The sequence below is a fragment of the Lysinibacillus sp. NPDC097279 genome, assembly GCF_044761745.1.
In the GTDB taxonomy this organism is placed as follows: Bacteria; Bacillota; Bacilli; order Bacillales_A; family Planococcaceae; genus Lysinibacillus.
Genome location: NZ_JBIWDA010000003.1, coordinates 1 through 57,671, shown reverse-complemented (window position 1 = coordinate 57,671; position 57,671 = coordinate 1). Strand labels below are relative to the sequence as shown.

Annotated in this window: 49 protein-coding genes, 21 tRNA genes, 2 rRNA genes and 3 riboswitches (1 of these 75 running past the window's edge); of the genes, 21 read left to right on the top strand and 51 right to left on the bottom strand. The window is 36.6% G+C overall.

Translation table 11 applies throughout. From position 1 onward, the window contains the following. The 3 genes from ACIQ1H_RS14055 to ACIQ1H_RS14045 all read right to left on the bottom strand — a co-directional run. On the bottom strand, positions 1-1,105 hold the 5' portion of the coding sequence (locus tag ACIQ1H_RS14055; RefSeq protein ID WP_173478808.1) for an NAD(P)/FAD-dependent oxidoreductase. The gene continues 80 nt to the left of window position 1, outside the view; only the first 1,105 of its 1,185 coding nucleotides appear in the window; its start codon is at positions 1,103-1,105; its stop codon lies beyond the left edge, outside the window. Between the two features lie 45 nt (positions 1,106-1,150). After that, positions 1,151-1,579, bottom strand: a complete 429-nt coding sequence (locus ACIQ1H_RS14050) for a helical membrane plugin domain-containing protein (protein ID WP_173478809.1) — start codon at positions 1,577-1,579, stop codon at positions 1,151-1,153. A 409-nt stretch (positions 1,580-1,988) separates the two neighbouring features. Then, positions 1,989-2,606, bottom strand: a complete 618-nt coding sequence (locus ACIQ1H_RS14045) for a TetR/AcrR family transcriptional regulator (protein ID WP_402889573.1) — start codon at positions 2,604-2,606, stop codon at positions 1,989-1,991. A gap of 123 nt (positions 2,607-2,729) precedes the next feature. Here ACIQ1H_RS14045 and ACIQ1H_RS14040 point away from each other — a divergent pair, with 123 nt between their 5' ends. Then, entirely contained in the window at positions 2,730-4,916 is a 2,187-nt protein-coding gene (locus tag ACIQ1H_RS14040) for an MMPL family transporter (RefSeq protein ID WP_402889571.1), read from the top strand. A 297-nt stretch (positions 4,917-5,213) separates the two neighbouring features. On the opposite strand, the gene ACIQ1H_RS14035 is transcribed toward ACIQ1H_RS14040, so the two are convergent. Then, complete coding sequence (locus ACIQ1H_RS14035; protein ID WP_402889569.1) at positions 5,214-6,728, bottom strand: MDR family MFS transporter; 1,515 nt, start codon at positions 6,726-6,728, stop codon at positions 5,214-5,216. A gap of 157 nt (positions 6,729-6,885) precedes the next feature. Here ACIQ1H_RS14035 and ACIQ1H_RS14030 point away from each other — a divergent pair, with 157 nt between their 5' ends. The 3 genes from ACIQ1H_RS14030 (at position 6,886) to ACIQ1H_RS14020 (ending at position 9,102) form a co-directional block, all read left to right on the top strand. Further along, positions 6,886-7,791: a TetR/AcrR family transcriptional regulator gene (locus ACIQ1H_RS14030; protein WP_402889567.1), complete on the top strand. Its 906-nt coding sequence runs from the start codon at positions 6,886-6,888 to the stop codon at positions 7,789-7,791. Positions 7,792-8,098: 307 nt separating this feature from the next. Next, positions 8,099-8,659: an SLOG family protein gene (locus ACIQ1H_RS14025; RefSeq protein WP_402889565.1), complete on the top strand. Its 561-nt coding sequence runs from the start codon at positions 8,099-8,101 to the stop codon at positions 8,657-8,659. A gap of 128 nt (positions 8,660-8,787) precedes the next feature. Continuing rightward, a complete protein-coding gene (locus ACIQ1H_RS14020; RefSeq protein WP_173478815.1) occupies positions 8,788-9,102 on the top strand; it encodes a hypothetical protein in 315 nt (104 codons plus the stop codon). Positions 9,103-9,235: 133 nt separating this feature from the next. On the opposite strand, the gene ACIQ1H_RS14015 is transcribed toward ACIQ1H_RS14020, so the two are convergent. After that, entirely contained in the window at positions 9,236-10,501 is a 1,266-nt protein-coding gene (locus tag ACIQ1H_RS14015; RefSeq protein WP_402889563.1) for an MFS transporter, read from the bottom strand. Positions 10,502-11,227: 726 nt separating this feature from the next. Here ACIQ1H_RS14015 and ACIQ1H_RS14010 point away from each other — a divergent pair. After that, a complete protein-coding gene (locus tag ACIQ1H_RS14010; protein WP_402889561.1) occupies positions 11,228-12,697 on the top strand; it encodes a methyl-accepting chemotaxis protein in 1,470 nt (489 codons plus the stop codon). Positions 12,698-12,990: 293 nt separating this feature from the next. Here the strand turns inward: ACIQ1H_RS14010 and ACIQ1H_RS14005 are convergent, their stop codons facing one another. Next, complete coding sequence (locus tag ACIQ1H_RS14005) at positions 12,991-14,385, bottom strand: L-cystine transporter (RefSeq protein ID WP_173478818.1); 1,395 nt, start codon at positions 14,383-14,385, stop codon at positions 12,991-12,993. Positions 14,386-14,580: 195 nt separating this feature from the next. Between ACIQ1H_RS14005 and ACIQ1H_RS14000 the strand changes: the two genes are divergently transcribed. Together ACIQ1H_RS14000 and ACIQ1H_RS13995 are read left to right on the top strand one after the other, a co-directional pair. After that, the gene (locus tag ACIQ1H_RS14000) at positions 14,581-15,342 is read left to right on the top strand and encodes a glucose 1-dehydrogenase (protein WP_402889560.1); all 762 of its coding nucleotides are present in this window, start codon (positions 14,581-14,583) and stop codon (positions 15,340-15,342) included. Between the two features lie 273 nt (positions 15,343-15,615). Next, the gene (locus ACIQ1H_RS13995) at positions 15,616-15,750 is read left to right on the top strand and encodes a hypothetical protein (RefSeq protein WP_402889559.1); all 135 of its coding nucleotides are present in this window, start codon (positions 15,616-15,618) and stop codon (positions 15,748-15,750) included. 24 nt (positions 15,751-15,774) lie between these two features. Here the strand turns inward: ACIQ1H_RS13995 and ACIQ1H_RS13990 are convergent, their stop codons facing one another. From ACIQ1H_RS13990 to ACIQ1H_RS13960, 7 genes are all read right to left on the bottom strand, one after another. After that, positions 15,775-16,332, bottom strand: a complete 558-nt coding sequence (locus ACIQ1H_RS13990; RefSeq protein ID WP_402889558.1) for a histidine phosphatase family protein — start codon at positions 16,330-16,332, stop codon at positions 15,775-15,777. A 311-nt stretch (positions 16,333-16,643) separates the two neighbouring features. Beyond that, on the bottom strand, positions 16,644-16,982 hold the full coding sequence (locus ACIQ1H_RS13985; RefSeq protein WP_402889557.1) for a hypothetical protein: 339 nt from the start codon (positions 16,980-16,982) through the stop codon (positions 16,644-16,646). A 631-nt stretch (positions 16,983-17,613) separates the two neighbouring features. Next, positions 17,614-18,537 carry a hypothetical protein gene (locus tag ACIQ1H_RS13980; protein ID WP_402889556.1) on the bottom strand — a complete coding sequence of 308 codons (924 nt, stop codon included), beginning with the start codon at positions 18,535-18,537 and terminating at the stop codon, positions 17,614-17,616. 477 nt (positions 18,538-19,014) lie between these two features. Beyond that, positions 19,015-19,587 (bottom strand): hypothetical protein, encoded by a 573-nt coding sequence (locus ACIQ1H_RS13975; RefSeq protein WP_402889555.1) that lies wholly within the window; start codon positions 19,585-19,587, stop codon positions 19,015-19,017. Between the two features lie 92 nt (positions 19,588-19,679). After that, on the bottom strand, positions 19,680-20,036 hold the full coding sequence (locus ACIQ1H_RS13970) for a DUF3221 domain-containing protein (RefSeq protein ID WP_402889554.1): 357 nt from the start codon (positions 20,034-20,036) through the stop codon (positions 19,680-19,682). Positions 20,037-20,368: 332 nt separating this feature from the next. Then, positions 20,369-21,319 carry a GGDEF domain-containing protein gene (locus tag ACIQ1H_RS13965; RefSeq protein ID WP_402889553.1) on the bottom strand — a complete coding sequence of 317 codons (951 nt, stop codon included), beginning with the start codon at positions 21,317-21,319 and terminating at the stop codon, positions 20,369-20,371. Continuing rightward, positions 21,285-22,178: an EAL domain-containing protein gene (locus ACIQ1H_RS13960; protein WP_402889551.1), complete on the bottom strand. Its 894-nt coding sequence runs from the start codon at positions 22,176-22,178 to the stop codon at positions 21,285-21,287. Before ACIQ1H_RS13960 ends, ACIQ1H_RS13965 begins: the two co-directional genes overlap by 35 nt. A 419-nt stretch (positions 22,179-22,597) precedes the next feature. On the opposite strand from ACIQ1H_RS13960, the gene ACIQ1H_RS13955 reads away from it, so the two are divergent. The 4 genes from ACIQ1H_RS13955 to ACIQ1H_RS13940 all read left to right on the top strand — a co-directional run bounded on the left by ACIQ1H_RS13955 (position 22,598) and on the right by ACIQ1H_RS13940 (position 26,465). Continuing rightward, a complete protein-coding gene (locus ACIQ1H_RS13955; RefSeq protein ID WP_139860532.1) occupies positions 22,598-22,783 on the top strand; it encodes a hypothetical protein in 186 nt (61 codons plus the stop codon). Next, positions 22,773-24,191: an amidase gene (locus tag ACIQ1H_RS13950; RefSeq protein WP_402889549.1), complete on the top strand. Its 1,419-nt coding sequence runs from the start codon at positions 22,773-22,775 to the stop codon at positions 24,189-24,191. The genes ACIQ1H_RS13955 and ACIQ1H_RS13950 overlap by 11 nt, the downstream gene beginning before the upstream one ends. 133 nt (positions 24,192-24,324) lie before the next feature. Next, entirely contained in the window at positions 24,325-25,482 is a 1,158-nt protein-coding gene (locus tag ACIQ1H_RS13945) for a PucR family transcriptional regulator ligand-binding domain-containing protein (RefSeq protein ID WP_402889548.1), read from the top strand. 107 nt (positions 25,483-25,589) lie between these two features. After that, positions 25,590-26,465: a DMT family transporter gene (locus tag ACIQ1H_RS13940; protein ID WP_402889547.1), complete on the top strand. Its 876-nt coding sequence runs from the start codon at positions 25,590-25,592 to the stop codon at positions 26,463-26,465. 49 nt (positions 26,466-26,514) lie between these two features. On the opposite strand, the gene ACIQ1H_RS13935 is transcribed toward ACIQ1H_RS13940, so the two are convergent. From ACIQ1H_RS13935 to ACIQ1H_RS13925, 3 genes are all read right to left on the bottom strand, one after another. Continuing rightward, positions 26,515-27,087 (bottom strand): YitT family protein, encoded by a 573-nt coding sequence (locus ACIQ1H_RS13935; protein ID WP_402889545.1) that lies wholly within the window; start codon positions 27,085-27,087, stop codon positions 26,515-26,517. Between the two features lie 342 nt (positions 27,088-27,429). Continuing rightward, positions 27,430-28,278, bottom strand: a complete 849-nt coding sequence (gene dat / locus ACIQ1H_RS13930) for a D-amino-acid transaminase (RefSeq protein ID WP_402889544.1) — start codon at positions 28,276-28,278, stop codon at positions 27,430-27,432. Positions 28,279-28,309: 31 nt separating this feature from the next. Next, positions 28,310-29,209, bottom strand: coding sequence for a DMT family transporter (locus tag ACIQ1H_RS13925; RefSeq protein WP_402889543.1), 900 nt, complete (start codon positions 29,207-29,209; stop codon positions 28,310-28,312). 127 nt (positions 29,210-29,336) lie between these two features. Here ACIQ1H_RS13925 and ACIQ1H_RS13920 point away from each other — a divergent pair, with 127 nt between their 5' ends. From ACIQ1H_RS13920 to ACIQ1H_RS13895, 6 genes are all read left to right on the top strand, one after another. Then, on the top strand, positions 29,337-30,719 hold the full coding sequence (locus ACIQ1H_RS13920) for an aminotransferase-like domain-containing protein (RefSeq protein WP_402889541.1): 1,383 nt from the start codon (positions 29,337-29,339) through the stop codon (positions 30,717-30,719). Positions 30,720-31,103: 384 nt separating this feature from the next. Next, positions 31,104-32,162 (top strand): iron-siderophore ABC transporter substrate-binding protein, encoded by a 1,059-nt coding sequence (locus ACIQ1H_RS13915; protein ID WP_402889539.1) that lies wholly within the window; start codon positions 31,104-31,106, stop codon positions 32,160-32,162. Positions 32,163-32,199: 37 nt separating this feature from the next. Next, the gene (locus ACIQ1H_RS13910; RefSeq protein ID WP_370635733.1) at positions 32,200-33,195 is read left to right on the top strand and encodes a FecCD family ABC transporter permease; all 996 of its coding nucleotides are present in this window, start codon (positions 32,200-32,202) and stop codon (positions 33,193-33,195) included. After that, complete coding sequence (locus ACIQ1H_RS13905) at positions 33,192-34,223, top strand: FecCD family ABC transporter permease (protein ID WP_173478824.1); 1,032 nt, start codon at positions 33,192-33,194, stop codon at positions 34,221-34,223. The genes ACIQ1H_RS13910 and ACIQ1H_RS13905 overlap by 4 nt, the downstream gene beginning before the upstream one ends. 1 nt (position 34,224) lies before the next feature. Further along, positions 34,225-35,043 carry an ABC transporter ATP-binding protein gene (locus ACIQ1H_RS13900; RefSeq protein ID WP_402889536.1) on the top strand — a complete coding sequence of 273 codons (819 nt, stop codon included), beginning with the start codon at positions 34,225-34,227 and terminating at the stop codon, positions 35,041-35,043. Positions 35,044-35,305: 262 nt separating this feature from the next. Further along, positions 35,306-36,283, top strand: coding sequence for a DUF2268 domain-containing putative Zn-dependent protease (locus ACIQ1H_RS13895; protein ID WP_402889534.1), 978 nt, complete (start codon positions 35,306-35,308; stop codon positions 36,281-36,283). 352 nt (positions 36,284-36,635) lie between these two features. Here ACIQ1H_RS13895 and ACIQ1H_RS13890 read toward each other — a convergent pair whose 3' ends face one another. From ACIQ1H_RS13890 to ACIQ1H_RS13880, 3 genes are all read right to left on the bottom strand, one after another. Next, positions 36,636-37,928, bottom strand: a complete 1,293-nt coding sequence (locus ACIQ1H_RS13890) for a nucleobase:cation symporter-2 family protein (protein WP_402889532.1) — start codon at positions 37,926-37,928, stop codon at positions 36,636-36,638. After that, a complete protein-coding gene (locus ACIQ1H_RS13885) occupies positions 37,928-38,512 on the bottom strand; it encodes a xanthine phosphoribosyltransferase (RefSeq protein ID WP_173478827.1) in 585 nt (194 codons plus the stop codon). The genes ACIQ1H_RS13890 and ACIQ1H_RS13885 overlap by 1 nt, the downstream gene beginning before the upstream one ends. A gap of 133 nt (positions 38,513-38,645) precedes the next feature. Then, positions 38,646-38,747, bottom strand: a riboswitch (purine riboswitch). A gap of 216 nt (positions 38,748-38,963) precedes the next feature. After that, positions 38,964-40,787, bottom strand: coding sequence for an APC family permease (locus tag ACIQ1H_RS13880; RefSeq protein WP_402889530.1), 1,824 nt, complete (start codon positions 40,785-40,787; stop codon positions 38,964-38,966). Between the two features lie 179 nt (positions 40,788-40,966). Further along, positions 40,967-41,113: riboswitch (cyclic di-AMP (ydaO/yuaA leader) on the bottom strand. Between the two features lie 343 nt (positions 41,114-41,456). Here ACIQ1H_RS13880 and ACIQ1H_RS13875 point away from each other — a divergent pair. Further along, on the top strand, positions 41,457-42,722 hold the full coding sequence (locus ACIQ1H_RS13875; RefSeq protein ID WP_139859692.1) for an Nramp family divalent metal transporter: 1,266 nt from the start codon (positions 41,457-41,459) through the stop codon (positions 42,720-42,722). A gap of 346 nt (positions 42,723-43,068) precedes the next feature. Here the strand turns inward: ACIQ1H_RS13875 and ACIQ1H_RS13870 are convergent, their stop codons facing one another. The 3 genes from ACIQ1H_RS13870 to ACIQ1H_RS13860 form a co-directional block, all read right to left on the bottom strand. Beyond that, positions 43,069-43,383, bottom strand: a complete 315-nt coding sequence (locus tag ACIQ1H_RS13870; RefSeq protein ID WP_139859690.1) for a DMT family transporter — start codon at positions 43,381-43,383, stop codon at positions 43,069-43,071. 1 nt (position 43,384) lies between these two features. Beyond that, entirely contained in the window at positions 43,385-43,732 is a 348-nt protein-coding gene (locus tag ACIQ1H_RS13865; protein WP_139859689.1) for a DMT family transporter, read from the bottom strand. Between the two features lie 211 nt (positions 43,733-43,943). Then, complete coding sequence (locus ACIQ1H_RS13860) at positions 43,944-44,531, bottom strand: TetR/AcrR family transcriptional regulator (protein WP_402889528.1); 588 nt, start codon at positions 44,529-44,531, stop codon at positions 43,944-43,946. A gap of 325 nt (positions 44,532-44,856) precedes the next feature. Here ACIQ1H_RS13860 and ACIQ1H_RS13855 point away from each other — a divergent pair, with 325 nt between their 5' ends. Together ACIQ1H_RS13855 and ACIQ1H_RS13850 are read left to right on the top strand one after the other, a co-directional pair. Beyond that, a complete protein-coding gene (locus tag ACIQ1H_RS13855) occupies positions 44,857-45,975 on the top strand; it encodes a class II histone deacetylase (protein ID WP_337980079.1) in 1,119 nt (372 codons plus the stop codon). 52 nt (positions 45,976-46,027) lie between these two features. Further along, positions 46,028-47,407, top strand: coding sequence for a purine-cytosine permease family protein (locus ACIQ1H_RS13850; protein ID WP_173478829.1), 1,380 nt, complete (start codon positions 46,028-46,030; stop codon positions 47,405-47,407). 80 nt (positions 47,408-47,487) lie between these two features. Here ACIQ1H_RS13850 and ACIQ1H_RS13845 read toward each other — a convergent pair whose 3' ends face one another. The 5 genes from ACIQ1H_RS13845 to ACIQ1H_RS13825 all read right to left on the bottom strand — a co-directional run bounded on the left by ACIQ1H_RS13845 (position 47,488) and on the right by ACIQ1H_RS13825 (position 52,513). After that, positions 47,488-48,177, bottom strand: coding sequence for an ABC transporter permease (locus ACIQ1H_RS13845; protein ID WP_402889526.1), 690 nt, complete (start codon positions 48,175-48,177; stop codon positions 47,488-47,490). Beyond that, complete coding sequence (locus ACIQ1H_RS13840; protein WP_402889524.1) at positions 48,170-49,093, bottom strand: ABC transporter ATP-binding protein; 924 nt, start codon at positions 49,091-49,093, stop codon at positions 48,170-48,172. The genes ACIQ1H_RS13845 and ACIQ1H_RS13840 overlap by 8 nt, the downstream gene beginning before the upstream one ends. A 136-nt stretch (positions 49,094-49,229) precedes the next feature. Continuing rightward, positions 49,230-50,165, bottom strand: a complete 936-nt coding sequence (locus ACIQ1H_RS13835) for a sensor histidine kinase (RefSeq protein ID WP_402889522.1) — start codon at positions 50,163-50,165, stop codon at positions 49,230-49,232. 4 nt (positions 50,166-50,169) lie between these two features. Further along, positions 50,170-50,862, bottom strand: coding sequence for a response regulator transcription factor (locus ACIQ1H_RS13830; protein WP_402889520.1), 693 nt, complete (start codon positions 50,860-50,862; stop codon positions 50,170-50,172). Between the two features lie 187 nt (positions 50,863-51,049). Next, complete coding sequence (locus ACIQ1H_RS13825; protein WP_173478830.1) at positions 51,050-52,513, bottom strand: amino acid permease; 1,464 nt, start codon at positions 52,511-52,513, stop codon at positions 51,050-51,052. An 83-nt stretch (positions 52,514-52,596) separates the two neighbouring features. Beyond that, a riboswitch (Lysine riboswitch) is annotated at positions 52,597-52,772 on the bottom strand. A 178-nt stretch (positions 52,773-52,950) separates the two neighbouring features. Here ACIQ1H_RS13825 and ACIQ1H_RS13820 point away from each other — a divergent pair. After that, complete coding sequence (locus ACIQ1H_RS13820) at positions 52,951-54,156, top strand: CynX/NimT family MFS transporter (protein ID WP_402889518.1); 1,206 nt, start codon at positions 52,951-52,953, stop codon at positions 54,154-54,156. Positions 54,157-54,197: 41 nt separating this feature from the next. On the opposite strand, the gene ACIQ1H_RS13815 is transcribed toward ACIQ1H_RS13820, so the two are convergent. From ACIQ1H_RS13815 to ACIQ1H_RS13700, 24 genes are all read right to left on the bottom strand, one after another. Then, on the bottom strand, positions 54,198-55,244 hold the full coding sequence (locus ACIQ1H_RS13815; protein WP_402889516.1) for a nitric oxide synthase oxygenase: 1,047 nt from the start codon (positions 55,242-55,244) through the stop codon (positions 54,198-54,200). Between the two features lie 220 nt (positions 55,245-55,464). Then, positions 55,465-55,536: transfer RNA gene (locus ACIQ1H_RS13810), tRNA-Glu, on the bottom strand. A gap of 1 nt (position 55,537) precedes the next feature. Next, positions 55,538-55,614 (bottom strand) — tRNA-Asn (locus ACIQ1H_RS13805). Positions 55,615-55,626: 12 nt separating this feature from the next. Continuing rightward, positions 55,627-55,700, bottom strand: a tRNA-Ile gene (locus ACIQ1H_RS13800). A 4-nt stretch (positions 55,701-55,704) separates the two neighbouring features. Continuing rightward, positions 55,705-55,778: transfer RNA gene (locus ACIQ1H_RS13795), tRNA-Gly, on the bottom strand. Between the two features lie 3 nt (positions 55,779-55,781). Then, a tRNA-Phe gene (locus ACIQ1H_RS13790) sits at positions 55,782-55,857 on the bottom strand. Positions 55,858-55,869: 12 nt separating this feature from the next. Further along, a tRNA-Ser gene (locus ACIQ1H_RS13785) sits at positions 55,870-55,962 on the bottom strand. 11 nt (positions 55,963-55,973) lie between these two features. Continuing rightward, positions 55,974-56,049: transfer RNA gene (locus ACIQ1H_RS13780), tRNA-Ala, on the bottom strand. 13 nt (positions 56,050-56,062) lie between these two features. Next, a tRNA-Pro gene (locus ACIQ1H_RS13775) sits at positions 56,063-56,139 on the bottom strand. Positions 56,140-56,162: 23 nt separating this feature from the next. Next, positions 56,163-56,239: transfer RNA gene (locus ACIQ1H_RS13770), tRNA-Arg, on the bottom strand. 15 nt (positions 56,240-56,254) lie between these two features. Then, positions 56,255-56,343: transfer RNA gene (locus ACIQ1H_RS13765), tRNA-Leu, on the bottom strand. Between the two features lie 5 nt (positions 56,344-56,348). Beyond that, a tRNA-Gly gene (locus tag ACIQ1H_RS13760) sits at positions 56,349-56,423 on the bottom strand. A gap of 53 nt (positions 56,424-56,476) precedes the next feature. Then, positions 56,477-56,561 (bottom strand) — tRNA-Leu (locus ACIQ1H_RS13755). 8 nt (positions 56,562-56,569) lie between these two features. After that, positions 56,570-56,642 (bottom strand) — tRNA-Lys (locus ACIQ1H_RS13750). A gap of 21 nt (positions 56,643-56,663) precedes the next feature. Next, positions 56,664-56,738, bottom strand: a tRNA-Gln gene (locus ACIQ1H_RS13745). Positions 56,739-56,750: 12 nt separating this feature from the next. After that, positions 56,751-56,826 (bottom strand) — tRNA-His (locus tag ACIQ1H_RS13740). Positions 56,827-56,863: 37 nt separating this feature from the next. Then, positions 56,864-56,937 (bottom strand) — tRNA-Trp (locus ACIQ1H_RS13735). 12 nt (positions 56,938-56,949) lie between these two features. After that, positions 56,950-57,033 (bottom strand) — tRNA-Tyr (locus ACIQ1H_RS13730). 9 nt (positions 57,034-57,042) lie between these two features. Then, positions 57,043-57,115, bottom strand: a tRNA-Thr gene (locus ACIQ1H_RS13725). 12 nt (positions 57,116-57,127) lie between these two features. Further along, positions 57,128-57,200, bottom strand: a tRNA-Asp gene (locus ACIQ1H_RS13720). A gap of 6 nt (positions 57,201-57,206) precedes the next feature. Next, positions 57,207-57,281 (bottom strand) — tRNA-Met (locus ACIQ1H_RS13715). Positions 57,282-57,306: 25 nt separating this feature from the next. Continuing rightward, a tRNA-Val gene (locus ACIQ1H_RS13710) sits at positions 57,307-57,382 on the bottom strand. A gap of 13 nt (positions 57,383-57,395) precedes the next feature. After that, positions 57,396-57,511: ribosomal RNA gene (gene rrf, locus ACIQ1H_RS13705) — 5S ribosomal RNA — on the bottom strand. Positions 57,512-57,580: 69 nt separating this feature from the next. Next, positions 57,581-57,671, bottom strand: a 23S ribosomal RNA gene (locus ACIQ1H_RS13700); the annotation flags it as partial.

The following is a 57,671-nucleotide window of genomic DNA, read 5'->3' as shown; positions in this document are numbered from 1 at the left end:
GACCTTTCAGTTGTGTGTTGCTAGCACCGATAGTAGCAACTGCATCTTTACGGCCTAAGCTTGCAAGAGTACCAGAGTTAACTGCAGAGAATGTTTTCATCTCTTGGTTTTTGTATTGTGCGAATAAGTTGTAACCAGCGCATTCGCCCATTTGCCAAGCAACTTGTGCAGTTGGAGCGTAAAGTGGACGTCCACCATCGCCTGGTAATGCAACAGAAGCATCTCCGATTACAAATACATCTTCATGTGATGTAGATTGTAGGAATTCATTGATTGTTGCTTTGCCACGATCAGCAGCCAGACCTGATTCAGCTACCATTGGAAGTGCAGCGACACCGCCAGTCCAGATAAATGTATTTGCAACGATTGGCTCACGGTCTTTCAGTGAAATAACGTTACCTTCAACACCTGTTACTGGAGTACCTGTGATGAATTCAACACCACGTTTTGCTAAACTTTCAGTTGCACGTTCAATAAGTACATCTGGAAGTACTGGTAAAATTTTAGGACCAGCTTCTACAAGTTTAATTTTAAGATCTGCAAAGTTTACACCGTGTTTAGCAGCGATTTTCGGGAAGTTGTCCACGATTTCACCAACGAGCTCAACACCTGTTAAACCGCCACCACCGATAACGATTGTTGCATCTGCTTCGTCTTTAGATTGTGCATATGCTTTAATACGATCTTCAATGTGTCGGTTAATTTTGTTTGCATCGTTAACAGATTTAAGAACCATTGAATTTTCTTCTAATCCTGGGATACCGAAGAATCCAGTTTGGCTTCCTAAAGAAACAACTAAAGTATCATAAGATAAAGTGTAACCATTATCTAGGTCAACCTTTTTAGTATCTACATTGAATTTAGTTATTTTAGCGATTTGTAAATCAATATCTAAACCTTTAAAGATTTTTTTAAGCGGTAAAGCTACTGCACCTTCTGCAATAGTACCACCAGCTAAACGGTGAAGTTCAGTGATGATTTGGTGTGTTGGGAATTGGTTTACTACAGTGATTTTAGCTTCATCAGCTGATAAATACTTACGTGCTGTTAATGCAGTTAATACACCCGCGTAACCAGCACCTAAGATGACGATTTCTTTTGACATGATTAATTAATCCTCCGTCCTTACGAATTGAATATATCTCGGGTCTTATTTAGATTTACGTTCAGCGTTTACTTGTAAAAATGCATTTACAAAACGGAAAACATTTTGAACTTGTGGGTCTTTGATCATTTTTACAAGACCAAATAAACCAATTACTTCATTGCTTTCAGAAGCGCGATCTTTTGCTTCAATAGCAGTAGCAGCAAGTTGTTTAGCTGATCCTACTACTGGTGCAGCCATTTCTGTTACAGCACCAACAGTATCGCTTTTTAATACATCATCTGTTGCAACAGCTTGAGCAAACTCATATGATTTAGTTAATAACGTCATCATTTCAGTTAGCTTTGGTAATTGCTCAACTAAAGTTGTTAGAGATTCTTGCACCTCAGGCTTTAATAGTTGATCTAGTACATCTAGTTGCTCTTGACTCACAGTTAATTGTTCAGACTGTGCTTGGTTATTCGTTTCTGACATTTTGAACTCTCCTTTGCCGTCACTAATACTATTTTTTATATTGCCTCCATGTAAAAAAGACCATTAAGCGATCTTCTTAACAGTCCTTACAGCGGATATCCTTCACACCAGTCACAAGGGCTGGAAAGCGAGTCTCATGATTTGTTATTACAATATTTACTGTACTTTGCACAAAGCGCATCACAATTCCATCCTTATCTCTTATCTTGGTGATATTACAACATCCATTATAAGACTGTTTACGCATTATTTCAATCAACTACAGCACAATCTTTAAAAAATAGTTTATTTGTAAACCATTTTTAGTTATCCGCGCTCTTTATTTGTTTGTTTTGGAAAAAATATACTGCAACATAAAATTCTATAAAAACCAGTTCGCTATAAAATATGTTATTACCTACAAATATTTTCACTTTTCGACAGATAACCAAAAGAAGTCAATTATCTCTTTTGCCGCTAAAGGCACTGTTTGAAATAATCTTTTTCCTTCCCCATCTTTAAAATAACCAACTGTCATAAGTGCCATAAAATTATGGGCAAAAAATTCAGCATTGCCATTACGTATCGTTCCTTTTTCCATTTCTTTTTGCATCGACTGCTCTATCGTTTTATACATTTCATTTTCAGAAGCATGAACTTCTTTTAGTTGTGTATTGGATAAATTAATTGTAGCTTCCCGCATAAAGTTCTTCATATCGATATCTACAGTTGCCGATAAATGGACTTCAATTAGTTGTTGGAGACGGTCTTTAAATGGAATCGACTGTTCTAAAATTCGTTCAATATGGAACCTAATTCTATGCATCATTTCAACTAATGCCGATGTATATAAATCCCCTTTAGTTGGGTAATAGTAATAAATCGTAGCTTTCGTAACATTACAGGCTTTCGCAACATCATCCATGGATACGTTTTTGTATCCCTCTTTAATAAATAGCATCGTTGCTGTTTCTAAGACAATATCTTTTGTAGGTTTGGCCTTGTCATCATGGCGGGGTCTTCCTAGAACACGCGGTGATTGTTTCAACAAGATCGCCTCCTTATAATGTGTTCTTTTAAACATATTATAACATATCGAAACTTCTTTATTGATTAATTAACCTTCTAGTATATATAATTAATATTAATTACACGAAACGGAGGTTTTCTCATGAAAAAACACCCTCTTGAGCAATGGGGCTCAATGGTAGCAAGTAAAAAAGGAAGATTTATAGCTCTCGGGTGCTGGGTTTTACTTGTTGTTGTCCTCTCGTTTGCTTGGCCACAAATTAACAGTATTGAAAGTGAATCAGGTAAAAATTTACCAGATACTGAGATGTCTGAGCAAGCGGCAGCAATTATTGCTGAAGAATTCCCTAACGATGCAGGGACACCACTATTACTCGTTTGGCATAGAGAAAGCGGCCTAACAAATGATGATTTTGCGGCTATCCAAAAGGTTTACGCAGAGCTTAAAGCGAATCCTTTAGGGCATCAAACACTAATTCCGCCTTATGATGAAATGCCACCACAGGCCTTTGCTGCATCTACATCTGACAATGGCTCCACTATTGTCACACCTGTGTTTTTTGAAAAAGGCGTTGCAACAGACATGTTACAAGAGAGTCTCGATTCCTTAACGAAAACTATGGACTCAAACAATGTGCAATTAGATAAAGACCTAACAAGTGATGCTCTCCATGTTCGCTATTCTGGTCCAGTTGGAATTGCAACCGACGCTGTTAGCTTATTTTCACAAGCTGATGTGAAATTAATGATAGCGACAGTGCTTCTTGTATTAGTATTATTAATTTTAATTTATCGCTCTCCATTACTTGCCATTATCCCACTAATTGTTGTAGGGCTCGCTTATGGTGTAATTAGCCCAACACTAGGTTTCTTCGCAGAGCAAGGATGGATTGATAAAGATTCACAAGCTGTCTCCATTATGACAGTATTACTATTTGGTGCAGGTACAGATTACTGCTTATTTTTAATTTCAAAATACCGTGAAATTTTATTTGAAGTTGAGGATAAAGCTACAGCGATGAAGCTTGCTGTTAAAGAATCTGGTGGCGCTATTATGATGAGTGCCCTAACGGTTGTTATTGGTTTAGCTACCCTTAGTCTTGCCCATTATGGATCATTCCAACGCTTTGCAGTTCCATTTAGCTTTGGCGTGTTAATCATGGGAATTGCAGCACTAATAGTATTGCCAGCTATTCTCGTTGTTATTGGTCGTGTAGCCTTTTACCCATTCACTCCTCGCACAGAGGAAATGGCAAAGAAAAAAGGCAAAAAACAACATAAATCTTCACATAAAGTTAGTCATAAAATTGGTCGCTTCGTAACCCATAAGCCATGGATTGTTATTGCTATTACACTCCTACTTCTTGGTGGTTTAGCATCATTTGTACCACGCATTCAATATACATTTGATTTATTATCTTCATTCCCAGAAGATATGCCATCACGTGAAGGCTTCACTTTAATAGAAGAAAATTTTTCACCTGGTGAGCTAGCACCTGTTCAGTTAGTTATCGATACGCAAGGCGCCGATGTTAATTTACAAGATCAACTTGCAAATATTTCATATATTGATAGCGTGTCTGATGTGCAAATTGGTTCGAAAAATGATTCTATTCAATTATATGAATTATCATTGAATGCAAATCCTTATGCAAAAGAGTCTTTAGAACATATTCCAGAGTTGAAGGCTGAGGTTGTTCAGTTGCTTGAAGACACTGGTATTAAAGACGCCGATACGCACGTTTGGATTGGTGGAGAAACAGCAAGCCAATATGATACAAAACAAGTAACTGAGCGCGATGAATCTGTCATCATGCCAACAATGATTGCTTTAATAGCTTTATTATTATTTGTTTATTTACGTTCTGTAACAGCAACTATTTATTTGCTCGCTACAGTTATTATTTCTTATTTTGGTGCACTTGGCGCAGGCTGGCTTATTTTGCACTATGTCATGGGGGCAGAGGCGATTGCAGGCTCTATCCCGCTATATGCCTTTGTATTTTTAGTTGCACTTGGTGAGGATTATAATATCTTCATGATTTCAGAGATTTGGAAGAAACGAAAAACGAAAGATCATTTAACAGCAGTAGAAGAAGGCGTTGTGCATACAGGTAGTGTTATTACATCGGCAGGGCTTATTTTAGCTGGTACGTTCGCAGTGCTTGCTACACTGCCTATCCAAGTACTTGTACAGTTTGGTGTAGTGACGGCAATTGGTATATTACTTGATACGTTTATCGTTCGACCGTTGCTTGTACCAGCCATTACAACCGTGCTAGGAAAATATGCATTCTGGCCAGGATCATTATTTAAAAAAGGTAATTAAATTATTTAGTAAGTTACTAGCAAAGAGCAATAAAAAATGCCACCGATACTTCGGTGGCATCAGAATATCGACAAAGGGTATTAAGAAGTTAACTTAATACCCTTTGTCTTTTTTTATCCGTATGCATAACATCCATGTTCAAAAAGCTAAAACGTAAGCCTAAACAACCCACACGTTAGCGTGGGTTGTAGCTTATACTGCGCTAGCAGAAATCAACTGCAGTCGTATGATTTTATAAGTTTAGTTGTCTACAGCTAAAAATCCCACCGATACATATCGGTGGGATTCTCTTTTATATTATTTTGCTGGTTTTTTTAAGTCCATTGTTGCAGCTGCACTTTCAACTTTTACACGTTTTAAGAAGAACGCAAGTATTAATGCGAGAACTGTAACGAATGCCGCGATTAAGAACGAATGTGTAATACCATCTAATAGAGCAGTTTGCATAATTTGATCTTGCATTTGTTGCATTTGCTCTGCTGTAGGTGCAGCACCTGATTGCGCTGCTTGTGCCTTCGCATCTGCAATTAAGTCTGCAGCTGTTGATTTTGTACGGTTATTCATAAATGTAACTAATACAGCACTACCAATAGCTCCTGCTACTTGTTGTAATGTATTATTAATCGCTGTACCATGTGGATTCATCATTTGTGGTAATTGATTTAAACCATTTGTCATAATAGGCATCATAACCATCGACATACCGAACATACGAATTGTATACATCGATACGATGAATGTGTAGCTAGAATCAAGTGCTAATTTTGTTAATCCAAATGTTGCGATTGTTGTAATCGTTAAACCAATGATAGCCAAAATACGTGGTCCGAACTTATCGAAAAGTTTACCTGTAATAGGTGACATAATCCCCATTACAAGTGCCCCAGGAAGCATCATTAATCCAGCTTCAAATGGTTCAATACCGCGAATTGATTGCACATACGCAGGTGTTAAAATCATCCCAGAGAACATCGCCATTGAAATAATTACTGAGATAGCAGAACCTAATGCAAACATCGGATATTTGTAAATACGTAACTCTAGTAAAGGCTGATCCATACGTAATTGTTTAAAGATGAAGATAATTAAGGAAATAAACCCGATTGAAATTGTACCGTAAACCCAAGGACTAGACCATCCTTTGTCACCTGCAGTACTGAAACCGTATAAAATACCACCAAATGCTACTGTTGATAATAATACAGAAGGAATATCTAAGTGCACTTCACGTGTTTCCATAACGTTATCTAATTTCCAAATACCAAATAGCAGACTAATAATCGCAAATGGTATAATCATTTGGAACAGCATACGCCAATCATGATGTTCTACGATATAACCCGATAATGTTGGGCCAATCGCTGGGGCAGCAATCATAACTAAACCGAAAATCCCCATTGCCGCTCCACGTTTTTCTTTCGGGAAGCTAGTCAGCATTACGTTCATTAATAATGGTGACATACTAGCAGCCCCTGCCGCTTGCACCATACGTCCTGCAAGTAACATACCAAAGTTTGGAGCAAAGCCAGCCATAATTGTACCTATTGTAAAAATAGACATGGCAGTAATAAATAAATGTCTATTTTTAAAGCGTGTCACAAAGAATGCTGAAGCAGGTACTAAAATACCACTTACAAGCATATAACCAGTTGCAAGCCATTGTACCTTTGCATACGTAATACCAAAATCTTTCATGATTGTTGGCAACGCAACATTTAACAATGTGTTGTTAAGAAAAGCAACAAAAGCACCCACGAACAAAATAGCAATCATGCCATAAGGGGGCTTTTTCATTGTTAAGTCATTATTCATTTATATCCCTCTATTCTTTCTTGTTGTTTTGCGATAAAACTTATTTTATACTCGCAGTCTACTTTTTTCAAGAATTAAGATTAAAAAATTTTAAAACGTTGATATATAAGCGTTTACATTGTAGAATACGAGTATAATAATTTAAAAAGGTGAGGTCATGAACAAAAAAAAACGACAAATTATCACTTCAGCTCGGGAGCTTTTTATAGAAAAAGGATTTTTAGATACATCCATTAACGATATTATTAGTGCAGCCAAAGTTTCAAAAGGGACATTTTACAATCATTTCATTTCCAAAAATGACTGCTTAATTGCCATATTAGATGAGGGGCGTGAAGAAGCTAGCAATCGCCGACATGAGCTTCTTTATGGAAAAGACCCTACTGATTTAGAAATATTAACACAGCAGGTCGCTGTATTGATGCATGTTAACCGTGAGCACAACCTAGTACAAATTTTCGAATCAATTTTCCATTCACGAGACAGTGAACTTAAGAAAATCCTTTTGAATTATCACTTACAAGAATTGGAATGGCTTGCAAATCGACTTGTACAGGTTTTTGGGGAAGAAATTAGACCGATGAGCTATGAATGTGCTGTACAAACACTTGGGATGGTTAACCTTTCCTTACGTGCAGTTTTAATAGCTGACTATAAATATATAAACCGCGAAGCAATTGTACGGGTAGCATTACGCAATATAAGCCTAATTATACCTGCCATGCTTGAATCGAAAGAAGTCCTTATTACCGCCGAAATGTTTAACGCTATACAAAATGTAATAAATTATCAACAAATAAGTAAAGATGTTGTGATTGAGCAATTGCTAGGCTTTACGAAGGGGTTAACAGAAGAAGAAACGATGGAAGGTTTTGAATTCGCAACATTCCTTCTCGAAGAATTTCAAAAGGAGAAACCAAAACTTTTTATTATTGAATCTCTTCTTACACCTTTCAGAAAAGCCTTTGTCGGAACCGAACATGCCGCTGAAGCGCGCGATATTGCCAATAATCTATGGCGCTATGTGAAAATGGGTCAGCCATCAGAGCATTGTAAAAAATAAATAGCTATATAAGAACCCCGATTAGTATGAGACTAATCGGGGTTTTATATTAAGTATTTTCGTATTGATTCTACAAGCCGAAATAAACGAGTTGCTATAGAGCTACGACAACCTTTTTTGTACTCCAAAACAAATTGATAATTCAAACAGACATTAATTTTTTTGCAATTTAGCAATCTGTTGGCTTTGTCCCCCGATACCATCCGCATTAGCTAAACCTATTCTGTGATTGACCCCATTCCATTCGTTTTCAATCTTTACCTGCTGTATACTGATGTTACATAAAAACTACTTAGGAGGCATTTGAGTGCTACAGCGAATTATTATCACAGGCTATAAACCACACGAACTGGGTATTTTTAATGAAAAACATCCTGGTATCCCCATTATTAAAAAAGCTTTAGAAAGCCGTTTAAGAGCCTTAATAGATGAAGGTCTGGAATGGGTCATTATTAGTGGTCAGCAGGGCGTTGAAACATGGGGTGCGGAAGTTGTAATAGCGTTAAAAGAAGAATTTCCTAACTTAAAATATGCAATAATCACTCCATTTCTAGAACAAGAAAAGAACTGGCAAGAACTAAAACAAGAAAAATATCAGTCGCTCGTTGCACAAGCAGACTTCGTAACAAGTGTGACAAAAAAACCGTACGAAGCTCCTTGGCAATTTACTGAAAAAGATAAATTTATTATTCAAAACACAGACGGCTTGCTACTAGTTTATGATGAAGAAAATGAGGGCTCCCCAAAGTATATGAAGCGTTTAGCCGAAAAATATATGGAAAATCACGACTATACTATTCTCACAATCAACTCCTACGATCTGCAAGTAATCGCAGAGGAAATACAACAGCAACAGCAGGATTGGTAGATAAACGAATATTTCCTCCTATAGTTGGGTATAGTAAAGCCTTTCATACAGATAAATATTGATATAATTTTCTGACAATTTTATAATAGAAGGAATAGTACTTGTAACTTGAAAGGAGCTGTTAACATTTGAATAGAAAAATCGAAATGATTCTTGAGCCTACTCCTATTAATGTCTCACACGATACGTATCGTCGTGAATGTCAGTATACGAGAGGGATCCATATTGAGGAACAAGAATTTAAAGCCATTTTAAATGCAATGTGTCACGATTCACGCTTATATTTTGATTTCCATAATCCACGAAAAGAGATTAAAAAGGGAACTTATTTAAATGGACACTCCGGATTAGCACGCAATATTTATGACTACTATAAAACGCAGTACGATATTGAGTTGACGGACATTATAAATGGTAAAGATTTTTACGTAAAAATTATTTAAGTGCCAGTCACTCAAACAATTCTGAATTTTTTTCGGCAAAACATGTTTCTAAAAACAAAAAACTACACCTCCCCTTGTCCAACAAGCGGGGTGTAGTTATTAGAACCATTAATTCAATTAATGGTGATATGACTTATTTCCACAAGCCGTCTTTCACCATTTTTTCTTTATTACGGAAAGCAACTAATACAGAAATAATGTTAATTACTAACATAATAACAATAATGTATAACACAGGAGTGTAGCTTCCTGTAAAGTCAAAAATATAGCCATACGCTGGTAGTGCGATAATACCCGCTACTGCCAAGCCGATCGAAACTGTTGAATAGATTTGACTGTAATCTTTATTACCAAACAATGCAGCAGTAATTGCAGGAGCTAGCGTTCCGATACAAGCTGATACGAAACCAAATAGGCCAACAGCCACAACAATTGCAATTGTACTTTGGACAAAGAATAACAGTAACAACATCGAAACTAATCCGATTAACATTGCGATAATTGTTGTACTTTTAGCACCAATTTTATCAATTAAATAACCAAATAGAATAGAACCTAAAAGTACGCCCACCATTAAAGCAGACATAATATTACCAGCAAATTTCACACTAAATCCTTGATTCACAAGGTATGTTGGAATGTGAATTGAAAAACTCGCAACAGACGTAATAATAAAGAAGAACAAAAGTAATAATGAAAATGATAATGATTTTTTCGCATCAGCAAATGAAATACCAGAATTGCTTGTATCTTTTTCTACTTTTTTCTCATTATTGTTAGTGTCTTCAGCACCATAAGGTAATAAACCTTTTTCTTGAGGTGATTTTCTTAAGAAGAAAATAATTGTCGGAACAATAATTACGATAGCTGCAACACCTACCATAATATAAGCACTTCTCCACCCTTGGTTTGCAATTAAGTTACCAATTATAGGAGATGAGAAAGCTCCAATTAAACCGCCTGAAGCAGTAATAATACCTAAAGCTAATCCACTGCGTTGTTTAAACCATTGATTGATTAATACTGGACCTGCTAAAACTGTGATTAAGACACCACCAACAGCTAGAGGAATCGCAAGGATATACCAGCCCCAAACAGAGCTCATCATACCGAATAGAGCGAAAGAACCTGCTTGTAAAATAATTGCAACAACAAGTAAAATACGAGTATCATATTTAGCCATTAACTTCCCGCCGATTGGTAGGAATATCATTGTCACAATGGATGAAATACTTAGATATAACGTTAAATTCCCTAAACCTACACCAATGTCTTCCGATACTGATGGTAAGAATAGTCCAGCTGAACTGTTTAATCCAGATTTAGCTAAACCTACTGTAATACATAGACCTATTAAAACTAGCCATGCAAAGTGAAACTTTTTCTTATTAGCACTCATTTCCCTATTTCTCCTTTTATTTAAAAGACTTTATTTTACATAAAACAACAAATTTCGCCTTTTGGATGTAATTTGTCATTTTTGTAGTGATACGATAGATTTTTTGTTGTATATTTACATTACTTAACTTGTACCATTAGACTAAGCTATATGCACAACGTTTAAGTAAGATCTACTTTATAAAAAGAATTTACGGCTTCCTTTAAATTAATCAAATGAAGTGGAATCCTTGCGCACTGAATATCTCAAAATGCTCCTACACTCTTTTTATTTAGATCTGCGGTAGCTTACTTTTGACATTTCTGCAAGCAATTTCGCAGTTGATTATTCCACCTATAAAACCGCGCTACATTAGACTTTGTCTTGCTTTCTTCCCACACAAACACCTCCAATAAATGTGAAACTTTTGTGACCTGTAATTTATTTTAACATTAAACTGTTTAATATTAAATTAATTAATTTCACAGAATATTTATTTATTCTTTGGAAATCACTTGACAAATTCTTTTCTTGAATTTTCCGTATTTATTTTCCACACTTCTTTTACTATTTTTAACTAGGTAGTTCTAACTAACATCAGAAAAATTCGAAAATAAGTCTTTACTACTTCCTACTAAAATTAATATAATCAATCTTAATCATTAGTTTAACGGGAAATCTTTTCCTTTATTAGTGATTAATAACTATTTTGAAATAATAATTTAACTAGGAGGTATTCAGTGTAATATGATTGAGCAATTAAAATTAATAGACTTGAAAAATAAAAACAAACTTATGCTATTCACTTATTTAGCTTCCACTATTTTAGGTCTAATCGGTTCATTATCTTTAAAGCCTGATTTTTGGATCATCTTTTTCTATAGCGCGCAAATTATATTTTATCCATTGATATACATAATCACTAATCGTTATAAGAAAGAAATCGCCTTCCCATATTTAATAGTTATCGTTATGAATGTATTTAATATATGTCTAGTAATGATACATGGCGGTCAATTATCCACAGCACTATCAATATTTTTCTTTGCAGTGTTTGCTGCTGTTCAATTTAATAATAAAATTTTCGGTGTTGGATATATTTTAGGTTTAATAACACTTATTTTAGTTTATCTTTTCCCTTCACCTGAATTTGAGTACTATACTGGACAAATAAGTTCATTTATTATCATTTATCTCTTTACTGGGTTCTTATTAACGATATTAATTCGTATGAATCAAAACCAATTTAAAAAACTACAAGAGTATAGTGAAATCGCAGAAGCAGATGCGAAAACAAAAGAAGAGCATAAAATTCATTTGGAACGTGAAATTGGTGTGATAGCTGACAGTATTAGCAAAATTAACGATAAAGTACAATTAAATTTAAGATCACAAGAAGAAATTCAAATAGCTATGAATGAAGTTTCAACAGGTAGCATGATACAAAGTGAACAAATTTCTAAAATAGCAGACAGTGCACAAAATAACTTAACAGCAATCCATTCTATGAATGAAATCACTGCCCTTTTAATAGATGACTCTGTTCAATCAAGCTCACTAGCAGATGAAGGCCAGAATAAAATTCATCATCTTACATCTGAAATGAATAGTCTTCAAAATGTTATTTCGAACTTAAGTGACAACTTCAAAACATTAACTGAGAAAATTGAAGAAACGAATCAGTTTGCCAATGATATTCAACAAATAACGGAACAAACGAATTTATTAGCCTTAAACGCTTCTATCGAGGCAGCTCGTGCTGGGGATGCTGGAAAAGGTTTCTCAGTTGTAGCTCAAGAAATAAGAAATTTAGCTGATTTAACGAATAATATTACTGTTAAAATCACTGAGAATTTAACTGATGTCAATACAACGAATAAATTAGCACAAGTAAATATGAACAAAAGTAGTGATACATTACATCAAAGTGTAGAGTCTACAAAGTTAGTAAATACAAACTTTATTCAGTTAAGCGAAATTTTACATTCATTAAAAACTAAATTTAATGAATTTGAGCATTTATCAAACGAAGTAGCAGTTAACAGCCAAAATGTCGACACGTCGACAAATGACTTTGCTGCGATTATTGAAGAAGCAACTGCAACATTACAACAAATGAATGCATCGATTGAAAACATCACAGCTGACAATCATAGCATCGCAAAATACATTAGTGATACAGCTATAAGCACTGAAAATATAAAAAATACTTATTAAAGTTTTAAAAAAAGAGAGTACGAGAACGTATAAACGTTCCGTACTCTCTTTTCGTCCTTAGCGGGTTTCAAGTGCCAGTCACTCACACAATTTTATGTATGTCGTAACGCAAGTAACGTAAGGCGCTTATATCGTGACTACAGAAAGCACAAGACGCTATTGAAGGCTTCATACTCTTTTAGAAGAAGGGCCTTTAGAAATCGCTTAAACCCTTTCCTCCCTCCCCTGAAATCCAATTTTACGCAAAAAAAGTATGCTAAGAATCAACTTAGCATACCTCTATTTTAAAAAGCCTATAAATCAGCTACTTGTGCACTAACTGCTTTATTATTATACACTTCTGTATCTAACTCTTTTGTTACTCGCGCAGTAGTAACACCTGCTGTCATTGAACCACTTACATTTAGTGCAGTACGACCCATATCGATTAATGGTTCAACTGAAATTAAAATACCAGCCAGCGCAACTGGTAAGTGAAGCGCTGATAACACAAGAATCGCTGCAAATGTCGCACCCCCACCAACACCTGCTACACCGAACGAGCTAATTGCTACTACTGCAATAACCGTAATAATGAAAACAGGATCTAGTGGATTAATGCCTACAGTCGGTGCAATCATTATAGCTAACATTGCTGGATAAACACCCGCACAACCATTTTGACCAATTGATAAACCAAATGAACCTGCGAAGTTTGCTATACCTTCTGGTACACCAAGTCTACCTGTTTGCGTTTTAATATTCATCGGTAAAGTACCCGCACTTGAACGTGAAGTGAAAGCAAATAATAATGTTTCAAGCGATTTTTTTAAATACGTAAACGGATTTAAACCACTTAATGAAAGAATTAGTAAATGCACAAGGAACATAATAATTAATGCAACATAAGAAGCAATAACAAATTTACCTAAGTTATAAATCGCTCCAAAATCAGATGTTGCGACTGTACGTGCCATAATTGCTAAAATACCATATGGTGTTAAGCGTAAAACAATAGTTACAACACCCATTATTAACGCATGTAAAGCATCAATACCTTTTTTAATCGTAGCTGCCATCTCTCCATCTTTACGTGCAACACGTAAATAGGCAAATCCTAAAAATGCTGCAAATATTACGACTGCAATTGTAGATGTTGAACGCGCACCAGTTAAATCAAGGAATGGATTCGCAGGGAATAATTCAATAATTTGTGTTGGTAAATCTGGTGCAGCCATACCTGTAGTTTTTTCTTCTAGGTATGCTCCACGCTCTGTTTCCGCATCACCTTGCATAATTTGTGTAGCATCTAAATCAAATATTGTTGCTGAAAGAATTCCGACCGCTGCAGATACAGCTGTTGTACCAATTAAAATTGCTAAAATTAATGCAGCCATTTTCCCGAAATTTTTGCCGATTGTCATTTTTGTAAAGGCAATCAAAATCGAAATAAACACTAATGGCATTGCCACCATTTGTAGCAGTTTTACATAACCAGTACCAATGATGTTGTACCATGGCGTTGTTTCGGCTAAAACTTCCGAATCAATACCATAAAATAATTGAAGTCCTAGACCAAGTGCAATCCCTAAACCTAGACCAGCAAAAACACGATTTGAAAATTTCACGTGTTTTTTGTTCATAATAACTAAAATCCCAACGAACACAAGTAACAGCGCCACGTTAAGAATAACCTGTAAAGTTGACAATAGAAGGCCTCCTAAGATGATTTATAATAATGTAAACCGAATTATATACCTATAATCCCTATTATTCAAGTATGTTTTATTAAGATTAATATTTTCATGAATGTAAGCGGTTTATTTTTTTTGATTAAACGGCTAAAAAGGAATACAATCAAACTAGTTTAAAAGTGAACTTGTATTTGGAAAAGGAGAATGTTCATGGGAAAATTACAAGATAAAGTGGCGATTATTACAGGTAGTGGAGCAGGAATCGGAAAAGAAATAGCACGTAAATATGCACAAGAAGGGGCAAAGGTTGTCATTGCAGACTTCAATGAGGACGCATTAAATACAACCGTTACTGAATTTAATGATGCCGGTTATGAGACATTTGGTGTCAAAGTAAATGTCGCTATAGAAGAGGATATCCAAAAAATGATTGCTAATACCGTAGCTCATTTTGGTCGTATAGATATTTTAGTCAATAACGCCGGAGTTGGTGACAATATGCAAGCAGCAGCAAATGTCGAAGATGCAATTTGGCAACGTGTCATGGACATTAATGTGAACGGTGTAATGCGTGCAATTCGTCAAGTGTTACCAATCTTTATTGAAAATGGTGGCGGAACGATTGTGAATATGGCTTCTATCGCTGGATTAACTGGCGGTCGTGGAGGTCTAGCATATACAACTGCTAAACATGCAATTGTAGGGATGACAAAAAATATCGCATCTCACTATGGACCTCAAAACGTCCGTTGTAACGCAATTGCACCCGCACATGTAGAAACAGGATTCGCAGCGACAATGACTAATGTAGACCCATTTGGTATGCAACAATCTGTGCGTGGCGTTCAACTTATGCCTAAAGCAGGTCAGGTTTCGGACATTGCAAATATCGCCCTATTTTTAGCTTCTGAGGAATCTGCTCTTATAAACGGTGTAGCTTTAGCTGCTGATGCTGGTTGGAGCGCTTATTAAAAATTCTTTTAACATAGTAAAGCATAATAAAAACTTACTACATTACTCTGTAAGATTAAAAACAAGTAATTGTATATGGCGTTTGATCAAATCATAACTTGTTTATTTGTTAAACATATTATAAAAATGTACATTGCTAAATAAAATTTTAGTATTGTGCATTTTTATTTTGTTAATTTTCAATCCAGAATTATTGAAAATCCCATCAATGTATAATTAAAACAAAATACACCAAAACAGATGAAAGTTCTATTAGAAGGAAGGAGTTATTAAGTGTATTGGTATGAATATTGTCCGAAAATGTTAAAAGTAAGTATCGGATTAGAGACAGCAAGTAATTTGGCCCTTTATATAGAGGAAGACGCATTCCTTATTAAAGAAATGCGCCCGATTGTTGAAAATCTATAAGTCACTAATAGTTTAAGAATATTATTATATTCTTTCCCATATTCTTTCTACGTTTTTTAGCACTTTACCATCAAAAGTTAATTTATATATATCTGGCATGTCGAGATTTTGCCAAAAGGAGAAATCATACTGTCTATCAAAGAAATTCATGATTAAAACCATTATATTTCCATGTGTTCCTATAACAACGTTTTCACCCTTGTATTTCTCTAACAAATTAAAAGTGGTTTCTATACCCCTTTTTTGGGCGACAATGTTAGACTCTCCACCCTCCCATGAAAAATTGAAATCCTCCCATACTTTTGCTATTGCAACAGTAAAATCGCTGGCCGAGACTGTGGTTAAGGTACGTTCTTTAAAACCATCTATAATTTCAACTTCTGCATGTATGTATTCTGCTATACCTTTGACAGTTTGAATAGCTCGTTTATACGGACTTGAAACAACAATACCGATTTCCTTTGTTTTTAATAACTTTGTAGCAAGTGTTGCTTCTGCAAAACCTCTTTCTGATAAAGGTCTATTTAATTCATCAAGTGTATATGTAGAGTGTGCGTGCCTAACAAAATATAAATTAGTCAATTTATCAACTCCTGACAACTTGTTATATTAACCTGCGCCGTTAGTTTAAGTAGATTTCTTCACAACCTCTCCTGGATTTCAACATAATTAACCAGATATATCTTATTGAGCGTTAAACAATTATATTGCCCTTTAATGAAAATGAGCGCTAATTCTTATTACAGAATCTCGCCCGATTGTTGAAGACCGTTATTGAACTTAAGCCTCTGTTAGTTCAATAAAACAGAAGCTGCCTGCTTATAAAAGCCACGCCTCTTAAGTAGATTTATTTAGTTTAGATATACCTTCAATGATTAAATAAATGAAACTTCTCAATTCATCGGTCCATATATATTAATTAAACTACCTGTATGAGCATCTATAACAACTGTGGGTTCAATACCATTATATTCTATTCTTACTTCCCATTGTTTTCTGTTTGTTAATTCGTTCAACAATCCATTTTTCGGATATAAAAATACGTTGATATTATCCATTTGAATCTCTTTTAAATCTAAATAAGAAATTGTATTTCTCCACTCCTTGGGTGGATTTTGTAAAATTTCTTCTGCCTTGATGATCGCTTCTCCTGAACTCATAATCGGTGACTTGTATATGTATAAAAAAATCATTATGGTTATAACAACTAATCCTAATAATAGCCTCTTCAAATGAGTACCTCCATCTATTATTTTCTTTTGAAAAATAACCAAGTGCTTATTGCCCTTTAATGGCGAAAAGCACATTCCTTATTGTTGAATAAGCCAATTATGAAATTTAGTTAATTCCAATATAACCAAAAAGAATTTCTTGCACTTGATCATTCCAATACCAAAACTCTATAAATTTATTTTTATCAACGAAAACAGTAATTTCTACGCCTTGCTCACTTCGTTTAATATCCCTTTATTTTCCACCAAAGTGTTAAAGCTCCTTCTAAATATTCTGTAAAATAGATATTGAATGATTAATATTAACGATACAGCATGGTTAAATTTTCTAATTACAACAATTTCCTTCTTCAATTAAATGGCCCTTTAAAGATCACGAGTGCTGATCCTTATTACAGAATCGGGCCAGATTGTTGTAGATTGGTCTTCTGTGTCCAATACTTTTATTTGGGAAAGTTAATTTGAATGATTTTGTATACTTTATAACGTTTTAATGAACTTAGACAGAAGTGCTTATTCAATAGTAGCTCACAAATGCGAAGAGCCAAGATAGTTGCACTGCTGTTTTTAAGCAATAAATCGTCTCTTTAACTGAGCGATACTAAATCTATATTCCTTACCACTCAAATCGTCATACACCAGATTTCGCTTCATACATATACAGCTCATCCCCTTCCAAAAATAGCAACTTACTCTCACGGTTATTCACTAATTGCGGTTCGAAAGGCTTACCATCCGTCCTCATCAGCTCGATTTTACGGACAGTCTTATATTCATTACCTTCACGATGTAACTCAAAGAGTGTACGTTCTCCTCTGCCTCGGTATGCAACGATCGTCTCCCCGTTCACCGCAAACGCCTGAAAATAAATATCTTCGGGTGAATAATACGATGTGAGACCTTCTTTCCGTACGCCAATATTCGAATCTAGGCTAAAGAAAAACCAAATTCCTCCATCTGCTACACCATTCAACGCCAAACACTCAAAAATAAAATATTCCTTATCTTCTTCAAGCGAATCCAATTTAGCACCCGAGGCGTCCCAGCCAACTAGCCCGCTGCGGCCAACTGGATCCTTCCAGCCGTAATTGCCGAAAACTCCTTCATCAAAGTACCCTGTCCAAATCTCTTGATTCTTTGTTACGTACACATGCCCAATACCATCCCCTAAACAAAATGATCGGATGAAACGCCCATTTTCATCATAGACACGTGCGTTTTCTTCAATGTTTTGCGCATCATGGTAATACGACCGTGCGCATACAAGCAGAAATTGTCCGTCATCAATCGGCTGTATGTAATGATAATTCCATGTCTCGTTCGGCAAATCTAGTACTTTCTTTTGTCCATCTTTTAGATGAATGACTTGATATCTATAGCTTTGTTCCGTAACGGTTTCAGGGAAACAACCATCGATTAGTGGAATTTGCTCTTCCTTCAGTAGGACAAATACATCGTTTTCATGTCCAAGTGCAATCGAAAGAGGCATCATTTGTTTCAACTCTTCGTTCAGATTAGCTATTGGATTCATAAGTATTTTGAGTATTGATTTCATTTTCTTTCAGCAACCTTTCCTCGATAGTTTGCATACGCAAAAAGAATTGAAGTAATAATGATTTTATTTCTTTTTCATTAAAACATTAATTAACTCTAACAAGAAAATTTTACCACTATTTAAAATACACCGAAATCGTCGTTAAGTAACATTTCTTAATAGATTGTTACTCAACAATCTGGCCCTTTAATGAAAAAAGCACTTTCCTTATTCAAGGAAAGCGCCCGTTTATTGAATACTGTTTTCCATTTAATTAATACTTTGGACACATAGTAATCCAAAGGGTTTAAACGGTGCAACCTTTTTGCGAACAGTATAACTTTATTCAAAACGGTACATCTTTTTTACAAGCGGTACGACTTTATTTTAGGCTGTTTTCTCAAAGATTGTTGCTCCTATAAAGAATAGGATACAACACAACAGAAAACCAGAGTTAATCTACAAAATAGGTACTTGTAAAGTAAACTCTGGCTTTTATTATTTGTAAATCCTAGAAAGAATATTTATTTCGAATGTCGTTGCATCAAGTTCTAGCTCTACTTTACTGTCCACGACTCCCAGTTCCTCGCAACTAATAGATAGCTTATTTTCTGACCAACCATTAAATTTAATCATATCCATTTGTATCGGAATATCTAAGAGTTTTCTATCGTTAATAGACTCCCTTATTATCTCGATATGGTAATAATCAGCAATGATAAAATCTCCAAAGGGTGTTACTGTTAAATCTTTATATGTGTTTGTTGGTTCATAATCAGTCATTTCACCACTTACACAATCAATTTGAAATAGATAATCAAAAGTAGCAACTAGAATCTTATTATGCTTACTAGATAATGCAACCGCTTGATGTGCCCCTTCAAATTGACCACACCATTCATTATAATTCTCATCTTCAAATTTGATCCAAGTGCAATCTTGAGAGTTCCACGAATTTGAAATACCATAAATCCTCTCTTTGAACTGTCCTGAATATGGCTGTTCTATTATTTCTGCTTTGGTTATCAATCCGTTCACCTTCCAAAGTATGTATGTGTTATCCTTATTCATTTTACTGTCCTCTATTGCAAAAGCAACAATCTTTGAGAAAACAGCTTTATTTTAAAACCATATAATGAACTAAGATATATTTAATTTGTTAGTTATTTTGATATTATCTCTACCTTTTCTAATCCGCGTTGAGGGGGATTAGAATCTAATTGGAGTCCACTCCAAAATACAATTACGTGGGCTCCTACTTCTAATTCTTCATACTTACCAATTTCAAAACTATAATATGCTCCTCCCTTTTCCTGTGCAAGCTTTATTAATTCATCCAGCTTCTTATTAGAAATTTCTTCATCAAGAGTATTTGGTACAACCAATATTTGATTTCTCCCATCTGGATGCTCCTTTATATCTACAATAATTCCGTCTTGTTGTTCCAAATTTGTTTCTTCTTGTCCACAACCAACTACTAGGAAACTCAATGCTATAAATAAAGCTAGTAATTTTTTCAATAATAATTCCCTCCCTATTGAATTAGTCTTTATGTAATAGTTTGTTTACGACTTATGTTAAACAAATTTAGTATATAAATAAAGTTTACCAAGCGCCGTTTGGTTACATATCTTAAAAAAACGTTATTCAATAATATGGCCCGATTGTGGAATAAGAAGAAATCCTTGATAATCAAAGTTTAAAAATGAACAATCTTAAAAATCTCATTAAAGTTACCATTTAATAAGTGCTAATAAAATAAAAAGACGAAACCTTTTTGGGTTCCGTCTTGAACAATCATAATGTGTAACATTATATTGTGTTATTGTTAAAATAATTATAGATAATAAAATTAGTGCACGAGGTAAGTTTTTTTATCATTAATTAAAAAACAGCTTCCATAAATTTTTTTACATTCTTTTTTTAAACGTGTTACTGCATCTGACAAATGATCGACAGAAGTAAATTGTTGATATTCATTTGTAATAACAGCTATAGATAATGATGTACATGTAAAACGCTCTAATTTCCCCACTCTATTCAAAACTTGTAATTGCACCAAATCTTCTAGCTCATAAAAATCAATTATTTGGGCATCAAACTCTTCAATAATCGTTTGGCAAATGCTTGCTACTTCATAATGTGGGAGAATTGCCACAAAATCATCGCCACCTATATGTCCTAAAAAATCTTCTATGCCAGTAATGTTTCTATTGAGGATATCTGTTAAATAGAGCAAAATCTTATCTCCTCTATTAAAACCATAGGTGTCGTTATATGTTTTGAAATGATCTAAATCAAAATAAATAAGGCTATATTTTTCAAGTTGTAATGCCTTTTCAAGTTTTTCTTCTATTAATTTATTGCCAGGTAAGCTTGTCAGAGGATTTAAAAAGCTTGCAATCGCTACTTGTGTCTCTACGAGCTTTAACAGCAGTTCTCTAATACTAACCACACCCAAATATAGACCTTTTTTAATGACAATGACATCATCATATAGGTCCTCTGCTCGTCGGTCCATTGCCTCCGTACTGACCTCAATAATAGGTGTATTACTCTCTACAATTAGAGGATTGTCTTTCATGATGAGTTGATTTTGCCGACCCATAAATAAATTATAACCGTAACGTGTACCAATTTTTTGATAGAAATGTGTGCGTGTAATATGTCCAATTGGTTTTCCATCTCTTACAACAACAACACTGCGCAATGATGGGTTGCTCGTAAAAAGTAAATCTACTTCTTTATTTTTTACAAATTCATCAATACTAAGAACGTTTTCTATGACTTCCCCTATCTGCATAGTCATCCACCCTTATTTCCCCAAAATGTATGTCTTTTGATGGCTTCCCTATCGCATATCCTTGTGCATAATGGATGCCAATTTCTTGTAAATAATTGAGCTCCTCTTGCCGTTCAATGCCTTCTGCAATAATTTTCGTTTCTGCTTGCTCAGCGTATGTCATAAGTAAAGTAACAAGCTGCTGCTGTTCACTGTTTTTATCGATAAATTGAATTAATGAGCGATCCAATTTAATAAATTCGGGCTTTAAATAGATAAGTGTTTTCAAGCTATTGTAGCCAGATCCCATATCATCCACCGCAATACGATAGCCCTGTGATCGATAATGTGATAATACTCTTTCAAACTCCACAAAATCTAACACTGCACTACGCTCAGTTAACTCAAATACTACTTGCTGCGGCTTAATGCCTAGCTCTTTTAACAGTTGTAATGTCTCACCACTATTATATTTTTTATCTAGTAATACGTTCGGATGGATATTAAGAAAGAGCATATAATCTTTATTCAATAATTCTCCATGGAGACGCTCTTTGAAACGTTGCAATGAAAGGTTACGACAAAAGCATTCAAATAAAAACACGCAGTCTGTTTGCCCTACAAATTCATAAAATTGATCGACACTACTAAACAAATCGGAAGGTGTCGGTCGATTCAAAGCCTCAAAACCCATTGTTTCTTTTGTTTGTAAGTTCATTATTGGTTGAAAAAAGGTATGTAAATCTTTAGTTTCGATAATTTTTTTCAATGTCTTTAACCGTTTTATATATAAAGTATTGTTTTGATGCTGTTCATATAAATGATTTAAATATAAAAAGAAACTGTTTGTTTTTACGTTTTGTCTCACAGCAGACTCCATTTCGCACCTCTTAAATTGGTTATTAGTACTATTGTAAGCTTTCTTTGTAAATGTGCTGTGAAGTCAGTGTAAAAAGAACAAAGTAATTTTGTCAGCCACATTTAAAACTACTGCGTACCTCCTAATTCGTAAAAATCTAATGCGCTTTCCGCGGGCACGCAGGAGTCTTCGTAGATTTTTACTTGGTTATCCAAATTGTTTGAGTGACTGGCACTTTCAAACTGTCAAAATTCAGAATTGTTTGGGTGACTGGCACTCTCGTTTTAATTGACAAATATTTTTGATAATTTATGATTATAATAGTGGTATTTTTCTTTCTTTTCTGAAAATTTAGTTTACTAGTAGATGATTTATTTTTTCTTTGGTCTTTATAGGACAACCTATTGAGATAAATTACTTTTCAAGGGAGGATCATGTTAATGAGTTTGTCTATTCAACAATTATTGGAGAACAAAGGAATTACAGCAAAATCTGAACACCTTGAACTACTCAAAACACGGTGGGAAAGTATGCAATCACTTCGCAGCAATTTAGAAGGCATTGCAATTGATGATGCGGATATTGCTATTCGCAATATACCTGGAGGTGACCACATTGAAAACTGATTTACATTTGAAATCTGTAGAAGAATTGGCGCCATTAATCGAAAACAAAACACTTTCTCCTGTCGAATTGACGAAAGAAATTTTGACCTTTGCTGAAGAAAGCCAACCAAAAATTAATTCTTACATGGCCTTTTATAAAGAAGAGGCTATAGAAAATGCCAAATTGGCAGAGCAAGAAATTTTAAATGGCCATTACCGAGGAATGTACCACGGAATTCCAATGGCACTAAAAGATAATTTATACTTTAAAGATAAAATAACGACGATGTCTTCAAAGATTCATAAAGATTTTGTCTCAAATTATGATGCGACTGTTGTTGAAAAGCTTCGGGAAGCAGGTGTGATTTTCACAGGGAAATTAAGTATGCATGAATACGCATGGGGCATTACAAATAATAATCCTCATTATGGACCTGTACGTAACCCATGGGATCTTGATAAAATTCCTGGCGGCTCAAGTGGTGGTTCAGGAGCAGCAGTAGCAGCCGGTGCTAGTGTAGCCTCATTGGGAACAGATACAGCAGGCTCTATCCGCATTCCTTCTTCAGCTTGTGGTATTGTTGGCTTAAAACCTACACATGGGCGTGTAAGTAAATATGGATGTTATCCGCTTGCTTGGAGTTTAGATCATATTGGTCCTATGACAAAAACGGTAAAAGACGCAGCAGTTATGCTTGAGATTATTTCAGGCTTCGATCATAGAGACCCTACATGTGTAGATGTACAAGTAGATAATTATGTAAATCAGCTTTCTGGCAATGTCAAAGATTTAGTCATTGGTGTGAATGAGGATTATTTCTTTAACCGCGTTGACTCAGATGTTGAACGTGCGGTTCGTGCGAGTATTCAAAATCTAGTAGATCAAGGGGCAAAGGTCGAAGTTGTTAAAATCCCATCCTTGCAATATGCAGAGTGGGCAGAGCTTGTAACGTCTCTTTCGGAGGCGTCTGCTATCCATCACTCCGATTTACAAAAGAGACCACAGGATTTCGGTGATGATATTCGTCTGTTATTTGAACTAGGTGAATTACCGTCGGCAGTTGATTATTTACAAGCTCAACAAGTACGTAGACAAATTAAACAAGAGTTTACACAAATATTTAATCAAGTAGATGTTTTAATTTCACCGACATTACCGATTGTTGCAAATACGATTGGTGATGACTTTGCAGACCTGAATGGGGAAAAAGTCGACTTAATCGACAACATTATTCGTTTCACAGGTCCAAGTAACTTAACTGGTTTACCTGCCCTTTCTGTTCCATGTGGATTTAAAGGCAATTTACCAATTGGCTTACAAATTATTGGACCAGCATTTAAAGAAGGTCGTATTTTAAATGTAGGCTATGCGATTGAACAAACAAATCCATTAAAAAATAGAAAGCCTAATCTTTTTGCTAACATTTAAACATATATAGCCGTCCATTCGTGGGCGGTTATTTTTTTCATTGCAAATAAAAGTCAACAACTATATTCATTTATCCTAAAATGATGGTACGATACTTAATAATAAATTACTGGAAAGGTTGCTAGATTCCCTAATGAACGTAAAAAACTTTTTGCAATTGCCTATTACAAAGGATTTTACAGTAGTTGCAGGTAGCAACGGTTTACATAAACCTGTCCAAAATGTTGAAATTCTAGATTTTGAATTTTCGCCTGATATAGAAACGGTTCGCGAAACGATATTCACCCCAAATAGTGTAATTCTCAGCAGTTTATTATTTGCAAAACAACAACCCGAGTATCTTTTAAATGCTGTGAAAAGCCTTATTCAGTTAAAAGCTAGTGCCTTAGCCTATAAGCCTGTTATTTATAATGATTTACCCGAGGAGGTAATCGCTTTAGCAAATGCACACCATTTCCCTATATTACGCTTTGGGGGAGATGAATTTTTCGAAAAAATCATTTTAGAAACGATGGCATACGCAAAGACACAAGATTATACATTCTTTTTAGAAACGATTATGAAACGTCTTATTAATGAAGAAGTTTCTGATGAACAAATTACATCTTTTTTACAGCAATTGAACAAGCCGTTTGAAAAATATCTATTCGTAGCCAATCTACAAATGCAGTCATTAACAAATCCCCAGTGGATGCAACCATTTTTACAATTAGAGCCACTATTAAAATCAGGAGTTATTTGTAAATATAAAAATAGCATCTTCATTTTAGTGACAAATCAATCAGAGCAGTTTCAATTTGAGAAATTTCTTAATGAATGGCTCACATTATATGATATTTCAACAGACAAGCTGATTGTTGGTTATAGCCAAGTACATGCCACACAAACTGAATTTCACCTTGCTGTGCGTGAAGCTTACTTCGCTCGTATTATGGCTGAAATTGAACTGACCCCTACTTGTCACTACAAGCATCTTGGATCAGATATTCTACTTTTAGAATTACATCGAAAAGATCCACAGTTCGCTAGAAACTATGTAAATGGCTACCTTGGACCATTACTTGATGAAAAAGCAGATGCAGATTTAATCAACACGGCCATCACGTATATCTCCAAAAAGGGTAACATTAAAGAAGTAGCGGTAGCCCACTTTTGCCATCCAAATACGATACGCTATCGCATGACAAAAATACGCCAATTAGTAGCACCGTTAGATAATGATTATGTATTTTATGAACGTTTATCAGCAGCCGTTAAATTGTACTTATTACATAGCAAAATAGCAGATTAAAGATTAGCTTTGGAATAAGTACAAAAAAACGCCTGAAATTTTAGAATCAAAGTCAAATTATTTCCTTTCTTCTCATGCTATTCTTAATGAAGCAAGGAGGAAGAAAGATGAAACAATACATAGCTGATGGCATGCTACTGACAACTGCTATCGTTTGGGGCAGTGGATTTGTTATAACAGCCATTGCACTAGAATATTTAACTGCTTATCAAGTGATGGCAGGAAGATTTTTATTAGCATCAATTATACTAACTGCCATTTTTGGATACAAATTAAAAAAAGCAACAAAATCAGTTATTTGGAAAGGCGTTGTACTAGGAACGATATTATATATTGCTTTTGCACTTCAAACTGTTGGTTTACAATATACGACTCCCTCTAAAAATGCATTTTTAACTGCTGTCAATGTAATTGTCGTTCCGCTTATTGCCTATGCTGTCTATAAACGTCGTATCGATGGCTACGAAATCATCGGCTCTATCGTAGCGCTTATCGGAATTGGCTGTTTATCATTACAAGGTTCCTTCACGATGAATTTAGGCGATGCACTTTCTCTAGCTTGTGCCGTTGCCTTTGCTTTTGACATTTTTTGTACAAACCTTTTTGTACAGAAAGAAGATGCAATCGCTCTAACAATTATTCAATTTATTACAGCATCTGTTATAGGTATTTTGGTCGTCGTAAGTCGAGGTGATATTCCCGCTTCCCTTGAAAAAGAAGCTATCTATTCACTCATTTATTTAGGTATTTTTTCAACTACTATTGCTTATCTTTTTCAAAACGTGGCCAATCAATATACCTCTGCAACAAAAGCAGCCATTATCCTGTCTACAGAGTCCTTTTTCGGTATGGTGTTATCGGTAATATTTTTACATGAAGTACTAACAAGCCGAATGGTAATAGGGGCAGTATTAATTTTACTAGCTATTTTAATTGCTGAAGTGAAGCCCGCCTATCCAAAAAAACGAATAATGAATAGCTGACCATAAAGCTCCCCCATAAATAGTTTCAGTTGATACTGAAGCTATTTTTTTATTTTGAATAGCTGGTTATCATACTTGTAGTAATACCGACTACTAATACTGTAATAATCGAAAGGATTAATGTATTTGAAGACAAAAGAAGCCCTCCTAATACAATAACGATTGAATCAATAAAAAAAATAAGTACCCCTACATTTATACCTGTTTTATCACATAAAAATTGCGCTACAAGATCTGTCCCACCAGTGCTTGTCTGGAATCGAAGCATTAAACCGATACCAAAACCAACTAAAACTCCTCCTAATATCGCACTATAAATGGCATCGATTTGAATCAAATTTCTTAAAGGCTTCAAAAGGTCAATGATAAAAGACGAGGCAATTAACCCATGCACACTATTGTAAAAATAAGCTCTGTATTTAAACCAAGCGATGATAAATATCGGAATGCTTAATAATATAATCATTAGCCCAATTTTTAGTTTATATAAATAGTACAAAATGAGCGCTACCCCTACTACGCCCCCATCTAATATTTGATAGGGTGTTAAAAATAGGTTAATGCCTAAAGAAATACAAATACTACCTATTATGATGACCAAGCCCTTCTTCAGAAAAAACATACAACCCCCCTCACAAACAAAGCATGTCTTATAGTATGAAAAAATTGAATTGAACATGTTTTAGACTTTACTCTATGTGAAAATACTTTTTTTTTCACATGCAGTTCCGAATGACTTGTAGTTGTACTACAATGGGTATTCAGCATGTACTTATGTAGACAGTTGCGAGAACTGTTGTAGAGCGTGCTGCCTGCCGCTTCGAACGCTAAAAACAGCAACGGGATGACTGGCTTGTCATATGCTATACGGAAAAGCTACATTGTCTAAACGTAAAAAGAGACACTATCCAAAATAGCAGGATACCGCCTCTTTCTTGTCATGGACTATTAACATTACCGTTGATTACGAACGAACAAGCTCAGAAATTTTTGCATTAAATTGCTGTTGAAGTTTTCGTGTCCATTCCCCTGGCTTTCCTGTACCGAATACATAATCGTCAATCTCAATAACAGGTGTAATTTCAGATGTTGTAGATGTAATAATGACTTCAGTCATTGCAGTTAACTGCTCTAAAGTAAACGCTTGTTCTTTTACTGGCAGACCAATTTCTTTAGCACACGCTAGTAAGACACTGCGAGTAATACCATTTAAAATCATATTATCCACTTGGTGTGTATATAGTACACCGTCTAAAATACCATGAACATTTGAAGAAGCCCCCTCTGTCACCACTCCATTGCGATGCAAAATAGCCTCATAACAGCCTTTTTCATATGCCTCTTGTTTTGCTAATACAGGGCCAAGTAAGTTCAATGTTTTAATATCGCAACGTAACCAACGAATATCTTCTAAAATCGTTGCCTTTACCCCGTTTTCGAAATTTGCTAGCGGACGAGGATTTTCTTTAACATTCGCTACTAATACAGGCGTCATATTTTCAGGAAAATGATGCTGGCGTGAACCACTCCCTCGTGTAATTTGAAGATAAATATGACCTGTGCCTATATTATTTTTTTGCACAAGCTCACGTAATAACATAAATAATTTATCTTTTTTATAAGGAATCATTAGCTTAATTTTTTCTGCACTTGTGTAAAAACGTTCAAGATGTTCATTTAATGTAAACACGATACCATCATAAACTTTAATTACTTCATATACGCCGTCACCAAATTGGTAACCACGATCCTCGCGGTCAATAATAACTTCCTTATCTAATACAATTCGATCGTTCCATAAACTATAACCCATTTGTGTCTCTCCATTTCTTACAATCGTTATTTTAATTGTCTAACCTTTCGCCTCTTTTGGATACTGGGGCGTTTTTTCCTACTAAAACAGTAATAACAACAATTACCGCTATCATAAGAGTGAACCAAGTAATGGTTTCATCTAGAAATACAGTGGCAACTAATATCATTAAAAACGGCTGTAAATATTGGATTTGACTTACCCTTGCTATCCCGCCTATCGCCATTCCACTATACCAAGCGACATATGCAAGAAACTGACTAACTATTGCGAGATACATAAAGCTAAACCAAGCTTGTAATGGTGCATGAAGCATGTCAGCTGAAAAATTAAGTACAACTGGAACGATAAAAAATGGAGCACCCATCATTATTGCCCATGCAATCACTTGCCAGCTTCCCAACTCTTTCGCCAATAGGCCTCCTTCTGCGTAACTAAGTCCGAGTATAATAACTGCTGCCAGTAAAGCAAAGTCGGCAAATTGTAATTGTCCGAGTCCGAGATAAATGGCATATCCAATAACAGCTAATGAGCCAATTACACTCGATATCCAAAATTTTAAAGATGGCTTTTCACCTGCTCTAAACATAGCAAATCCCGCTGTAGCTAAAGGTAATAAAGCTAATTCCACAGCCCCATGGGATACGGGCAAGGAGCCCATTGCCCAAGATGTAAGTAGTGGAAAAGCAAAAACGACGCCTATAGCAACAATCAGAAGACTTTTAAATTGGCGAAGAGTAGGAAGTTGTTGCTTTTTTAAAATAAAAACAACAGCAACTACAATAGCGGCAACAACAGTCCTTCCTAGCCCTACGACAGTCGCTCCAAAATAAGCTACAGCAATACTTGTAAAAGGAAGTGTTAAGCTAAAGCAAATTACACCTACTAATCCTAAGAGCAAACCGAGCTTCCCTCTATTCTCTCCTTGCATGCAGCCACTCCCCTTTCTTCATCTGTACCAGCTTCTGGTATAATCAAATATTAATAGGTACACATATAAGAAATAAACAGCTTTTTTATCCATCTGTCATGGTACAGATAAGGGGGGGGATGGAACGATGGGTTCAAAATATATGCAAATCATTGAGGAAGTGAAAGGGCAATTGGCAATAGGAAAACTCTACGCAGGCTGTAAGCTTCCTTCGGTTAGACATTTATCTGAGCAATTTTCTTGTAGTAAAAATACGGTTATTAGGGCTTATGCAGAATTAGAACAACAGCATGTGATTTATGCAATTCCTAAAAGTGGTTACTATGTAGTCAATGAATTTCAATCCAATGAGCATGCACAAAAATTTATTGATTTCTATTCTGCTGGTCCTGATATTAATGCACTACCCTACGTTGACTTTCAACATTGCATGAATCAAGCTATCGAACATTATAAAGAAGAACTGTTTACATACTCAGATCAGCAAGGTCTGTATTCATTACGCGTTCAACTAGCGACCTATTTGCAAAGTTTACAGGTATTCACCAAACCAGAAAGATTAGTTGTCGTTTCAGGCTCACAGCAAGCGCTAAATTTATTTGTTACGATGCCCTTTCCAAATGGCAGAAGCAACATTCTAATCGAACAACCTAGCTATTTTGGGATAATTGAATCCATTGATTTACATCAAGTTACTGCTTTCGGTATTGACTTAACGATGGAAGGCATCGACCTCGAACGTTTGGAGTATATTTTTCGCAATCATGACATAAAGTTCTTTTATGTTATACCAAGATTTCATAATCCACTTGGTCACTGTTATACAAATAGCGAGAAGAAAAAAATTGTGGAATTAGCAGAAAAATACGATGTATATATCGTAGAAGATGATTTTTTAGGCGATCTAGATCCAAACATGAAGGCAGACCCTATGTTTTCTTTTGCTCCGTCAGGAAGGGTAATTTATATTAAGAGCTTCTCAAAGGTATTCCTTCCTGGCTTAAGAATTGCAACGGTCGTGCTGCCTGAACGAATGGTTAACAGTTTTTTACGCTATAAATTTAGTTCAGATTTTAATAGCCCTGCCTTATCTCAAGGTGCATTAGAAATCTATTTAAAAAATGGGATGTTTCAGAGTCATCTCAAAAAAATTAAAGAACTATATCGTAATAAAATGCAAATGCTGCAAGAAGCATGTGATTTATTACTTCCTGCTAATACTTATTTTTCGAAGCCGACTTCAGGTTTTTATTTATCTATCTTTTTACCGGAAAATGTGACTGCCAAACAAATCGTTCATATGTTACAAGAGCAACAAATCTATGTGGATGATGCCTCTAGAATGTTTTTACCCGAATTTAAAAAGGACAATATTTTACGATTATGTATTTCTCAAGTGCATGAAAGCCAAATAAAACTCGGTATTGAACGATTGGCTCATTGCATCGATTTAATTAACAGTAGGAAGCATCGCCAAGCACCAAAAACCTTGTTACATCAAAACGTATAACAAACTACCCTCCCTGTTTTTTATATACAGGGAGGGCAAGATTTAATTTGTCCATGCCGTTTCAAGGTGCACATACATGAGTTTTTTTGCTTTTAAATTTTCTCGTTATTTTTTTGACATGAAAGCCTCTATTTTTCAGATTCGAACTGCATCTTCTTTCTGCATCGGCTCACTTCAAACAACTCATCGCTTATTTTATCAATCAATATTTAAGGCAACAGCTCACAAAGAATCTACTAAAATACAAGGATAAGAAAAATGCTTAGTATTCGAAATTTTGAATAAAAAAAATAAACTATTGAAATATGTAGGTATTGGTTATATACTACAAGCGATAGTGATAATCATTATCAATTATTTTCTTAATAGGAGTGTAATTCTAACATGAATTCAAAGCGATTTTATTCATTATTTGCAATGTTATTAATAGCAGTTTTTTCTTTTGCTTTAGCTGGATGTGCTGATAAAGAGTCTGCGTCTACAGATTCAAAAGATTCTACAGAAAAATCAGATTCAGAGACTTCTGATTCACAGTATCCGATCGTCATTAAACATGCATTCGGGGAAACTGTGATTGAAAAAAAACCTGAGCGTGTTGCAACGATTGCATGGGCAAACCATGATGTCGCATTAGCGCTTGATGTTGTACCAGTGGGCTTTTCGGCTGCAAACTATGGCGTACAAGATGATAGTGGCATGCTACCATGGACAGCTGATAAGTTAAAAGAATTAGGAGAAACAAATCCAAATATATACCAAGATACTGATGGCTTAGATTTTGAGGCAATTTCTGACTCAAATCCAGATGTAATTTTAGCTGCTTATTCAGGAATTACACAAGAAGACTACGATACATTAAGTCAAATTGCACCCGTTGTGGCATACCCAGAAATTCCTTGGGTAATTTCATGGCGTGACCAAATTCTATACAATGCAAAAGGTATGGGTATGGAAAAAGAAGGTAAACAATTAATTGCTGATACAGAAAAGTTAATTGCTACAAAGGCAAGTGAAAAACCAGAATTAAAAGGTAAAAAAGCTGCATTTGCTATGTTCAATGCAACAGACCTTTCTAAGTTTTATATTTATACAGAAGCAGATCCTCGTGGGGAGTTTTTAGAGGAATTAGGTATGGAATATCCACAAAGTATTCAAGATCAAATTACCGATAAATCTAGCTTCTATATTGAATTAAGTGCTGAAAATGCAGATGCTTTAAAGGATGCTGAAATTTTTATCACTTATGGTGACGATAAAACATTAGCTGCTTTACAAGCTGATCCAATTTTAGGAAAAGTGCCAGCAATCCAAAACGGGTCAGTAGTAGTAATCACTGATAATACACCATTAGCAGCAGCAGGTAACCCAAACCCTCTATCAATTCAATATACAATTGACGAGTATTTATCATTAATCTCTGATGTTGCGAAAAAGCTGAAATAATATGAATACATCCGTTTCAGAAAATAAGCATGTATTGATGCCACGTAACTTTGGTAAGCTTATCATTTTGCTTTCAATATTACTTTGCCTTAGTGTAATTGCATCGCTTGTATTTGGTTCTCGGATGATTACTTGGACGCAACTTCTGGATGGTTTATTCCATTCAGAAGTTGCTTCTCATGAAGCAAATGTTGTTCGACAAAGAATTGTTCGAACGATTTTTTGCTTTATGTGTGGTGCTGCTTTAGGTGTTTCAGGAGCCTTAATGCAGTCTGTAACGCGTAATCCTATTGCGGATCCAAGTATATTAGGCGTAAATACAGGGGCATCTTTATTCGTGGTATGTGGGATTGCCTTTTTCAATATTAGTTCTGCACATCAATATATTTGGCTGGCAATAGTGGGTGCAATGATTACCGCTATTTTTGTATTTACGGTTGGTTCCCTTGGTAGTGGAGGAGCGACACCAATCAAGCTCGTCTTAGCAGGTGCTGCTACAAGTGCCATATTATCATCGCTCGTAGTGGCTGTTATGATTCCACGTACAAATGTTATGGATCAATTTAGATTTTGGCAAGTTGGCAGTGTAGGTTCAGGCAGTTGGGATAATATCACCTTGTTTATTCCGTTTTTAATAATTGGTCTTGGTATAGCTATCTTCTCTGCACCTGCATTAAATGCGCTAGCACTAGGAGATGAAGTGGCGACTGGCTTAGGTGTAAAAACTGGGACAATCCGCCTTTTCGCTTCATTTGGTGGCGTTTTATTATGCGGTGTAGCAACGGCGTTAGCAGGACCAATCGGGTTTATCGGATTGTTGGCGACTCATTTAATTCGATTAATTATCGGTCCTGACGTACGTTATGTTATTCCGCTTTCTGCACTAGCTGGGGCAATTATTTTAACGATTGCTGATGTATGCGGAAGACTATTAGGGAGTCCGAGTGAGCTTGAAGTAGGTATTGTTACGGCCTTCATTGGAGCTCCCCTATTAATTTTAATTACAATGAAAGCGAAAATGCGTGCATTATGATGAATGATACAGTAATTTCCATTTATAACTCTAGAATGAAACGAAAACGTCGTTTCCTACTGATGACGTGTTTGCTAACAGTTATTTCTCTTATACTTATGGGTTTGATGCTTATGCTTGGCAATACAATTTATCCATTAAAGGATGTTGTAGCCGTTCTATTAGGTGAGGATGTCAAAGGTGCATCCTTTGCTGTAGGAACAATTAGATTACCACGAATGATCGTCGGACTATTTGCAGGCTTTGCATTTGGTGCTGGCGGATACGTTTTCCAAACGATGTTACGAAATCCTTTGGCTAATCCTAACGTCATTGGGATTACAGCTGGATCTAGTGCTGCTGCTGTCTTTTGCATTATCGTCCTGCATGCAAGCAATGCATTCGTATCCATTGCATCTGTCATTGGCGGACTTTTAACAGCTATCATTATTTTTCTATTGTCGAAAAGTAGCTCGTTCTCAATTGGTCGTTTAATTTTAATTGGTATCGGTATTCAAGCGATGTTAAATGCTTTTATTTCTTACTTAATGGTCATTGGTAATACGCATGACATCCCTTCAGCTATGCGTTGGTTAAGCGGCAGTTTAAATGGTGCAAAAATGGAGAACCTTTATCCGTTAATCATCACGGTTTGTATTTGTACACCGATTGTTATTTATTTTGCTAGTAGATTAGAAATATTAGAGCTAGGTGAACAAGCTGCAACATCACTTGGTGTTGATACGAACAAAACGAGATTAGTGCTTTTACTTAGCTCGGTTTTAATGATTGCGCTGGCTACAGCAGCTGCTGGTCCGATTGCATTTGTTGCATTTCTAGCAGGTCCAATTGCCAAGAAAATTGTTGGTGTAGGCTTTTCGAGTATCGTTCCTGCTGGCTTGGTTGGGGTTATTTTAGTATTAGCCGCAGATTTAATAGGTCAGTTCGCATTTGATACCAGATATCCTGTTGGCGTCATTACAGGGATTATCGGTGCACCTTATTTAATTTATTTATTAATTCGTATCAATCGAAAAGGAGATTTATAATATGAAGCCAACACATACATTTCGAGCGGAACAAATTACTGCTGGTTACGAAAATAAAACAATTTTACAAGACGTGAGTGTAACGATTCCTAGCAATAAAATTAGTATTTTTATTGGTGCAAACGGTTGTGGGAAATCTACGCTATTAAAAACGATGGCACGATTAATTAAACCGACTTCAGGGCAAGTGACGTTAGATGGGCAACCGATTCAAAAAATGCCTCCGAAGAAGCTTGCTAAAGTACTAGGTTTATTACCACAATCACCTATCGTTCCAGAGGGAATTACTGTTGCGGATTTAGTTGGCAGAGGTAGATTTCCTCATCATAGTTTTTTAAAAGGGTGGTCAAAAAAAGATTATGAGGCTGTAGCAGAAGCAATGGAAATGATGAACATTACGGAATTTGCTGACCGTCATATTGATGAATTATCAGGTGGTCAAAGACAGCGTGTATGGATTGCCATGGCATTAGCGCAGCAAACGGATATTTTATTTTTAGATGAGCCTACTACGTATTTAGACATTACGTACCAAGTAGAAATTTTAGATTTACTGACAGATTTAAATCGTAAGTATGGCACGACGATTGTCATGGTGCTACACGATATTAACTTATCAGCACGTTATGCAGATTATATTTTCGCCCTACATGAAGGGATGCTAGTAGCAGAAGGTACCCCATCTGACATTATTACAAATGCCTTAATTAAAGATATATTCGCACTAGACTGTATGGTTATCGAAGATCCTGTATCAAATTCGCCTTCAGTCGTGCCAATTGGACGACACCACAACCAAATGGATAAAATAGCTCTTTAAACAAGGCCAAGCTTACTGAACAGCAATTATACTAATTGCAATCAGTGAATTGAGCGGCTGTATACGCCATCAATTCTTCAAGACAAGGGAAATTGAACGGGAATAAGACTCCTGTTCAATTTCCCTTGTCTTGTCTCTAAAGACTTAAAAGGAAATTCACGCTAAAAGTACATAAAATGCTTTTCTTAAACCCTAATTAAACATGGTATTATAGTTTATAATTGGAATTATAAATAATTATTAACTTTTATCAAGGAGGGAAATGTTGAAATTTAAAATAGGGAACTTATTTATTTTATGTATATTACTATTGATGCTTACTTCCTGCATACAAACTGAAAAAGGTGGAAATATTCCCGAGAAAGAGCAAAAAATAGATTACAAAGAGTTTGTCTTTGCATTTGAACACCCTCAGACCAAACAAAAGTACAAAATCATTCATGTTAATCAACTGTTTGCTCCGTATATTGAAAAGGTCAAAGATAATCCGAATCTTTCATCCTCAGAAACCTTGGAACTATATAATAAAGAAATCATTCAACCCATCTACAAGGATTGCTTTGAAAATGGGGAATACTTTCATATGGCAGAAACCATTCTTAATACGGCTCCTACTGGATTAACAGATTTACAAGTGATAAGTGATAAGATGGACACTCGTAAAATCGAAATCAATCAAATCATTCAAGAATCTCTATTAAAATCCGCAGACCTACTACCCTCTCAAAGTGATGTAGCAGTTTGCGTATTCCCTTACTCCAGTTCTTATTTGACGCCGATCACAGTTGGTGCAGGGAAAATTATCCTCCCCTATCCAAGTGAAATGAATGATAGTATAAAATTAACTGTTGCCCATGAATACCATCACAGCGTTTGGGCAGAAAAATATTTCAGGAAGGATGACTGGGCTTCTATTTTGGATAATGTAGTCTTTGAAGGAAAAGCTGAGATGTTTAAAAAGTCCGTTTACCCAGATTACGGTTATACATCAGCGACTTTGACTTACGACAAGAAATTATGGTCTAAAGTTGAACCTGATTTAAATAAATATGATGTTAATCGCACATTAGAAATTTTATATGGCGGAAAAGGGTTACCATATGCTTACGGTTACAGTGAAGGCTACAAGATGGTGAAATCCTATCTTGATTTGAATCCTGATAAAACCCCAGAAGATTGGACAGCATTAAGTGCCCAAGAAATATTTGAAAAAGGGAAATACCTGGAACACTACAAATAACTTCGAGTATACGAGTTTAATGGGCTCCATTTTTGAAGAGTAAACGATGATAACTTACTAAAGTGCATTAAATACAACAAATAAATTATGTAAACAGCAAGCAAAAACGCTCAGATTGTAACACTGAGCATTTTTAGTTTTAACCTTCAAATTCAGATTAATGTCTAAAAGAATTTGGTTGCTTTGTGCCTTTAATGTACATAGTTTTTACTGAATTTCCCTTACCCTAAAAGTTGAATTATTGAACAGCCTATACTCATTTAACATAAAAAATGCCACCTTCTCAATCTAAGTTACTAGATAAAGAAGGTGGCATTGTGTTGTCCATTTTCCATGGACGTTTATTTAACTATTACCCATGCATCGGGTCATTTTTATGCTTTGGCCCAATCATGTTGAATAAGATGTTTAAGATAATCGCTGTTACAGAACCACATACGATACCGTTAGACGTTAAAATGGCTACGCCTGCTGGAAGTGATGCGAAAATATCAGGTACTACTGATACACCGACACCAAGACCGACAGCAATCGCTGCAATCATCGCGTTTTCCGCAGATTCATTCATCACAGGTACTAGCATGCCCATACCTTGTGTAATAACCATACCGAACATCGCCAACATGGCCGCACCAAGTACTGGTGTTGGAATAATTGTTGTGAGTGCTGCGATTTTTGGTAAGAAGCCAAGTGCTACAAGGAAGGCACCTGTTAGGTAAATGACTTTGCGATCTTTTACACCTGACATACGCGTAAGTCCCACGTTTTGCGAGAATGTTGTGTACGGGAAGGCATTGAAAATACCGCCGATAACAGAAGCAAGTCCTTCTGAACGATAACCACGTGCTAAATCTTTTGAATCTAGTTTTTTATTGCAAATATCGCTAAGTGCAAAATAAACACCTGAAGATTCTACTAAAGAAACCATTGCTACAAGCGTCATTGTTAGAATCGCTGTTGCATCAAATGTTGGCATTCCAAAATAGAATGGTTGCACCATGTGGAATACACCAGCATCTGAAACGGGCGTGAAATCCACTTTACCCATAAATCCACCTAACACCGTCCCTACAACTAATCCAATTAAAATTGAAATTGCACGAGCAAAGCCTGTTGTAAAGCGATAAACGACTAAAATAATGACTAGTGTAATAAAAGCTAAAGCAACATTGGAACCAGATGCGAAATCTGCTGCACCTTGACCACCTGCCATATTATTTAATGCAACTGGTAATAAAGAAATACCAATAATTGATACGACAGAACCTGTTACAACTGGCGGGAAAAATTTCACAAGCTTACCGAAGAAGCCTGCGATAACCATTACAATTAAACCTGATGCAATGATAGAACCATAAATATCTGTAATGCCTTGTTCAGGGTTTGTCCCAATTGCAATAATTGGACTAACCGCTGTAAAAGTACAGCCTAGAACTACTGGTAAACCGATACCGATAAATTTGCCTGAATACACTTGAAGTAATGTTGCGATACCACACATCATTATGTCAATTGCTACTAAATAAGTCATTTGCTTTGAATCAAAACCTAAAGCCCCACCGATAATAAGCGGTACTAAAATAGCGCCTGCATACATGGCAAGTAAATGTTGAATAGCTAGCGTAGTTGACTTAAAGGCATTCATTATGCACGATCCTCCGTGGCAAACGTTACTTTACCGTCTTCTAAAGAATCCACAATTGCTAATGATTCTACACGAATACCTTGCTCACGTAATAATTTACCGCCATCTTGGAAGCCTTTCTCAATAACAATGCCGACACCAATGACATTTGCGCCTGCTTGTGCTGCAATATCAAGTAAGCCTTTTACCGCTTCACCATTTGCTAAGAAATCGTCAACGATTAAAATATTGTCATCTTTATTTAAGAAATTACAAGATACTGAAATTTCATTTGTTTCGTTTTTTGTGAAAGAATGTACTTTTGAAGAATACAGATTGTCTGATAATGTTAAAGATTTACGTTTACGTGCAAATACAACTGGTGCCCCGATTTCAAGCCCTAGAAATACAGATGGCGCAATACCTGAAGACTCAATTGTTAATACTTTCGTAATAATGTCATCAGAGAAGCGATTTGCAAATTCATGTCCAATCTCTTTCATAAGTAGTGGATCGATTTGGTGGTTTAAAAAAGTGTCAACTTTTAATACAGAAGAAGATAATACTTTACCTTCCTGCTTAATTTTGTCGTGTAATAACTTCATTGCTATTTTTCCTTCTTTCTTAAAGTAATAAAAAGAGCGCTAAATACTTTGATTCCATTCATCTACGAGTGGAGCAAGGCATTCAGCGCATAAACGTCGAAATAAATAGAAAACATCATCTCAAGTATGATTTTTCTAAAACAATGCTACCCATAGTCGATTCATTTACGGTAAATCGGTAGAAACTTACGAGCCATATTCTCGCTATTATATGAGTGGATAGTATTAAGCTGTATGAACTTCCTTATTATAAATATCCATTTTTATAATTTCAATATGAATATGCATAATAAGCTGGTGCAGCACTTCATTCGGCAGATGCTAATATCTGCTACTGAAAAAAGTTTGAATTTTCGGAATTTAATGGTATTTACGCATTTTTTTTGCGTAAACGTTCGTGTTTTCAATCAATGCTCTGATTATATCAGACTATTTTAGACCTTGCTAGTCATTATTTCGATAAATGGAAAGGTACAGTCATAATGACGACATTTTTGTGAAATAACAGCGATGTTCGAATTAATAGACTCGATTGATTGTGTAGCATATGCTGCCAACCTTTCTTCGGTAAAAACTGTGGAATAACCACTGTTACTTGGTAGTCAGTTTTCGCATATTGGTGTTCCACCTTATCGATAAATTTTTTCAAAGGCTGCGTGATGCTACGATATGGCGAATAGTAAGTGACAAGTCGCACATCTGGCTGCCACGCCTTCCATTTGTCCTCAAAGGCTTTTGCATCTGCTTGATCGAATGCTACATAAAAGGCAATTATTTTATCAACATTTAAAGATTGTGCATAATGCAGTGAATTTTCCACCACTTTTGTAATTCCCGCAACAGGTACGACAAAGACATTTCCCTCTACTTTCGGTAATGCTTCACCATTAAGTCGTAGTTGTTCCCCCACTGCGTTGTAATGATGCTTAATGCGATGAAACATCCAAATAATAAGCGGTAAAAAGATAAATACCGGCCATACTTGGGGTAGCTTTGTGACAAAAAACATCATTGCTACTACAAAGGAAATAACTGCCCCTATTGTATTGATAACAAATTTCATTCCCCAGCCATTAGGTTTTTCACGCCACCATTTTCGCATCATGCCAGATTGCGCTAATGTAAATGGTATAAATACACCTACAGCATAGAGTGGAATTAACTGCTCTGTTGTACCATCAAACAAAATAATGAGCACAATAGCAGCTAGCCCGAGCATCATAATCCCATTGGAATAGCCAAGTCGATCTCCACGAATTTGAAATATTCTTGGAATAAAGCCGTCTTTCGATAAATTGACTGCCAGTAACGGAAAGGCAGAATAGCCTGTATTCGCAGCGAGCACTAAAATCATCGCTGTTGTTCCTTGCACAATATAATAAAATCCATTACGTCCAACACTCGCTTCAGCAATTTGAGAGACGACTGTTGCTTGGGCATTCGGAGCGACTCCGTAGAAATAAGCTAGACTGACAATGCCAATAAACAGTACTGCTAAAATACTCCCCATCGCTAATAGCGTTTTTGCTGCATTAACGGGGGCAGGACTTTTGAAATTTGGAATGGCATTCGATATTGCCTCTACACCTGTTAATGCTGAGCTTCCTGAGGCGAATGCCTTTAGTAATAAAAACAAACTAATGCCCGCAACAGGCGTCCCAATTTTAGGATGTAAATCTGCTGGCACTTGCCCCGTTGCTACATTATAGATCCCCATGCCGATAAGCAATAACATGACAACGACAAATAAATAAACTGGATACGCTAAAATAGAAGCTGATTCAGTAACCCCTCGTAAATTTAATATCGTTAAACAAATAACAAAAAACACAGCAATTGGAACGTTATAGGCATGCAAACTTGGGAATGCTGAAGTAATAGCATCTGTCCCTGCTGAAACACTAACTGCCACAGTTAAAATATAATCAACGAGTAATGAACCACCCGCTACAAGTCCTGCATTCACACCTAAATTTTCGCGGGACACGACATATGCCCCACCACCGTGTGGATAAGCGAAAATAACTTGTCGATACGATAAAGTGAGTGCCACAAGCAGCACCACTACCCCTGCTGCTATCGGTAACGAATACCAAAAGGCAACCGTACTGACAGTCATCAGGACAATTAAAATTTGCTCTGGACCGTATGCCACTGATGATAAAGCATCAGATGATAATATGGCCAAAGCCTTTGTTTTACTTAGCTTTTGTTCCCCCAATGCATCGGATTTCAATGGTTTACCGATAACATAACGTTTGAATGAATTTTTCATCCTTTACACCTTCTAGATTCATAGAATGTGTTTCGCATTTCTAAATCGATTACACCTTCGCATAATCGGTCTCTTTCTATCTACTGGGGCTTTTTTGTATAGAATGCCATCAAAAAAAACGTCTACAAGTCATCACTAAATACGACTTGTAGACGCTCTAACGTCTGACAAGCTCCAACTTTTCTGCTCTTAACGCTTACGAGGTTAGCTGTCGGATTCGGGCCTGAGTAGCCCTACTCTTCAAAAAGAGATTCACCCCAAGAATTGTTTGCACAATCCATCAAAATTGGGTCCCCCGCGTTTAATTGCTTCAGCGATTTAGAAATTTGAAACTTTTATAATGATGTCATATTACGCCTGTAAATAAAAAAAGTAAAGAAGATATTGCCCGCTTTTCGTAAATTTTTTTATATCCACATGGACAAGCTTATATCAGTGGTTTATCGGCGTTTCGGCGTGGTTTATCGGCGTTTCGGCGTGGTTTATCGGCGATTTTCACTGTTTTACGGGCGATTTCGCTGGCCTTATCGGCGATTTTCAAAATTTACAAAAAAAATAATGAGCAAACTTCTTCACATTTTTAAGTTCTAGCTATAGAATAGTAGTATTATTATTTTCCTATAGGAAACTTTATTTCATTTACGATACTTTTTGAAACGAGGGAACAAGATGGCCTATAAACAGATGACAAAACCAGCAGCAGAAGCTGTTTTAGATGGAGACATAAAAGGCTGGCGGCGTATTTTACCCTTTCTCGGTCCAGCATTTATTGCAGCGGTTGCCTATATAGATCCCGGCAACTTTGCCACAAATATTACGGCTGGCTCGCAGTATGGTTATTTACTACTTTGGGTTATTGCCTTTTCAAATTTAATGGCTGTGCTAATTCAGTCTTTATCAGCAAAACTCGGTATAGCTACCGGAAAAAACTTACCAGAAGTAGCAAGGGAGAATTTTTCTAAAAAAACTTCTATATTTTTATGGATACAGGCTGAACTTGTAATTATTGCTACCGACCTAGCTGAATTTATCGGTGCGGCCCTCGGTCTATACTTATTATTTGATATTCCGATGCTACCTGCCGCACTTATTACAGCAATTGGTTCATTTGCAATTTTAGAGCTACAGCGCAGAGGCTTTAGAGCATTTGAAGCAGGTATTTCAGGAATGGTACTAATTGTTGTGTTAGCATTTGCGTTCCAGACATTTTTAGCTCAACCAAATTGGGGTGATGTGACAATAGGCATGCTGACACCACAATTTGACGGTGTCGATTCACTGTTACTTGCAACAGGTATTTTAGGGGCAACTGTTATGCCCCACGCAATCTATTTGCACTCTTCTTTAACACAAAGTCGTGTCGTTGGTCGCAACGATAATGAAAAACGACGTATTTTCCGCTTTGAGTTTATCGATATTGTGATTGCAATGATTATTGCTGGTGCGATTAACATGAGTATGCTAATCATTGCAGCAGCAGTGTTCCATACGCAAGGCCTAGTAGTTGAAGATTTAGATATCGCCTATAACGGATTACGAGAGGCTCTTGGACCGATGGCGGCAGTATCTTTCGGACTTGGATTACTCATTGCAGGGCTTGCAAGCTCTTCTGTTGGTACATTAGCAGGCGACGTTGTTATGCAAGGCTTCATTCAACGAAAAATTCCTCTATATTTACGTAGAGCAATTACAATGATTCCACCTTTGGCTATTATTGCAGCGGGGGTCAATGCAACTTATGCGCTTGTTTTAAGTCAAGTAATCCTGTCATTCGGTATTGCTTTTGCGCTTATCCCGCTTGTGATGTTTACAAGTAAAAAGGACATTATGGGTAGCCTAGTCAATCACCGTATCACAACTATACTTGGGTGGTTTGTCGTTGTAATAGTAGTTACGTTAAATATCTACTTATTATGGGAAACGCTATTTGCTTAGGTTGCTGGGACATTAAGCTAGCGGAGCAGAGGTTAGGGTGGGTGACTGGCACTCATACAATTTCCTTGCTAGCCCTGTATTTTATAATTTAGACTCCTGCGGGAACAGCACGTAGCGTAAGCCGCAACAAACCGCGCGTTAGCGGGAGTAGCGCCTTACGTCGTGCCCGTGGTAAGCGAATTGGATTTTTACGATTGAGGGGCCGATAGTATGCTGCGTATTTATGCTGAGTGCCAGGCACTAAAACAATTACACTCTCCGTAGCGAACATCCACGGCATAGCAAAAAGTGATAGATTGACGGCAGTCAATCTATCACTTTTTCTCTTTGTCTTAGACTCTCGCTTTTAAGAAAGTGCCTTTAACCCTACGACACCAATGATGATACAGCATACACTTGCTAAGCGGCCTTTACTTTTTGACTCACCAAAAAACATCATATTGATTAAGACCGCCCCTGCCGTACCAATGCCTATCCATACCGCATAAGCCGTACTCGTTTGTAAAAATTCAAATGATTTATATAAAAAGGTAAGTGACGCAGCAAATCCCCCTACATAGAGCACCATGCTTATAAATCCCTTTTTTGTACTATATTTTTTCAGTCCTATAACAGATACAAGCTCACTCGATGCAGCTAAAAAAACAAAAAGCCATCCCATACTATATCACCTCTTTTGCACGTTTATGTTCTTCAACAGAGTCAGCAACTTTTAAACCAATAACACCTACAATTAATATAAAAATAAAGAGAAGCTTACCGATACTGACTACTTGATTGAATATTAAAACATCCATCAAGGTCGTTCCCATTGTGCCAATTGCTGCAAATATTGCATACACTGTTCCAGTTGGTAATTTCTCGCATGCCTTTGATAAAAAGTGCAAATCAAGCCCAATAAATATAACGATTAATAGCCACTCCCACCAATGAGCAGCCACATTGAAGCCATAAATCCAAATTAATTCAAAAAAACTAGTTAACCCTACATACAGCCAAGCTTTTCCCATAAAAAAACCTCCAAAATAATAATGACTGAACTTCATTCATTTTTACTGCAACAAGAACCTACTAGAAAATTTAGTAAAAATCCGCTTTTTAATTCGGATCTAAAGAAATGTATTTCCCTTTTTATAGCAACGTAATACTACAAATAAGAGCGTATATGGTTTGCCACTTATATATCAAAAATTCACTGTAATATGTTTCATCACTGTTTGCTTATTTTACAACAGCTTTGTTTACGACTAACGCATTACAAATAAATTCTAATAAATCTTTTTTATCCTCATCTATAAGCACTTCTTCTTTTGAATCAAATAAATAAGCTCGCTCTGCAGCAGCCTCTATTAATCCAAATACCATCTTTGACGTAGCATAAGAATCAATGGCTATTAAAATTTCACCTTTCGCCTTTGCTTTGTCCAACTCATTTCTTAACCAATTATAGTAAGGTGTATACGCATTTACCCAGTCCTTTAAATAATCAGAAGCTGACAATCCAGCATAAATAATGGCTACAAGTTCCTTATGCTCTCTCGTCATCATAAATATTGTATCTATTAATTGATTAAATTTTTCAATTAGTGGTGCTTGCTCATCCACGTTTTTTTGTATTGCCTCAAATATATTGTCGACCATTACTTTAGCAATGGCGGGCATTAAGGACATTTTTGAAGGGAAATACAAATAAAAAGTTCCTTGTGCGATACCAGCCCTTTTTACAATATCCGCAATTTTTATTTTGTCGATACCTTGTTCTTTAAACAATTGAATAGCAGAGGTTACGATACGTTTTTCCTTATCCATTATGCGCCCCCTAAAAAATCATGAATTTTTAAAAATTGTAATCTAAACAAAAATAGAATTCAACCTCTTTCTTTTAACGAAAAGGAATCATTTCCTATAATGGGCCTGAAAAATTTATTTAATTTTGGTAATTTTAAAAAATTAGTTTGACAAATGAACGAGATTCATTTAAATTTTATCCCAAGGAAGATGACTGAAATTCATTTTAAGAAAAAATCTCCCTCAGCTAGTATTTTCATAACGGTAAGTACCATTTTCCACCTTGACAAGGGGTGTGTTACAAGGTGCAAATCGGTATTATTTTTTAATCAAAGGGGCGGAATTGATGATGAAAACAGGTTATATTTTTGACGAAAGTTATTTCTGGCACGACAACGGTAGCGGAACATTATATTTACCTTCGGGTGGTTACTTAGAAACAGATGTGTTTGTCGAACATCCTTCAACAAAGAGACGAATTAATAATTTACTTAACCGTTGTGGTCTAATGAAAAAATTAGAACAAATTGAGCCACGTCCTGCTACACGTGAGGAAATTGAAATGTTCCATACAAAAGAATATGTAGATAAAGTGAAACATTTAAGCGATACAACTGGCGGAGACGCAGGAGATCACGCCATTGTTGGTAGAGGTTCTTATGAAATTGCTTTACTGTCAACTGGTGGTGCTTTAAAAGCGGTTGATGTTGTGATGAACGGTGAAGTCGATAATGTTTATGCATTAACTCGCCCACCTGGCCATCATGCAGAGGCTGCAAAAGGCATCGGCTTCTGTATTTTCAATAACGTTGCGATTGCTGCCAAATACGCAAAGCAAAAATACAATTTAGAACGAGTTATGGTGTTAGATTGGGATGTTCACCATGGTAATGGAACAGAAAGTGCTTTCTATGATACAGATGGTGTTTTATTCTTCTCAGTTCATCAGCATTTAAGTTTCCCGAATAATACGGGTTATGCAGAGAACGTAGGTGAAGCTGACGGAAAAGGATTTAACGTCAACATTCCACTTCCTCCAGGCACAGGAAATGCAGGCTATATTGAAGCATTTAAGTCCATTGTGGAACCTATTGTCAACGATTATAAACCTGAGCTTATTATTATTTCTGCTGGACAAGATCCAGGCATGTTTGATCCACTTGGACGCATGAACATGACTGCTGAAGGCTTTGCAGAGTTAACAAAAATTATGATGAACTTAGCTAATAAGCATACGGATGGAAAAATCGTCTTCTGTCATGAAGGTGGTTACAGTAACGCTTACGTTCCATTTTGTACATTGCGCATTATTGAAGAATTATGTGGCGTGAAAAGTGATGTAGAGGATCCATTCCAAGATTCACAAGGATATCCCGATTTTGTAAACGAAGTAGAAAAGAAAGCAATCAATGAGGTTATTTCAATCCAATCAGCTTATTGGCCATCATTAAAAGTTACTGTTTAAATTGTAAACACTATTATTATATTAAAAATAATTATTAAGAGGGAGGGTATCTATGAGCAATTCTATCGAGGAAATTAGTTATGAACATATTCCTTTAGAACAGCGTAATGGCACTGCCAAAGAGCTATTTTTTACATGGTTTGCCGCAAGTACCGTTTCAACAACACTTGTAACAGGATCTCTAGCTATCGTATTAGGGTTGAATTTTTGGTGGTCACTTGTTGCTATCCTATTAGGACACGGCATAGGAGCTGCAATTATGGCACTCCATTCTGCCACTGGTCCTAAAGCAGGTTTACCACAAGTAGTACAAAGTAGAGCACAATTTGGCTACTTCGGGGCTATATTGCCAATGTTAATCATTCTAATCATGTATTTAGGCTACGGCGCTACTAATACCGTTCTAGTTGGACAAGGTATGCAGGAAACACTTGGCCTTAATATGAACGTGACGGTTATTGTAAGTCTAATCCCAATGGTATTACTAGCTATTTTTGGACAAGGCTTACTTCAAAAGTCGATGAAAATCTATACAATTGGCTTTACAGTAGTATTTATTATTTTGTCGATTATGATTTTAACGAATGTTTCAATGGAGCTTTTAAATGCTGGTAATTTTTCTTTCAGCCAGTTTTTATTAATGACTTCCATTTGTGTAACATGGCAGATTACATATGGTCCATATGTATCTGACCATTCAAGATTTATCCATCCTTCACAATCTAAAAAGGTATTTACTTATAGTTACCTTGGAAGCTTTGCTAGTTCAGTTTGGTTGATGGTTTTAGGTGCAGCCATTGCCACTATGGTTGTGAATGGTAATGTTATGGCGCAAATTAAAGATATGGGCTCATTAGGTTTCATTATTGCACTATTATTATCTCTTGGTGTCCTCGTTATTAACTCCTTAAATATTTATGGAGCAGGCATTATTATATTATCGATTGCAAGTAACTTTTTAACGTTTAAAACATCTGCGAGACTACGGACAATTACTTCCATCGCCATTGGTATCATTATTGCCATTATTGCAACTTGGAGCTCAAGCAATTTTATGGCTAATTTCCAATTATACTTAGGGTTTATTTTATTCTTTATTATCCCTTGGAGTATGATTACATTAACTGATTTTTATATTTTAAAGAGAGTACATTACCCTCCAGATGAGTTCAACAAGAAGGATGGCATTTTCGGAAAAATTAATATACCTACAATGATTATTTACTTGTTAACTATCTTTATTCAAATTCCGTTTATTAATACGGAGTTATATGTAGGCCCTATTGCAAAAATGCTAAATGGATTGGATATTGCATGGCTTGTCGGTGGTGCGGTTTCTTTCCTATTATATATTAGCTTTTCTAAATTAACGGCACCTGCCAAGCTTTCTGTTGATGTTTATCCAACGGCTAGTGTGCCTGAGAATAATTAATAAATATGGTTCGTCAGGCTTCCCCAGGCCTTTTTAAAGCCCCTGTATAGGATTTTCATACAGGGGCTTTACTTATGTTATTAAACATCTACCTTTTCGATGTTGCGGATTGCTAAATAGGCAATGACTATCCCTATAATTGCTAATGTTATCGGGATTACGATAATATCATTCAATGAAAATGCACCCGTATTTGAAGAAACAACCATCACGATCAACAGAGAGGATAGTATTGTTGTTGGTACGGAGTATTTTTTCATACCAAAATACAACGGAATTAGTGCCATACTGGATGCCGCTACAGCATTCATTAATACGGAAGGAATGCGCTGCATAACCATTGTATTTGTTAGTGTATCGGGAATTAATTCGAAATTCTCACTAATCATAAGGAAAGTTATTGTAATGAAAATATTTGACAGGATAATTGCGCCAAATGTAAATACAATCACTATGGCAAGCTTAGCTGCGATTAGTTTTTTTCTATTTATAGGATACATAAATACGGTTGTTATTGTCTTATTTTTATATTCACCAATAATTAGTTTCGCAATTAATGTCGCTGCAAAAATAATAAATACACATCTTACAAAAGAATCAATAACAGTCAAAGCCATTGGATAGTTTTCTAAACCAGGATCACCTTCAATTTTTGAAATAACTAAAATCATAAACATAAAACCTAAAATAGCAAAGTTGGCGATTATAGCGGCTGTCACATACGAGCCCAAATGGTTTTTTTTCATTTCTAAACGCATTAAATTAAGCATGGATTCCACCACCATTGATTAATTTTAAGAAATAATCCTCTAATGAACTTGTTTTCCTACTAATCTCTTCAATCTCGACATCATGTTCTATTAACGTTTTGGATAATAATTTTTGTGAAATGGACATATCGTATATTCGAATACAGCGTTCATCAATACATTTAAAATTAGTTATGTGTAATTGACTATCTAAAATAAAGGCAGCCTTTTTTCCCTCACTAACAATGATTTCAATAAAATCTGTTTGGCTATGTTTTACATGCTCCATGGAAACTTCCGCAATTAATCTACCATTATTAATGACTCCAATTGTATCAGCCAGTTGTTCTATTTCTGCTAAAATATGACTCGAAACAATAATCGTAATGCCGTATTCTTTGCTTAGCATCTTGAATAATTCTCTTAACTCTCTTATCCCAACTGGGTCAAGCCCATTAATAGGCTCATCTAAAATTAACAACTCAGGTTTAGTCATTATCGCACGAGCTATACCTAAACGTTGCTTCATCCCTAACGAAAAATCCCCTACTTTTTTACCGTCCACATTCGTTAACTTCACTAAATCGAGAACATGGCCGATTTCGTTTTTATCGTAATATCCCATATAGTCGCAATGTAATTCGAGGGTTTCTTTTGCTGTTAACTTTTCATAAAAAATTGGGTATTCAATGATTGTGCCCATTCTCTTTAGCACTTCGTAAGAACGATCTGTTAATTTTTCACCAAAAATTTCAATATCTCCATTTGTTGGTTTGGCCAGATTAGTTAACATTTTCATAATCGTTGTTTTCCCCGCTCCATTTGGACCTAAAAAACCATATATCTCACCTTTCTTTACATGCATATTGACTGCGGAAACAACTTCGTTTCCATCATAGACTTTTGTAAGCTGATTTGTTTTTACAATATACGCCATTTAAATCTCTCCCTCATTTGTGGCTTTCTTTATTATAAGAAGTAAAACTCTCTATTTTATTACTTGATTCTTACAAATTTCTTAAGAGAAGAAGAAAAGCCTGTAGAGCATTTTTAGCTCTACAGGCAGGGCTAGATTAGTACATCATTCTTTTTAATGAAATAGTAAAAACCGTCTTTTCATAAGGGATGCTTTTCAGTTGGATTGTACCATTCATTATTTCTACAAGTCGCTTTGTAATTGTTAAACCGAGCCCGCTACCTTGAAATGATTTATTTCTAGAATCTTCTAGTGTATACATCCTTTCAAATACGCTGTCTATATGATATTCATCAATACCTTTTCCACAATCCCAAACATCAATAGAAACATCAGTAGCGTCAGCCCTTACTGTTAGTCCAATGACACGCCCTTCTGCCCCATAAGCAATCGCATTGGCGATTAAATTGTTTAATATTCTATCTAATGCATCCTCATTGCCTAGAGCATAAATCGGTGTTTCAGGTATATGTATGTCAATATGAAGGCCTACCGACATCACCATATCGTAAAATGATAAAATATTTTTCCGGCAAATTTCATTTACGTTTACTTTTGTTATTGGGTAGTCTGTATCGCCTGCTTCAATTTTTGCTAAATCAAAAAATGTATGAATAAGCTTCAATACTTCCTCCGTTTTTAAATGGATTCCTGAAAGTAAACGGCTGTGTTCTGTAGCACTTACCGAATGTTGTAGTTGCAACATTTCTGTATAGCCTAGCACAACTGTTAACGGTGTTTTTAAATCATGCGAAATATTAGCAAGCATCTTTTTCATCGAACTTTCTGTTTTTCGATATCTAGCCTGCATTTTGTGCGTATCATCCAGCAATGCATTTATAGTAGTAAGTAGTGTTTGTAGTTCTTGATTCGATGTCGCAACTAAAATTTTCTCGTTTGTTTGTTCATCCCTAATAGCTTGTAGCTTTGTGTGCATGTATTGAATTGTAGTGTTTTGCTCTTGTTTTCGTTTCAGCTGTAAAATAATGATGGCTATGAGAAATAAAATAATGGTAACTAGCAATAGTATCATGTATCTAGCCCTCCAATTTATAGCCAATGCCCCAAAGTGTTTTAATATACTGAGGGTTGGATGGGTCATCTTCAATTTTTTCCCGCAATCTTCTTATATGCACATTAATTATATTTTCATCACCATAGTATTCATCATTCCAAATAAGTTGATAGATTTGTTGTTTCGTAAATACACGATTTCGATTTGTGATAAATAACTTTAAAATAGCAAATTCTTTTGAAGTTAGCTTTACCTGTTGCTGATCTTTTTCAACTGAAAAATTAACGACATCAATCACCAAGTTACCAATTGCCACTATCCCCTTCGCTTCCTCCGTCGGGCTAGAATATTGTGTAGCCCTTCTTATTGCAGCTTTCACACGTGCTGAAAATTCCAACATGGAAAAGGGCTTCGCAATATAATCATCCGCTCCTAATCCAAGACCTAGTGCTTTATCAACATCACTATCTTTGGCTGACATCATAATAATCGGTAGCGCTTCTTTTGCTCGGATTATTTTTAACACTTCTAAGCCATCTAGTTTCGGCATCATAATATCCAAAATAACTAAATCAAATGTATTACTTAAACAAGTTTGCACTGCCTCTTCACCATTTGTAACGGATGTAACGGCAAACCCCTCCATAGTTAAAAATTTTTCGACCATTTCTCGAATCGTTTCATCATCTTCTACTAGTAATATACGTTTGTGCATGTTGGCACCTCATTTCAAGGTATTCTCTTTATTTCACATTTGTTTTAACTGTTTTACATTTTTATCCTATCTCCTTATAGCTTACCATATGCTAAGTGCCAGTCACTCAAACAATTCTCAAACAATTTACCTTCATCAATGGCAAATAAAAAAAGCTGCCCTCTAATTGATAGGACAGCTTTCATTTCTATTTTTCTACTTTTAAATCACACTGTTGCAGTGGAATCATTTTCGTTTTATGTTTTATTTTATAGCCCAACCACAAGGCGATAAACAGTGGTATCCCGATATAAGAAACAAGGACACCATACCAGTCAACTGAATCACCTGTGAAAGCTGTATAATTTTGACCAATTACAACAATCATACACAATGTAAATGCAAAGAGTGGTCCGAATGGATACAGCTTTGCTTTATATGGTAGTAATTTTAGGTCTAAGCCTTGCGCTTCATACGCTCTACGGAAGCGATAATGACTAAATGCAATACCAAGCCATGCAATGAAGCCTGACATCCCTGAAGCGTTTAAAAGCCACATATAGACAACGCCATCACCAAAGAATGATGCTAAAAATGCTAGGCAACCGACTGCTAATGTTAGCAGTAATGCGTAAATCGGAATTCCACGACGGCTAAGCTTTGCGAAAATTTTAGGTGCGTGTCCATCTACTGCTAATTGCCATAACATACGTGATGACGCATATAACCCCGAATTACCTGCAGACAACATCGCTGTTAAAATAATGGCATTCATTAATGATGCAGCAAAGGCAATACCTAAGCGGTCAAACACTAGTGTGAATGGTGAAACAGCAATATCTTCAGATAATAAACGAGCATCTGTAAATGGAATTAACATCCCAATTGCTGCAATGGCTAAAATGTAAAATAAAATAATTCGCCAAAAGACTGACTTAACCGCTTTCGGAATATTTTTACCAGGATCATCAGTTTCCCCAGCGGTAATTCCTAATAGCTCTGTCCCTTGGAACGAGAAGCCTGCTGCTAGAAATATGCCGAATGTAGCAAGGAAGCCACCATGGAATGGACCATCACTTATAAAGAAATTCGTAAAGCCGACTGGTGCTTGTCCTCCTAAAATACCAAAAATCATCAATAGACTGACGATAATGAAAACAATAACAGTAGCAACTTTTATCATGGCAAACCAATATTCACTTTCACCATAGCTTTTTACAGAAAGTAAATTGAATGTTAGTACGATCGCAATAAATATGACTGTCCATAGTGCCGAAGAGCTGTCTGGGAACCAATACTTCATTATAAGAGAAACTGCTGCAATTTCAGCGGCAATTGTAATCGCCCAGTTATACCAGTAGTTCCAGCCAAGTGCAAAGCCAAGCGCGGGATCTACAAATTTTGTTGCATACGTACTAAATGAACCTGATGACGGCATATAAGCTGCCATTTCACCCAAGCTTGTCATTAAAAAGTACACCATAATGCCGATTAATGCATAAGCAAGAAGTGCACCACCTGGTCCAGCCTGTGCTATAGCACCACCACTCGCTAGAAATAGCCCAGTTCCGATAGTACCACCTAACGAAATCATTGTTATATGGCGGCTTTTTAATTCTTTTTTCAACTCTGGTGCTTTATGACCGAGCTGATTAACTTTAATTTCACTCACGTTAAAGCTTCCTTCCTTTTATAAGAGGCAAAAAAATGCCATCACATGAACGTTGTGATGGCTAAGTAAATCCTCTGTTTCTTCAAAATGATAGCACAACACGTTGTCCAACGTGACAGTTCTGTTCCTTTCGGAGACAGCCCCAGCATGAGGTTTTCAAGTCCCCTCACGCTTCGGCAATATTTCCTTTCAGCTAACATCTTCAATGCTTGTCATCTCCACTAGCTTACTTATAAATACCGCGACCTCTACCTCAATACAAACATGAGGCATATAATTATTAAATTTATGATGTGTCTTAGTTTAACATACGACCTAAGACATTTCAATAAAACGATTAATGTTCTGTATTTTATGAATATTCTACTATTTTTATTAATGTGATAAAGTGTTATAGTGGTTCGAATTATAACTGTTCTATCAGGGAGGTACTTATTTTGACAACTAACGAAGAATCTACTTATCCTAGCAGAAAGATTAACTGGAAGGGCACAACGCTCTTATTAGTTATCGGTGTAATTTTTCTTGCTTCGACATTACGTATGCCATTAACGGTTGTAGGCCCAATTATTTCCTTCATTCGTGAGGATCTCGGTATATCTAACGTACTTGCAGGCTTTTTAACAACAATTCCATTGCTTGCATTCGCACTAGTGTCACCTATTGCCCCAATCGTTGCAAGAAAACTAGGACTAGAATTAACTCTTTTTCTATCAACCATTTTATTAGCACTTGGGATTGTACTGCGCTCACTTGGAACAACAGGGTTACTCGTATTCGGTACAATGATAATAGGTGTAGCTATTTCATTTGGTAACGTCCTCATCCCAGGGTTACTTAAATTAAAATTCCCTTATCATGTTGGTTTACTAATGGCATTCTTCACAATGTCCATGAACTTAACGGCTGGTATTGGTGCTGGTATTAGTTATCCTATAGCCAATGCATCTCTTGGCTGGCAAGGTGCACTTGCCATCGCTATAGCTCTTGTCGTCGTGACTATTTTAATTTGGATTCCACAATTAAAATTTAATAAGCCTGAACCAACTGTAGCTACTACGAAAACTCGTATACCCCTGTGGAAATCACCAGTTACTTGGGCAGTCACTGGCGCAATGGGTTTACAATCGCTATTATTTTATACAACTGCAGCTTGGATTCCTGAAATTTATATTGCCCAAGGAATAGCAGCAGATCGTGCAGGTTGGATGTTCTCAATCATGCAAATTTCCCAAGTACCTATGGCTCTAGCCGTACCAATTATCGCTAGTAAAATGACATCACAACGACCTCTCGTTTTGATGTTTACTGCTTTTTATATTGTCGGCTTTACTGGCCTTGTCATGGAATGGACTAATCTTGCTGTATTGTGGATGATATTGCTAGGATTAGCAGGTGGCGCTTCATTTTCACTTGCAATGATGTTCTTTACTCTTCGTACTCGTACGGCATTTGAAGCAGCTGATTTATCGGGCTTTGCACAATCATTAGGCTATTTATTAGCCGCAGTAGGCCCTATTTTATTTGGTTACCTACATGATTTATTTGGCGGTTGGAACATCGCTGGCTGGCTATTCGTTGTCGTTGCAGTATTACTATTCTTCTGCTCATTTAGAGCTTCTAGAAACGAATATATAAATTAAAAAAAGCAGCTCATCCTACTATGAGCTGCTTTTTTACATTTTTAATAAGGCGGTTTTTGATAAAAGAAATTCGGTGTATTATAAACATTGACATAAGGCTTATGAAAAATATGCGTTGTTGCAGGTGATAATGGGGGAATCAACCAAGTCCAGTTGCCTGTTAAGTCGCGACCTGCCTTCTGCTCAGCTTCTTCAAATAACTTAAATTGCTGTGCAGCAGTATGATGATCGACTATACTTACACCATCTTCTTTAAAGGAATACAGTACAGCAATATTTAATTCAACTAATGAGCGATCACGCCAAAGCGATGCTTGCTTAGTCGTATCGAGCCCAAAAATTTCGGCGATTTTCGGCAACATATTATAACGATCACTATCAGCTAAATTACGTGCCCCAATTTCTGTCCCCATATACCAACCATTGAAAGGAGCGGCTTGAAAGTCGATTCCAGCCATTTGAAAACGCATGCTTGAAATAATCGGCACCGCGTACCATTTCAACGCTAGTTCCTCCACTTGTGGGTGCTCAGGATGGCGAATTACAACTTCTAGTACATCTTCACGTGGTATTGAAAACAATTGTGGTTTACGGTCATCCACCTGGATAACGAGTGGTAACACATCAAATGCTGTGCCCTCGCCCTGCCAGCCTAGCGATTCACATACTCTTGTAAATGGTACAGAATGTGGGTCACCAACAATGCCAGCTTCCGTCTCATAGCCTGCATAACGGATCAACTGATGATTCCAAATTTTTACTCTACCAGATGCAAATACCGTTATTGTTGGCCGAATTTTACCACCATTTGTCGCATATCGAATATGACATAACAACTTCTCAAATATCCCTTGCTCATCTAAAATATCACGGGCATCCTCAACATGGAGTGATTGCCAAAATAATCTCCCGATACATTTATTACTATTACGCCAAGCTACTCGCGCACCAAAAGTAAGCTCCTCTGTTGAAGGAATATATTGTCCTTCATTTTCAACTTGCTGTAATCTATTTGTTAGCCATTGTGCAGACTCATTTTGTTCCATTTGATAAAGTGTTAAAAAACGTTGTATCTCTTGTAGTTTCATGTCGTTTTCCTCCATCTACCCTCATATTAGATGAATAGAAATAAATTCTCCATGAAAAAATTCATCAGAAAACATACATCTTTTATATATGAAATACTTTGTTCAAATTTAAATCGATAGTCAAAAATTCTCCATCAAAATTTTATAAAAACTAAATGAAAAGCTTAAAAAATTACAAAGAAAAAGCATGTAGCAACAATATGCTACATGCTTTACTAGATGACCCCTACGGGATTCGAACCCGTGTTACCGCCGTGAAAGGGCGGTGTCTTAACCGCTTGACCAAGGGGCCATGGCTCCGAAGGCAGGACTCGAACCTGCGACAACCTGATTAACAGTCAGGTGCTACTACCAACTGAGCTACTTCGGAATAATTTTTTTATGGGCCTAAATGGACTCGAACCATCGACCTCACGCTTATCAGGCGTGCGCTCTAACCAGCTGAGCTATAGGCCCTCTTTGGAGCGGGTGATGAGAATCGAACTCACGACATCAGCTTGGAAGGCTGAGGTTTTACCATTAAACTACACCCGCATATGGTGGGTCAGGACGGAATCGAACCGCCGACACTTAGAGCTTCAATCTAATGCTCTACCAACTGAGCTACTGACCCGGAAAAAGAAAATGGAGGAGGTAGAGGGATTCGAACCCCCGCGCGGTGTTACCCGCCTGTCGGTTTTCAAGACCGATCCCTTCAGCCAGACTTGGGTATACCTCCGGAAATAAATATGGTGGAGCCTAGCGGGATCGAACCGCTGACCTCCTGCGTGCAAGGCAGGCGCTCTCCCAGCTGAGCTAAGGCCCCAAATTTTTAAAGATGGTCGGAATGACAGGATTCGAACCTACGACCCCTTGGTCCCAAACCAAGTGCTCTACCAAGCTGAGCTACATTCCGTTACTGTCTATCTTATCTTTTTATGGCGCGCCCGGCAGGAGTCGAACCCACAACCTTCTGATCCGTAGTCAGACGCTCTATCCAATTGAGCTACGGGCGCTTAATATATTGAAAATGGTGCCGAGGGCCGGAATCGAACCGGCACGGTAGTCACCTACCGCAGGATTTTAAGTCCTGTGCGTCTGCCAGTTCCGCCACCCCGGCACATTTGGAGCGGAAGACGAGGTTCGAACTCGCGACCCCCACCTTGGCAAGGTGGTGTTCTACCACTGAACTACTTCCGCATGTGCATAAGATTATTTATCCTGGCAATTATGTAATTTGTAATTAAAATAAATGGTGCGGGTGAAGGGAGTCGAACCCCCACGCCTTGCGGCGCTAGATCCTAAGTCTAGTGCGTCTGCCAATTCCGCCACACCCGCAAATATGATGAGCCATGAAGGACTCGAACCTTCGACCCTCTGATTAAAAGTCAGATGCTCTACCAACTGAGCTAATGGCTCATATTATTAATAAATGAAAAATGGCTGGGGTACTAGGATTCGAACCTAGGCATGACGGAATCAAAATCCGTTGCCTTACCGCTTGGCTATACCCCAATATTAATTATATGGGGCGACTGATGGGAATCGAACCCACGAATGTCGGAACCACAATCCGATGCGTTAACCACTTCGCCACAACCGCCATATGAACTATAACAGTAGTTTAATCTAAAAAAATTTGGCAGGGGCAGTAGGAATCGAACCCACACCAAAGGTTTTGGAGACCTCTATTCTACCGTTGAACTATGCCCCTAAAATAAAAAACTGGTGGAGGGGGACGGATTCGAACCGCCGAACCCTAAGGAGCGGATTTACAGTCCGCCGCGTTTAGCCACTTCGCTACCCCTCCAAGGGCTGATGCCGGCGATAGGAGTCGAACCCACGACCTACTGATTACAAGTCAGTTGCTCTACCAACTGAGCTACACCGGCAAATAAAAAAGACGGTCCCGACCGGGATCGAACCGGCGATCTCCTGCGTGACAGGCAGGCATGTTAACCGCTACACCACGGGACCATAATTTGGTTGCGGAGACAGGATTTGAACCTGTGACCTTCGGGTTATGAGCCCGACGAGCTACCACTGCTCCACCCCGCGACAATATAATACTTTGAGATTAAAATGGTGGAGGATGACGGGCTCGAACCGCCGACCCTCTGCTTGTAAGGCAGATGCTCTCCCAGCTGAGCTAATCCTCCACATAAAAAACAAGCGAAGCGACGTCCTACTCTCACAGGGGGAAGCCCCCAACTACCATCGGCGCTAAAGAGCTTAACTTCCGTGTTCGGTATGGGAACGGGTGTGACCTCTTTGCCATCATCACTTCACTTATTCAGTTGAAAGAACTTATTCTCTCAAAACTGGATAAACGTTTCATTGAATGTTTCAAACTTTTTTTGGTTAAGTCCTCGATCGATTAGTATTCGTCAGCTCCATGTGTCACCACACTTCCACCTCGAACCTATCTACCTCATCGTCTTTGAGGGA

Bases quoted from the DNA above. Each gene is read 5' to 3' on its own strand.
- ACIQ1H_RS14010 (WP_402889561.1), top strand. From the start codon at position 11,228: ATGATTGAGCAATTAAAATTAATAGACTTGAAAAATAAAAACAAACTT.
- ACIQ1H_RS13915 (WP_402889539.1), top strand. From the start codon at position 31,104: ATGAATTCAAAGCGATTTTATTCATTATTTGCAATGTTATTAATAGCA.
- ACIQ1H_RS13905 (WP_173478824.1), top strand. From the start codon at position 33,192: ATGATGAATGATACAGTAATTTCCATTTATAACTCTAGAATGAAACGA.
- ACIQ1H_RS13900 (WP_402889536.1), top strand. From the start codon at position 34,225: ATGAAGCCAACACATACATTTCGAGCGGAACAAATTACTGCTGGTTAC.
- ACIQ1H_RS14035 (WP_402889569.1), bottom strand. From the start codon at position 6,728: ATGAATAATGACTTAACAATGAAAAAGCCCCCTTATGGCATGATTGCT.
- dat (WP_402889544.1), bottom strand. From the start codon at position 28,278: ATGGGTTATAGTTTATGGAACGATCGAATTGTATTAGATAAGGAAGTT.
- ACIQ1H_RS13815 (WP_402889516.1), bottom strand. From the start codon at position 55,244: ATGAAACTACAAGAGATACAACGTTTTTTAACACTTTATCAAATGGAA.
- ACIQ1H_RS13960 (WP_402889551.1), bottom strand. From the start codon at position 22,178: ATGGAGTCTGCTGTGAGACAAAACGTAAAAACAAACAGTTTCTTTTTA.
- ACIQ1H_RS13975 (WP_402889555.1), bottom strand. From the start codon at position 19,587: ATGAATAAGGATAACACATACATACTTTGGAAGGTGAACGGATTGATA.
- ACIQ1H_RS13980 (WP_402889556.1), bottom strand. From the start codon at position 18,537: ATGAAATCAATACTCAAAATACTTATGAATCCAATAGCTAATCTGAAC.
- ACIQ1H_RS14050 (WP_173478809.1), bottom strand. From the start codon at position 1,579: ATGTCAGAAACGAATAACCAAGCACAGTCTGAACAATTAACTGTGAGT.
- ACIQ1H_RS13925 (WP_402889543.1), bottom strand. From the start codon at position 29,209: ATGCAAGGAGAGAATAGAGGGAAGCTCGGTTTGCTCTTAGGATTAGTA.
- ACIQ1H_RS13910 (WP_370635733.1), top strand. From the start codon at position 32,200: ATGCCACGTAACTTTGGTAAGCTTATCATTTTGCTTTCAATATTACTT.
- ACIQ1H_RS13945 (WP_402889548.1), top strand. From the start codon at position 24,325: ATGAACGTAAAAAACTTTTTGCAATTGCCTATTACAAAGGATTTTACA.
- ACIQ1H_RS13890 (WP_402889532.1), bottom strand. From the start codon at position 37,928: ATGAATGCCTTTAAGTCAACTACGCTAGCTATTCAACATTTACTTGCC.
- ACIQ1H_RS13880 (WP_402889530.1), bottom strand. From the start codon at position 40,787: ATGAAAAATTCATTCAAACGTTATGTTATCGGTAAACCATTGAAATCC.
- ACIQ1H_RS14000 (WP_402889560.1), top strand. From the start codon at position 14,581: ATGGGAAAATTACAAGATAAAGTGGCGATTATTACAGGTAGTGGAGCA.
- ACIQ1H_RS14015 (WP_402889563.1), bottom strand. From the start codon at position 10,501: ATGAGTGCTAATAAGAAAAAGTTTCACTTTGCATGGCTAGTTTTAATA.
- ACIQ1H_RS13955 (WP_139860532.1), top strand. From the start codon at position 22,598: ATGAGTTTGTCTATTCAACAATTATTGGAGAACAAAGGAATTACAGCA.
- ACIQ1H_RS14030 (WP_402889567.1), top strand. From the start codon at position 6,886: ATGAACAAAAAAAAACGACAAATTATCACTTCAGCTCGGGAGCTTTTT.
- ACIQ1H_RS13830 (WP_402889520.1), bottom strand. From the start codon at position 50,862: ATGCACAAACGTATATTACTAGTAGAAGATGATGAAACGATTCGAGAA.
- ACIQ1H_RS14040 (WP_402889571.1), top strand. From the start codon at position 2,730: ATGAAAAAACACCCTCTTGAGCAATGGGGCTCAATGGTAGCAAGTAAA.
- ACIQ1H_RS13920 (WP_402889541.1), top strand. From the start codon at position 29,337: ATGGGTTCAAAATATATGCAAATCATTGAGGAAGTGAAAGGGCAATTG.
- ACIQ1H_RS13875 (WP_139859692.1), top strand. From the start codon at position 41,457: ATGGCCTATAAACAGATGACAAAACCAGCAGCAGAAGCTGTTTTAGAT.
- ACIQ1H_RS13850 (WP_173478829.1), top strand. From the start codon at position 46,028: ATGAGCAATTCTATCGAGGAAATTAGTTATGAACATATTCCTTTAGAA.
- ACIQ1H_RS13885 (WP_173478827.1), bottom strand. From the start codon at position 38,512: ATGAAGTTATTACACGACAAAATTAAGCAGGAAGGTAAAGTATTATCT.
- ACIQ1H_RS13840 (WP_402889524.1), bottom strand. From the start codon at position 49,093: ATGGCGTATATTGTAAAAACAAATCAGCTTACAAAAGTCTATGATGGA.
- ACIQ1H_RS13835 (WP_402889522.1), bottom strand. From the start codon at position 50,165: ATGATACTATTGCTAGTTACCATTATTTTATTTCTCATAGCCATCATT.
- ACIQ1H_RS13845 (WP_402889526.1), bottom strand. From the start codon at position 48,177: ATGCTTAATTTAATGCGTTTAGAAATGAAAAAAAACCATTTGGGCTCG.
- ACIQ1H_RS13860 (WP_402889528.1), bottom strand. From the start codon at position 44,531: ATGGATAAGGAAAAACGTATCGTAACCTCTGCTATTCAATTGTTTAAA.
- ACIQ1H_RS13965 (WP_402889553.1), bottom strand. From the start codon at position 21,319: ATGCAGATAGGGGAAGTCATAGAAAACGTTCTTAGTATTGATGAATTT.
- ACIQ1H_RS13855 (WP_337980079.1), top strand. From the start codon at position 44,857: ATGATGAAAACAGGTTATATTTTTGACGAAAGTTATTTCTGGCACGAC.
- ACIQ1H_RS13940 (WP_402889547.1), top strand. From the start codon at position 25,590: ATGAAACAATACATAGCTGATGGCATGCTACTGACAACTGCTATCGTT.
- ACIQ1H_RS13870 (WP_139859690.1), bottom strand. From the start codon at position 43,383: ATGGGATGGCTTTTTGTTTTTTTAGCTGCATCGAGTGAGCTTGTATCT.
- ACIQ1H_RS13895 (WP_402889534.1), top strand. From the start codon at position 35,306: ATGTTGAAATTTAAAATAGGGAACTTATTTATTTTATGTATATTACTA.
- ACIQ1H_RS13935 (WP_402889545.1), bottom strand. From the start codon at position 27,087: ATGTTTTTTCTGAAGAAGGGCTTGGTCATCATAATAGGTAGTATTTGT.
- ACIQ1H_RS13865 (WP_139859689.1), bottom strand. From the start codon at position 43,732: ATGGGAAAAGCTTGGCTGTATGTAGGGTTAACTAGTTTTTTTGAATTA.